Raw genomic sequence first — 56353 nt, forward strand, 5'->3', positions numbered from 1 at the left:
TCTCGGGGTCCATGGTGAGACGCCCCACCGGGCAGCCGCGCAGCACATCGCGCTCGCGCAGCAGATAGGCCGAGATCCGCTCGTACGCCGTGTGCCCGTCGGCGAAGGTGGCCTCGGCGGCGGCCCGCATCTGCTCGGTGGTGCGCCGGATCGCGGCGAGCGCCAGATCGGGCTTGCCCGTGAAGTGGTGGTACATGCTGCCCTGGCCCGCGCCGGCCTGCTGCTGGATGGCCTTGGGGCTGGTGCCCACATAGCCCCGCTCCCACAGCAGCTCGCGGGTGGCCTCGATCAGGCGCTCCGAAGTGCTCATGCCCGTACTGTACATACCAGTAGGTACAGAATCCAGAGCAGCCCCCGGGGCCCGTTCTACTTCCCCCGGGGCCCGTTCTACTTCCCCCGGGGTACGCCGGCCGCCTTCGGGCGGACGACGACGGGGACCCCCTCGCGGCGGGAGGCTCGAAGCACGCAATGAGCAACGCCACCGAGGGAGCTGAGCGACATGAACACCCTGGCCCACACAGGACCCGGACCCTGGATCTTCTTCGTCCCGCTGGTCTGGGCCGCCGTGATCCTCACCGTCGTGACCGTGCTGCGGCGCGGCGGATGGCGGGGGCGGCGAGGAGCGTGGCGGCCGCCCGTGGACGACCGTTCGCCGATGGCTGTCCTCGGCCGCCGGTTCGCCTCCGGGGAGATCGACGAGGAGGAGTACTGGCGCCGGATCTCCGTCCTGGAGGAGCACTTCGGGCGGGCGCGTCCGGCGTCCCCCGGCAAGGGAGGCGCGGCCTGACGAACGCCCGCCGCTCGTGCCCCCGTCCGGTCAGCCCGCGACGGGGGACCGGGCGGCGGTGTTCGCGCGACCGCGCACCGCGTGCTGGGGGCGGGGTTCCCGGAAGGGGGTGCGGGGCGTCGACCGGTACACGGGGTAGGGCGACAGGGCCGTCGCGGGGGAGGGTGCGGCGAGCGTGAACCACACCGTCTTGCCCGTCTCGCCCAGCGGGCGCACGCCCCAGCTCTCGCTGACCGCGGCTATCAGAGCCAGCCCGCGACCGTTGGTGGCAAGGGAGTTGGAGTCCCGCAGGGCGGGCAGGGTCGGATCGTGGTCGTGCACCGAGATGGTGAGGCGGTCGAGCAGCAGCTCGATCTCCACCGTGCACATCTTGTCCGGCTCGGCATGCCGGTGGACGTTGGTGAGCAGCTCGGTGACGCCCAGCGCCGCCTCGTCTATCAACGGATCCAGATGCCAGTAGCGCAACTGCGCCGATACGATTCTGCGGACCTGACCGATCCGCGACGGCAGGGCTTGGAGCTCCACCGTGCACTGCCTGCTTGGCTGGCTGATCACGGTTGCGACTCCCTGAATAGGTCCGGAAGTAGCTGTCTGATCCGACGGCCCTCATCAGAGCGTGACCGCCGGTGAACCCTCAGTGATGTGACACCAGCGTGGCCCACGGCCTCGCACTGCGCAACTCGCACCACTGGAGCCCGGGCGTCTCAGCTGTGCGCGCCGTGCGTCGTCTGCCCGATGGCCTGAAGGAAGCGCCGGGTCAGTTCGGAGCCGCGCGAACGGTCCGGCTCCTCGCCCATCGTCAGCCGGTAGCGGGTGCCGTTCAGCCGCGCCACCGTCCGGTCCTCCTTGGCGAGCCACGGCAGCCGGGGCCGTGTCGCGCTGACCGTGTCGACGGGCGCGCTGTCGATCTCCCGGCCGTTGCTGGTGAGCAGGGCGAGCCGGCCGTCCTTGATCAACACCTGCCCGGCTCTGGTCAGCGAACGGGTCCACCGCTCGATCCGTACACCCTTCGCGCTGAACTCGGGTTCCGCCATGACCGTCCGGCCCCCTTCACATCGCTCCTGGTGGGCAGTCTGCACAACGTCGAGCCTACGCACCAGGGCGCGGCGGGGATCGGGTCCGGGCCAGCGCCGCCCAGCGCTCACCAGGCGTCCCACAAGCCACTCCTATGGATGCCCAAAGGGAACGTTTGTGCAGGTGGGAGCGGTATTGTCGGGTGTGGGGGCGGCACGCAGAAACGACGAGGAGTGGCATGGAAACCATCGATGTGGACCGCAGTGATCCCGAGTACCGCGCCTGGCTGAAGGAGGCCGTGCGCAAGGTCCAGGCCGATGCCAACCGCTCCGCCGACACCCATCTCCTGCGCTTTCCCCTCCCCGAGGCCTGGGGCATCGATCTCTATCTCAAGGACGAGTCGACGCATCCCACCGGCAGCCTCAAGCACCGCCTGGCGCGCTCGCTCTTCCTGTACGGCCTGTGCAATGGCTGGATCCGGCCGGGCAAGCCGGTCATCGAGGCGTCCAGCGGCTCGACCGCCGTGTCCGAGGCATATTTCGCCAAACTGATCGGCGTGCCCTTCATCGCGGTGATGCCCCGCACCACCAGCGCCGAGAAGTGCCGTCTGATCGAGTTCCACGGCGGCCGGTGCCACTTCGTGGACGACTCGATGAAGATGTACGAGGAGTCCGCGGCCCTCGCCGCGAAGACCGGCGGCCACTACATGGACCAGTTCACCTACGCCGAGCGGGCCACCGACTGGCGGGGCAACAACAACATCGCCGAATCCATCTACCAGCAACTGAAGTTGGAGCGCTACCCCGAGCCCACCTGGATCGTCGCCACGGCCGGCACCGGGGGCACCTCGGCCACCATCGCGCGCTATGTGCACTACATGCAGCACGACACGATGATCTGTGTGCCCGACCCGGAGAACTCCTGCTTCTTCGACGGCTGGACCCGGGGCGACGCGCTGGCCGCCAGCGACTGCGGCTCGCGCATCGAGGGCATCGGGCGCCCGCGCATGGAGCCCAGCTTCGTGCCCGGCGCCATCGACCGCATGATGAAGGTGCCGGACGCGGCGAGCGTCGCGGCGGTACGCGCCCTGGAGAAGGCGATCGGCCGCAAGGCCGGCGGCTCCACCGGCACCGGCCTGTGGAGCGCGCTGAGGATCGTCGCCGAAATGGTCGCCGAGGGCCGTACCGGAAGCATCGTCACCCTGCTCTGCGACCCGGGCGACCGCTACCTCGACAAGTACTACTCGGACGCCTGGCTCGCCGAACAGGGCCTGGACATCGCGCCCTACAGCAGGACGCTCGACACCTTCCTGGAGAGCGGGGTCTGGCCCGCCCCGTGAACCGGCCACAGCGGGACCTTCTGCCCGTGCGGGAGCCCCCGGAGCGTGCCAGGGTGACGTCATGGACACGCGCCCGGTAGTCGTCGCCGTCGACGGATCCGAACACAGTCTGCGGGCCCTGGAGTGGGCCATTCCCACCGCCCGCAGACGCGCCGCCGACCTGGTGATCGCCCATGTCCTGCCCGACCACACCCAGCTCTGGACGGCCCGCCGCTCCGCGCTCGGCCCGGGGCCCGAGCTCAACGACCCGGTGACCGACCGTGTGCGGGCCGCGCTCTCGGGCCGCGACGGGCTGCCCTCGGTGCGGTTCGACTCCTTGGAGGGCGAGGTCGCCGACGCGCTGCACGGCCTGGGCGCCGAGGCCCGCATGCTGGTGATGGGATCGCGCGGGCGCGGCGGCTTCGCCAGCCTGCTCCTCGGCTCCAACAGCCTGGCCGTGGCCACCCGCGCGCCCTGCCCCGTCGTGGTCGTGCCGCGTCTGGCCCGTACCGGGGAGGACGAACGGGCAACGGGCCGGGTGGTGCTCGGGCTCGACCTGGGCGACACGGTCGACGACGTCATCGCGTTCGCCTTCGAGGAGGCCTCGGCGCGGGGCGTCGCACTCCAGGTGATCTCCGCCTACCCGGCCACGCCCCCGGCCGCCCTGATGGTCGCGGGCGAGTTCCCGCCCGGACGCCTCGACGTCGACCAGTACGGGCCCGGCGAGCGCGACGTACGACGCGAACAGGCCGAGCGGCTGCGCCCCTTCGAGGAGCGGTTCCCGGCCGTCGAGACGGACGCCGTGATCGCGCCCGCCGACGCGGCCGGACATCTCGTCGACGCCTCGGCCTCGGCCGCGCTGATCGTGGTCGGCCGGCACCGCAGGCGCCTGAAGCCGGGCTCCCTCCTGATGGGCTCCGTCGCCCACGCGGTGCTGCACCACGCGGAGTGCCCGGTGGCGGTGGTCCCGGTCGCCGACGACGACTGAACCGGACCCCGAGCCGCGCGGTGTGCCTCAACTTCCGCACGCGGGAGTGGTGTTGAGCCAACCTCAGCGTTGACCCGCAGTTTGCCCCCGATGGTGCCCCGGCTGTCTACGGTAGGAAAGATCCACTGAACGGCACGGGGAACCACGGGGAGCTGTCATGCCATCTGTACTGATCGTCGGCGGGGGACTGGTCGGTCTGACCGCGGCCCTGTGTCTGGAGCACCAGGGGGTCGATTACGTCCTGGTGGAACGCAACACCGAGCCGACCGTGCTGCCCCGCTCACGCGGCATGCACACGCGGGCCGTGGAGATCTTCCGGCAGCTGGGCGTCGAGGACGCCGTGCAGGCCGCGAGCGCCTCCGCCCTCAAGATGGGCCGCTTCGGCGGCGCCCGCACCGGCGCCAGCATCGCCGCGTCCGAGGCGCTCGACCTCAGCCATGTCCTGGCCACCGGCGCCATGGTCGGCGCCGATGAGAGCCCCTCCTCGTTCTGCTTCTGCCCCCAGGTGCTGCTCGAACCGGTCCTGCGCGAGATGGCCGAACAGCGCGGCGGCGACGTTCGCTTCGGCACCGAGCTGACCGGATTCACCCAGGGCGCCGACCGCGTCACCGCCACCCTCAGGGACCGCGCCACCGGCCGTACCAGCACCCTGGACGCCGACTACCTCCTGGCGGCGGACGGCGCCGGAAGCCCGGTCCGCACAGCCCTGGGCATCACCAGCACCACGCGGCCCGCCACCCACCACTACCTCAACCTCTACTTCCGCGCCGACCTCACCGAGCTCGTGCGCGACCGCACCTTCAGCCAGTGCGAGATCAGCGGGCCCGCGGTGTCCGGACTCTTCCTGGCCAAGAACAACACCGACGAATGGTCCTTCCACCTCGCCTACGACCCCGAGCGCGAGAGCCCGGCCGACTACCCCGACGAGCGCTGCCTCGCCCTGCTGCGCACCGCCATCGGCGCCGACGACCCCGGACTCCGCATCGAACTGCTCGCCCGCGCCGCCTGGGACACCGGCACCGCCGTCGCCGACACCTATCGCCGGGGCCGGGTCCTGCTCGCCGGTGACGCGGCCCACCGGCACGCCCCCTGGGGCGGCTTCGGCGCCAACACCGGCATCGCGGATGTGCACAACCTCGCCTGGAAACTCGCCGCGGTCCTGCGCGGACAGTTCCCGGACGCGCTCCTGGACACCTATGAGCCCGAACGCCGTCCCCGCGGTCTGCTCGTCGCCGAACAGGCCTGGCTGCGCACCGACTTCCTGGCCCGGTACGCCATCCGCACGCCGGGCAACGCCGACGCCCTCGACCGCCAACTGGGCACCGGCGAGATCATGACCCGCTACCGCTACGCGTCCGCCGCCGTCCACGGCTCACCTGCCGGGGACACCGTCGACCGGCTCGCGGGCCAGAGCGGCACCCGCGTCCCCCACCTGTGGCTCGACCGCGACGGCGCCCGCGTGTCCACCCTCGACCTCTGCGGCCCGGGCTTCGCCCTGCTCACCGGCGGCGACGGCGCGGCGGGAGCCGCCTGGGCGCGGGCGGCCGAGCCGCTGCCCGTGGCCGTGCACCCCATCGTCGCGGGGAAGCCCGGGTCCGAGCCCGGAGCGGGGGTGCTGTACGACACCGAGGGGGCCTGGTGCGACGTGGCCGGGCTGCCCCCGGAGGGCGCGCTCCTGGTCCGCCCGGACGGCTTCGTCGCGGCCCGCTCCGACGAGGGACTCACGCCCGACTCGCTGGCAGACATCTGGCGCTCCGTCATGGGCCTTGCGACAAAGGCCAGTTGAGGGCTGCTAAGCCGTTTCCGCTTGGGCGAGGTGGCGGTCGAGTGCGCGCATCGCGCCGCGGAAGGACTGGCCGATCCCCGGCCCGGCCGCCCGCATGGCCAGCCGGAACAGCGCGGGCCCTTCGCCCGCCATCGTCCAGCGCACCAGGGTGCCGGGGCCCGCGGGCCGAAGTCGCCAGTCCTCCAACAGGGCGCGCACACCAGGGGTGTTGGTCTCGTCGATCCGGTAGGCATAGCGCTCGCCGGGATCCGTCGCCATGATCGTCTCGCGGAAGAACACCCCGCCGCGCAGTCTGACCTCACGCCCGGCCCCGCCGTCCAGGGGCCGGGCCGCGGCCACGGAGGAGAACCAGACCGGGGTGTCGGCGACCTCCTCGGCGAGCGCCCGGTAGACGGCGCCGGGCGCGGCCGAGAGGCGGGTGGTGAAGGCCAGACGCACCGGCGCCGACTCGGCGAAGTCGAGTTCCACGGGCCTGAGTCGGCGAGCCATGACGTATACCTCCGGGCGGTCGAGGGGCGAGACCCCGCACGTGCGGGGCGGAAGGCCCGTCTCCGCGGGGACGGTGAGGCGTGCCTCCCGGGGGGCAGGAAGGGACTGCCTCGCTCCACGGAGGCGGCACACCCCGCCGCGCGGCGGGACGGCCCGCACACCATAACTGGCGACCCGTCAGATGTCTGCGGTCCCACCGCTGTCGCTGCCGTTGTCGCCCCCGTTGTCCGGGGTCTCACCCGCCACGACCAGATCGGGCAGATGCTCGGTCATCTCCTCGCGGGCGGCCTTCGACAGGCCCGCGTCCGTCACCAGCGAGTCGACCTGGTCGAGCGTGGCGAACGAACTCAGCCCCACCGTGCCCCACTTGGTGTGGTCCGCGATCACCACGACCCGCCGCGCCGAGTGCACGAACCGCCGATTGGTCTCCGCCTCGGCCAGGTTGGGCGTGGAGAGCCCGGCCTCCACCGAGATGCCGTGCACCCCGATGAACAGCACATCGAAGTGCAGGGAACGAATCGCCGCGTCGGCGACCGGCCCCACCAGGGTGTCGGACAGCGTCCGCACCCCGCCGGTGAGGACCACGGTCGCCGCCCCCGGGCGCGGCCCGGACGCGGCCGAGGAGCGCTGGGCGGCGTGGAAGACATCGGCGACCTGCACCGAGTTGGTCACCACCGTCAGCTCCGGAACGTCCACCAGCTGCTGGGCCAGCGCATACGCCGTCGTACCGCCCGCCAGCGCGATGGCGCTGCCGGGCACGGCCATCCTGGCCGCCTCCCGCGCGATGTCCTGCTTGGCGCTCAGCTCCAGCGCCGACTTCGCCTCGAAGCCGGGCTCGTGTGCCGTGGCCTCAGCGACCGGCACGGCCCCGCCGTGCACCTTCTCGATCACACCCTGGCGCGCCAGCGCGTCCAGATCCCGGCGGACCGTCATGTCCGAGACGTTGAGCTTCCGGGTGAGCTCGTTGACCCGGACCCCGCCACGCCGTCTGACCTCATCGAGGATCAGCGCGCGACGCTGCTCCGCGAGCAGATTCTGGTGGTCGTTCACTGCCGGGCCGACCCCTTCCCCATCGTCGAACACCTCGCCGGACACATCCGCGCCCCCGGCCTACGGACACCCATCCTGTCACGGGCGGATTCCGTACAAGCACTGCACCGAGGCACCCCGATCCGAGATCCTGATGTTCCGTGCCATCCCGCGCCGCCGATCCCGCCCCCACGAGAGCGAGCCGCAGAAGTGTCCCGTGCCCCAGCCGAAGCCCCAGCCGGCGCCCCCGCCGCCGACCACGGCGGCCCCGCCCTCGAACTGCTGGTCCACGGCGTCGGCGGCACCTCACCGCAGGAGATGCTCGGCGACCCCCGCACCGTGCGCGTCACCGGCGACGACACCGCGGCGATCCACCGGCGCTCGCAGGACGCCGACGCCGAAGCCCACCCCGAGCGCTACCGCGACCGCCCGGTGCCCGAGGCCTACGTCTGGTGCAATCTGACGTCCGGCAACAGCGCCCGCGCCCTGTGGCTGCTCCTGCTGCCCTTCATGGTGATCAACCTCGCCCACTGGATGCGGCCCCCCGCCGCCGAGCCGCACTGGGCGATCCGGCTGTACGGAGTGCTGGTACGGCTCATCGCGCTCAGCCTCACCGTGCTCCTGGTGGCCGCCGCCTGCGAGGTCGCGCTCGACCTCACCGCCTGGCAGTGCGCGGGCTCGGCCACCTGCTCGCGCTCGTGGTCCTGGCCGGGCTTCATCTCCGTGAACCACCACGGCTGGTGGGCCCAGCCCGGCCGCCGGCTCGCCCTCGCCGCCCTCGCGCCGACGGGCCTGACCGTGCTGCTCTGGTACCTCTCCAACCGGACCTGGAGCGCCTACGAGTCGCAGCAGCCGCTCGGCGAGGCGTCCGCCGAGGACTCCCCGCAGGCGCCGCCCCGGCCCGCCTTCAGCAGGCCCGGGTTCTGGTACGGCAGGCGCCTGGTGGCCCGGCTGCGCGCCGCCCACACGGCCGCCGGGTTCCTGACCACCGCCGCCGCCGTCACGGTCGCGGCCGCTCGCTACGACCACGACTCCACCAGCGCCGTCCGGGAGACGCTCGGCCTGCTCCTGGAGTCAACTCTGCTTCTGGCAGGGCTTGTTGTGGTGGGCGTGGTGTGCCGGCGCGGACGTACCGAATCGCGTCTCGACGAGCGGCTCGACAAGGCCCTCACCGCCTGGCTGCCTGCCACCTCGCTCTCCCTGCTGGCGCTCGCCCTGCTGTACGCGTCCTGGGGCCGCCCCGACTGGACCTCGGCCGGCACCCTGCCCGGCGACCGGGCCTTCGGGTTCCTCGCCTTCGCCCAAGGGGTGCTGGTGGTGGCCCTCGCCGCCGTGGCGAAGCATCTGCGCCACCGAGCCCCCGGCGAGCGCACCGCGTTACGCGGCCTCGGCGGTCCCGCCGTCGCCATGCTCGCCTGCGCGCTCGGCGGGGTGATGACCGGCGGTGTCGCCCAGCGGGTCGCCGACTGGCTGGACCACGGCGCCACCCCGGGCATGGACCCCTCCGCCTACCACGGGCCGCCCCCGCTGCTCACATGGCAGGCCTCGGTGATCCCCGCCCTGTTCGTGCTGCTCGTTCCCGTCCTGCTGTACTTCGGCGTCCGCACCTGGCGCACCGCCCGCGCCGACGAGCCCCGCGTCATGGCGGACTACCCCACCGAGCGGCCCGACACCGCCCGCACCCGGCGCATCGCCGCGGCCCGCGCGATGGCCGGACTCACCGACCGGGCCCCGCTCTTCCTCGGCATCGTCTCCGGCGCCTCCCTGCTGCTCGGCGCCGCGGCCCTGGTGGGTGCCTGGTGGGCGGGGGAAGTGCCGGCCAGGGCCGCCGACGGCGCCCCCGCCCCCGTCGGCTTCGCCGCCGACGCCGTGCAGTCGCTCGGCTCCTGGTGCACGGGCCTCGGCTTCCTGCTCTTCGTCACCTGGGGGCGGCGCGCCTACAAGGACGCGGCGGCCCGCCGCACCGTCGGCATCCTGTGGGACGTCGGCACCTTCTGGCCGCGCGCGGCCCACCCCTTCGCGCCCCCCTGCTACGCCGAGCGCGCCGTGCCCGACCTCGCCTGGCGGATGAACACCTGGACCGGCCGCACCGGAGGGCGCCTGGTGATCTCCGGCCATTCGCAGGGCAGCGTGCTCGCCGCGGCCGCCGTGTGGCAACTGCCGGCCGCGACCCGGCGCCGGGTCGCTCTGCTCACCTATGGCTGTCCCGTGGAGCGTCTTTACGGGCGCTGGTTCCCCACCTACTTCGGCCCGGCCCCGCTCGCGGCCCTGCACCAGGAGGTGCACTGCTGGCGGAACCTGTGGCGGGCCACCGACCCCATCGGCGGGCCGGTACGCACCGGCGGCGACGTCGACAAGGGCCCCCTGCTCGACCCCGTCGCCTACGGCCGCACCAGCACCCACCCGCTGCCCGCACCGGTCCTCGGACACTCCGACTACCAGGCCGACCCCGCGTTCGCCCGCGAACGGGCCCTGCTGCTGGCCGCGTTGGCGAGCGATGTCCCCAACCAGCGGGTGGATCAGGGGAGTTCGGGCAGGTCGTCCGGGTAGAGCAGCGTCAGGTCGTCGGTGCTGGCGTCGGCGAGCTGGGCGACCCGGCCCGCATGCCGCTCCACCATCGACTCGAAGGTCTGGCGCGCGGTACGCCCGTTGCCGAACGCGGCGCCCTTGGGCAGCACCGTGAAGTACTTCAGCAAGCACTCCGCCGTGCCCGCGCCGAGCCGGTACTCGTGCTCGTCCGCCTGCTGCTCGACGATCCGCAACAGCTCCTCGGGGGAGTAGTCCGAGAACCTGATGGTCCGTGAGAACCGGGACGCCACACCGGGGTTGACGCTCAGGAAGCGTTCCATCTCCGCCGTGTAGCCGGCGACGATGACGACCACGGCCTCACGGTGGTCCTCCATCAGCTTCACCAGGGTGTCGATGGCCTCGCGCCCGAAGTCCCGGCCCGAGTCCTCGGGGGACAGGGCGTACGCCTCGTCGATGAACAGCACCCCGCCGCGCGCCCGGTCGAACGCCTCCTGCGTACGGATCGCGGTCGACCCGATGTGCTCGCCCACCAGGTCGACGCGGGACACCTCCACCAGGTGGCCGCGCTCCAGGACGCCGAGGGAGGCCAGGATCTCCCCGTACAGGCGGGCCACCGTGGTCTTTCCGGTGCCGGGGGAGCCGGTGAAGACCAGGTGGCGGCGGACCGACGCGGCCTTGAGGCCGGCCTGCTGCCGTCTGCGCCCGACCTCGATCATGTCGGTCAGCGCCCGCACCTCGCGCTTGACGCTCTCCAGGCCCACCAGCGTGTCCAGCTCACCGAGCACCGCCCCTGAATCACGCGCGGGCTCGGCCGCCGGCTGGACCGCCCGGGGTTCGACGGCACGCTGGTCGGGCAGGGCCGAGAGCAGCCCCATCGTCTGGGTGGCGCTCTGCACGGCCGGCGGCTCGGGGGCGCCGGGGCGCGCGCCGCTCTCGTCGCTGGTGCAGTCCTCGACGACGGCGCCGTCCTCGGAGAACTCATAACCCCGGCGCGCACACCGCTCGGTGCGGCAGCGCGTCAGCGTCGTACGGCAGCCGTCGATGACATGGAAGCCGAAGCCGCCGCTGCCGGTCACCCGGCAGCCGTGGAAGGTGCCCCGGCCCTCGGCGGAGACATAGAACCCGGCCTCGGCGGGCGAGGTGACCGTGACGCGTTCGATCCTCGGATCGGCGCCCTTGGTGACGATGACACCGGTCTGGGCGCCGTCGATGGTGCAGCCGGCGAGGGTGCCCCCGCTGCCGTGGTCACGGAACCAGGCGCCCGTGGCCGCCTCCTTGATCCGGCAGTCGTCGAGCTGGGCGGTCGCGCCGTCGCTCACCGACACGGCGGTGTTGCGCACCTGGGTGAGGTCGCTGTCGACGACGTCGGCGCGCGAACCCCGGTCCAGGACGAAGATCGCGTCCGGTACGTCATGGACGCGGCAGCCCTCCAGGGTCGCGGTCGCCCCGTCGCTCACCCACACCGCCGGGTAGTCGCCCGTACTGTCGTGGATCTCGCACTGGTTGGCGTCGACCCGGGTGCCCGGGTCCCACACCGAAAGCCCGTTGCGGCCGAAGCGGCGCACCTTGGTGCGGGTCAGGGTGAGCACCGCGCGGGAGCGCAGATCGACCGCGTTCTCGGGGATGTCGTGGATGTCGCAGTCCGCGAGCGTGAGCACCGCGTCCGTGTCGAGGGTGATGCCGTCGGCCGACGTGCGGTGCACCGTGCAGTCGGTGAGGTGGGCCGCGGCGCGCGAGGCGATCTGCACGCCCGCGCCCTTGATCTCGTACACCTCGCAGCCGAGCGCCTCGAGGCCGCTGCCCTCGCCGCCGACGGTGAGCCCGGCGCCGCTGGCGTGGTGCACCCGACAGCGTTCGAGCCGGGGGTGGCCGCCGCTGTGCACCGAGACCCCGGACTGTCCGGCCGCGACGACCTCGCACTCCTCGAACAGGCCGCCCGCGCCGTCGAACACGCCGATGCCGACGCCTCCGGGGTTGTCCACGACACAGCGCCGCACCGTGGGCCGCGCTCCGCCGCGCACCTCGATGCCGACCGCGGAGCGCGTCACCACCCGCAGGTCGACGAGCTCGGGCGCGCCGTCCTCCACGAGAAGCGCGGGCGCCGCCGCGTCCTGGCCCTCCAGATACAGGTCCCGTACGGTCGCCGAGGCGCGCACGGTCAGCGCCACCCCGTCGGCGGGCGCGATCCGGACCGAGCCGACGGCGCCCTCGGGGCCGCGCAGGGTCACGGAGCGGCGCAGCACCAGGTTCTCGCGGTAGGTGCCCGGGGCGATGGTCAGGACATCGCCGTCGCCCGCGGCCTCCAGGGCCGCAGCCAGTGAGGCGTACTCACCCGTGCGGCGGCGCCACCTCGACGTGCCCGTGTGCGTCACCTGGACCGTGCCCTGAGCCATCGTGCTGCCGTGCCCCCGCCTCGTGCGTGCGTCGTCGCACCCACCTGGAACGTGACCTGGTGTCTGCGCCTGATGGTCCACCGTAGCGCGCGCGGGGCCGGTGAGTTGACCGGTCAGCCACCAGCGCCGGTACGGCCCCAGTCCGGACCGCACCGGGCCCATGCGCGGTCCAGCCGGGCATACCGCCGGCGTATCAGCCGCCATACGGTCAACCGCCGTATGCCCTCGATGAGTCCGGCGGCCGCCGCGGCCGCGCAGATCCCCGAGAACACCGCGTGCGTATCGGCCGCGGACCGGGCCATCGGCGGGGGCACCGGGCGCCCGTGGTCGTCGGTCCACAGCCGGAAAGTGGCGCCGGGCTCCGGCGCCCTGAGGGGAGAGACCAGGGTGCCGCGGCGTGAACTGCCGTCGTACGCCGTCCAGTTGGCGACCACGGTGGTGCGGGTGGCGCGGATCGTCGAGCCTTCGGGCTGGGCGGCCCCCGGGCGCTGTTCGGCCCGGCCCGCCACGACGGCCGCCGTCACATGCCGGTGCAGGCGCTGCTCGGTGACCTGTTGTCGCAGCGAGGTGTCGGTGAGCGAACCGCACAGCACCCCCACCGCGGGGGCGGCGAACACCATCAGGACCAGCGCCGCGAGCGCCACCCAGGCCTCCACCAGGTCGGTGCGCCGGCGCAGTGGGTTGTGGCGCCAGCGCCACAGCCCCGACATCGCTCGCACGGGCCACGCACCCCCTTCCGCCTCCGGGCCGCCCGGTGGGACGGCGTGCGCGGGTGGCGTGAACAGGGCCCGGACCACCCGGCTTGTCCTGTCCAACGCCTCTGCTACCCACAGGAGTTCCCGCGTGGCGCAGAGCTATGCGAGCACCTTCATCGCGTCCCCGACGTGGAGGGTGCCGGTGTTCTCCGGGATCACCAGGACGCCGAACGCGAGCGCGCTGCCGATCCGCCGGTGCCGGGCCAGCGTGCGCAGCGGTTCCTTGCCGCGCTCGGCCGTCGCCTGGTCGGTGGTGGTGATGACGCAGCGGCCGCAGGGCTTCACGACGCGGAAGGAGACCTCGCCGATCGAGACCCGCGACCAGGTGTCCTCGGCCCACGGCTCGGTCCCGTCGAGCACCACGTTGGGCCGGAACCGGTTCATCGGCAATGGGCCCTCATCGGGGCGATCGCCTTGCGCGATCAGGGCGTTGAGGGCGTCGAGCGAGGTGCGGGTGGCTATCTGGAGCGGGTAGCCGTCCGCGAAGCTGACCGTCTCTCCGTTCGGCGCGTACTTGGGGTTGATCGTCCTGCGGCGCGCCGGGTCGTCGAGGTGTATCAGCCGCACGTCGCTGCCCAGATACGCGCTGAACCAGGCATGGGCCGCGTCGTCGGCGGGCACCGCCTTGAACTTCTTGCCGAACAGTGTGACGCCCACGGCGGCCACGGACTGCGGCGGCTCCACCTCCAGGTCGGGCCGCCCGGGCGCGGAGAGGCGCACCCCTCCGCCCGGCAGTGTGGCGGCACTGCTCAGGGCGAGGTCCGGACGTTCGCGTTGTGTGACGGCCGTGCCGTCCGTGTCCACCAGCATCCAGCGGCGGTCCCCGGCGAGCCCCCATGGCTCGACCGCCGCTCGTGTCGTGTCGTATCCCCCGACCGACTTGACGGGATGGATGTGAATCCCGTGCACGACCGCATCAAGTCTGTTGTCCATAAACACATCCTGCCAGCCGCTCCGGACAGCGCCCGGGCGGCCGGGTCGTGCCCTCGGTCAGTACCCGGTGCCCTGATAGGGCCGGTTGTACGGATCCTCGTACGGCGCGGGCGCCGGACGGGGCGCGGCGGGCCGCATGGCCTCGTACCCGGTGCCCATCGGACGCTGCGGCATCGACTGCTGCGCCTGGTAGCCGCGCGGGGCGGAGTTCTGCTGCGGAATGTACGGGGCGGGCGCGTGCTGCAGCGGCACCGGCTGCTGCATCTGCTGCTGGTATCCGTACGAGGAGGCGTAGGACGGGGTCTGCTGCGAAGGCGCGGCCGGCAGGGCGGGCATGGCCGACGGCAGAGCGGGCAGGTAGTTGCTGCCGGTGTCGTAGAGGGCGGGCACTCGGATCGGGGCGATCTGAGGCGTACCCCGCTCTGCGACGAGGGAGTCGTAGATGGGGGTGTCGGGGAAGAACGGCGCGGAGTAGTAACCGCCGCCATAGGTGGAGCGGGGGGAGGTCATGGCACATAAGTTAAGCCCACGATGTGGCCGTTGGGGAGCCCCAATCCCCGGGTCATCCGTTTTGCGCGGCTTTTGCCAATCTGACCTGCCGAAACGAAGAGATGAAGCCGTTGAACGCCAGGGGTCGTTCCGGGGTCCCGACGTTCACCAATAGTGGCGGGCGGTGTACGAACGGCGACATTCGCGGGGCCGTTCTCGGCGCTTGTCCGGAAGGCCAGTTGGGCCCTCGTCACCTTTCGGCCATCCATGGGGCGGACCGCGCACTCATCCATGGGGCGGACTCCGCGACTCATCCATGGGGCGGGCGCCTCGATCAGCGTTTTTGGAGGTCTCGTCCCCGGGCGGGGACGCGCCGGTCCAGGATCTCCCCGTGGACACCGGGCCATGCGGCCGCTCGGGCATTAGGTTGACGTGCACAGAGGTCCGGACACCGCGTCGAGCGACGGGGATCGAGTGATGGGGGAGAGCATGTCCATGCTTAAGGGAGCCAATGTCCCGGTGCCGGCGCACTCGGTACGCGTCGAACTGACCTGGCGGTCCGGCCCCGGTGTCCCCGACGTCGACGCCTCGGCGCTCCTGCTGGTGGGCGGCCGGGTCCGTTCGGACGCCGACTTCGTCTTCTACAACCAGCCCTCGCACTCCTCGGGCGCCGTACGCCACGAAGGCAAGCGGTCCGGGCCCGGCGCGGTGACGGACACACTGTTCGTGGACCTCGCGCGCATGGAACCCGCCGTCGAGCGCCTGGTGCTCGCCGCCTCGGCCGACGGCGGCACCTTCGGCCGGGTCCCCGGGCTCGGCATCCGCGTCCTGGACGCGGCGGGCGGTGCGGAACTCGCCCGCTTCGACAGCCAGGACGCCACCGTGGAGACCGCCTTCATCCTCGGCGAGCTCTACCGCCGTCAGGGCGCCTGGAAGTTCCGTGCCGTCGGCCAGGGCTACGACAGCGGACTCGAAGGCCTGGCAACGGACTTCGGCATCACCGTCGACAAGCCCCAGCAGCCGCCCGCCGCGTCCCAGACTCCCTACCCGGCGCCCGCCGCCCCGTACACGCCGCCGCCCGCCGCGCCCTACACCCCGCCCGCCGCGGCCCCCTACGCATCCCCCGCCCCGCACACCCCATCGCTCCCGTACCCCGCGCCGACCGCCCAGGTTCCGGTCCCGCCCGCGGCCCCGGCGGCGCCCGTGCGGCTCTCCAAGGTGACCCTCACCAAGGAGGCGCCCCGGGTCTCGCTCGCCAAGCAGGGCGGCAGCTCGGGCGCGATGCGGATCAACCTCAACTGGCAGAGCCGCAAGCAATTCAGCGGCTGGGGCGCCAAGTTGGGGCGTGCCGCCGCCAACCACTCCGACCTCGACCTCGACCTGTGCGCCCTGTACGAGCTCACCGACGGACGCAAGGGCGTCGTCCAGGCGCTGGGCAACGCCTTCGGCGCGCTCCACCAGCCCCCGTACATCCACCTCGACGGCGACGACCGCACCGGCGCCGTCGACTCGGGCGAGAACATCACCGTCAACCTCGACCAGAAGGACAAGTTCCGCCGCCTGCTGATCTTCGTCACCATCTACGAGGGGGCCCGCAGCTTCGCCGACCTGCACGCCACGGTGACGCTCCAGCCGCAGTTCGGCGCCCCCATCGAGTTCTTCCTCGACGAGTGCACCGTCCCCTCCACGGTCTGCGCCCTCGCCCTGATCACCAACAACGGCGGCGACCTCGTCGTCCAGCGCGAGGCCCGCTATCTGGTGCCCGCGCGCGGCGTCAGCCCCCAGCGCACCGTCGACCAGACCTACGGCTGGGGCATGAACTGGACGCCCGGCCGCAAGTGACGGCCGCCCTCAGCGCTGCTCGGGAGCGGCCTCGGGGCGGGCGTAGGTGCGCCCCTTCCAGGCCGCGCCCCGGCCGCGGTAGTGCTGCACCGCGGAGTCGACCGTCATCAGCAGATACAGCAGCGCCGTGAACGGCAGCGTCGGGGCGAGCGCGAGCGGCTGGCGGTAGTAGCGGAGCATCGGCAGATACGTCACGGTCATCACCAGCCACGCGAGCCCGCCCGCCCACGCGGCCCCCGCCCCGCCGCCCGCCAGGCCGGCCAGGAACGTGACCGGGGGAGCCAGATACACGAGCGCGAGACCCGCGACCGTGCCGAGCAACACCAGGGGATTGTGGCGCAGTTGGGCGTAGGCGCTGCGCGAGACCATCCGCCACAGGTCCCCGAGCCCCGGGTAGGGACGCACGCTGTCGACCCGGTCCGCGAGGCCCAGCCAGACCCGCCCCCCGGACCGGCGCACAGCGCGCGCCACGGACACGTCGTCGATCACCGCCTGGCGCACCGCGTCCGGAATCCCGGCCCGCCTCGCCGCCTCCGTACGCAGCAGCACGCAGCCGCCGGCCGCGGCCGTGGCACGCGGCCTGCGGGCGTTGATCCAGCGGAACGGATAGAGCTGGGCGAAGAAGTACACGAACGCCGGGACGATCAATCGCTCCCAGCCGGTCGCCACCCGCAACCGGGCCATCTGCGACACCAGATCGAAGCCGCCGCCGCGCGCCGCCGCGACCAGCTCGCGCAGACTGTCCGGCCGGTGCGCGATGTCGGCGTCGGTGAGCAGCAGGTACTCCGGGTCGCCCGCCCGCGCGAGCGCCATGCCCTGACGCAGCGCCCACAACTTGCCGGTCCAGCCCGCCTCCGGCTCACCCGGCGCGACGACGGTCAGGGGCAGACCCCCGTGCTCCTCGGCGAGGCGGCGGGCGAGCTCGCCGGTGCCGTCCGAGCTCGCGTCGTCCACCAGAAAGACCTCGGCGCGGCCCGGATAGTCCTGGGCGAGCAGCGAGGGAAGGCTCAGCGGCAGCACCGCCGCCTCGTCGCGAGCCGGCACCACCACCGCGACATCAGGCCAATCCGCCAGCTCGGCACGCGGCGGCAGCCGCTGATCGGTACGCCAGAAGAAGCCCTGCCCGAGCAGCAGCCAGACCCAGACGACCAGGGACACCAAGGCGATCCACACTAGAGCGCTCACCCGCCGCAGTCTGCCCCACGACCCGGGCCGCGCACCGGACCTTCGGCCGGTCGCGCCATGGCCGTCGACTATGGTGACCGGGTGAAGATCGCGCTCATGGACTCCGGAATCGGCCTGCTCGCCGCGGCCGCCGCGGTACGCCGGCTACGCCCCGACGCCGACCTCGTGATCTCGTCCGACCCGGATGGCATGCCCTGGGGCCCGCGCACCTCCGAAGGCATCACGGAACGCGCGCTCGCGGTGGCCAAGGCGGCCGCCGCCCAGGAGCCGGACGCCCTGATCATCGCCTGCAACACCGCGTCCGTGCACGCTCTGCCCGCGATCCGGGCCGCCCTGGAACCCGCGATCCCGGTGATCGGCACCGTGCCCGCGATCAAGCCGGCCGCCGCCGCCCGGGAGCCGTTCGCCATCTGGGCGACCCCGGCCACCACCGGCAGCCCCTACCAGCGCGGACTGATCCGTGAATTCGCCGACGGCGTCCCCGTCACCGAGGTGCCCTGCCCCGGTCTCGCCGAAGCCGTCGAGCACGCCGACGACGCCGCGATCGACCGGGCCGTCGCCGTGGCCGCCGCGCTCACCCCGCCGGAGGTGAGGACCGTCGTCCTGGGCTGCACCCATTACGAGCTGGTCGCCGAACGCATCCGTACGGCCCTGCGCCCCCAGGGCGGCCCGCTCACCTTCTTCGGCAGCGCCGAACCGGTCGCCGCCCAGGCCCTGCGCCGCGCCGACATCCTGCCCGCACCGGACGCGGCCCAGGTCGGAGGCCTCACGGTGCTCCTCAGCGGCCGCGTCGGCATACTGCCCGACGTCGCCCTCGCCTACCCCGAGGGGCGGCTGCTCCAGGCCGTGAGCACCGCTCTCTGAGCGCCGAGCGGTGCCACCGGAGCGGAACCTGAGTACCCTGCTAAGCATGAGGGAACCGTCCCGGGAGTACCCCGCGTCCCCCGAGCCCCGCACCGGATCCGGCGCCACCGCGCAACCCCCCGAAGTCTGGACCGGCCGGGCGACCAACCGCGTCCAGTGGCTTCTGGCGGTCGGCGGCGCGGCCTGCATCGCGCTCGGCGTCGAACTGGCCGTCGACTCGACCTGGACGTCGGGCATCCTGCCCCTGCTGATGTCCGTCGTCGGCTGCCTGGCGGCCGGGCTCCTCGTCCTGTTCGGGACGCTGGCCTTCGTCCATGTGGCGGTCAAGGTCGACGGCGACTGCCTGGAGGTGCGCTGCGGCCACATCGGGCTCCCGCGCCGCACCATCCCTCTCGAACTCGTGGTGGGAGCCGACTTCGTGCCCAGCGTCACCCCGCGCCAGTGGGGCGGCTGGGGATATCGCTGGCGCCCCGAGATCGGCACCGCCGTCGTCGTCCGCCGGGGCGAGGGCGTGGCGCTCAAACTCGGCGACGGACGCGTCTTCACCGTCACCGTCGACGACGCGGAAGCCGCCGTACGGGTCATCCGCGACCGGCTGCGCCTGCTCGGCACGGGGAAGCCCGCCGAGGCCTGATCGTCCGCGGCTCGGGCCGTTCCCGGCCGTGCGCCCCCGAAAGCGGGACTCCCCCCTCCCCAGGGACCCGCCGTAGACTCCGCCGGGTGAGCACCACCGAAACCCCCCTCGCCGAGCCGGAGCAGCTCGGACCGCGGGCCGCCGCCCCTTCGCGGCCGCGGGCACTGCTGAACCGTCTCCTGCGGCCCGCCGTGGCCGCGCTGGGTGGGGTGCTGCTGTATCTGAGCTTCCCGCCGAGGCCCCTGTGGTGGCTCGCGCTCCTCGCGTTCGCCGTCCTCGGCTGGGTCCTGCACGGCCGGAGCTGGAAGGCGGGCCTCGGCCTCGGCTACCTCTTCGGCCTCGGTTTCCTGCTGCCCCTGCTCGTATGGACCGGAGTCGAGGTCGGCCCCGGACCGTGGCTCGGCCTGGCCGCCATCGAGGCGCTGTTCATCGGGGCGGCCGGAGCGGGCATGGCCGTGGTCTCCCGGCTTCCGCTGTGGCCCCTCTGGTCAGCCGCCCTGTGGATCGCGGCCGAGGCGGCCCGCGCCCGGGCGCCGTTCGGCGGGTTCCCCTGGGGCAAGGTCGCCTTCGGGCAGGCCGACGGGACGTTCCTGCCGCTCGCCGCCCTGGGCGGCACCCCCGTCCTCGGCTTCGCCGTGGCGCTGTGCGGTTTCGGCCTGTACGCCTGCCTCCGCGAGGCGCTGCGGGCGCGGGGCACCGGAGGGGTCCGCAGGGGTGCCGCGGCCGCCGCGCTGCTCACCGTCGTCGTGCCGGTCGGGGCCTCGTTCGGCGCCCGTGGCCTGGTCAGCGACGCCGCCGAGGACGGCACGGCGACCGTCGCGGTGATCCAGGGCAATGTGCCCCGCCTCGGCCTCGACTTCAACTCCCAGCGCCGGGCCGTGCTCGACTACCACGTACGCGAGACCCTGCGCCTCGCCGACAAGGTCAGGGCGGGCCAGGAGCCCCGGCCCGACTTCGTCCTGTGGCCGGAGAACTCCTCCGACGTCGACCCCTTCGTCGACGACGACGCCCGCGCCGTCATCGACCAGGCCGCCCGGGCCGTCGGCGCCCCCATCTCGGTTGGCGCCGTCGTCGGCGGCTACGGCACGAAGCTCTACAACGAGCAGGTCCAGTGGGACCCGAGGCTGGGCCCCGTCGCGACGTACGACAAGCGGCAGATCCAGCCGTTCGGCGAGTACATCCCGCTGCGCGGCCTCATCGGAACCTTCGCCCCCGGCTACACCTCCATGGTCCGCGAGGACTTCAACCGCGGCACGAAGCCTGGTGTGTTCACCATGGCCGGCACCAAGGTCGGCATCGCCACCTGTTACGAGGCGGCCTTCGACTGGGCGGTGCGCGACACCGTCACCGCGGGCGCCCAGCTCATCTCGGTGCCGAGCAACAACGCCACCTTCGACCGCAGCGAGATGACCTACCAGCAGCTCGCCATGTCCCGGGTGCGGGCGGTGGAGCACAGCAGGACCGTCACCGTCCCGGTCACCAGCGGCGTCAGCGCCGTGATCATGCCGGACGGCAAGGTCGTGCGGAAGACGGCCCTGTTCACGCCGGCCTCGCTCGTCGCCAAGGTGCCGCTGCGCTCGTCGCGTACGCCCGCCACCGAACTGGGCACCCTGCCCGAGTGGGCGCTCGTCGCGACCGCCGCGGCGGGCCTGGCCTGGGCGATCACCCGCACCGTGCGCGCCCGGCGGGGCACGCGGGGCTGACCGGCCGGTTCCGGGCGGCCATTAGGGTCGGGGCATGGCAACTCCTGACTTCATTCGAGACATCCGGGCCGTCGCGGGTCATCAGCTGCTCCTGCTGCCGGGTGTGAGTGCGATCGTCTTCGACGACGACGGCCGGGTCCTGCTCGGCCGCCGGGCGGACACCGGCCAGTGGTCGACGATCGGAGGCATCCCGGAGCCGGGGGAGGAGCCCGCACACACCGCGGTCCGCGAGGTGTACGAGGAGACCGGGGTACGGTGCGTCGCCGAGCGAGTGGTCCTGGTGGAGGCCGGCCACTCCACGGTGACCTATCCCAACGGGGATCAGTGCCAGTTCATGGACATCGCGTTCCGCTGCCGGGCCATAGGCGGCGAGGCACGCGTGAACGACGACGAATCGCTCGAAGTGGGCTGGTTCGCCCTGGACGCCCTGCCGCAGCTCAGTGAGTTCGCGCTGTTCCGTATCAAGCAGGCACAGTCGGAGGGCCCCACATGGTTCCAACCCAGTACCGGGCTCTGAAGTATGTGCGCTGACCACATGGGTGGCGAGGAGCGGGCTGCCTAGGGTCGGGAGCATGACCGCCCCCACCGCCCCCGCGCCCCTTCCGCCCTCCGTCGCCCTGGACCTGGGAGGCCGCACCGCGCTGGTCACCGGCGCCGCGGGCGGCATCGGCCGCGCCTGCGCGCTCCGGCTCGCCGGCGCCGGAGCCAAGGTCAGGGCGGTGGACCGGGACGCCACAGGCCTCAAGAGGCTCACCGCCCGCGCCAACGGACTGGCCGGCACGGTCGAGCCGCTCGTCCTGGACCTGACCGACCTCGACGCGGCGGAACAGGCCGCCGCCGGTACCGACATCCTGGTGAACAACGCCGGACTCCAACTGGTGCGCCCGCTCGAGACGTTCCCGCCCGAGGTCTTCCACACCGTGCTCACCGTGATGTTGGAAGCCCCGTTCCGCCTGATCAGGGGCGCCTTGCCCCACATGTACGGGCAGGGCTGGGGCCGCATCGTCAACCTGTCCTCGGTGCACGGCCTGCGGGCCTCCGCCTTCAAGTCGGCCTATGTGTCCGCCAAACATGGTCTTGAGGGCCTGTCCAAGACCGCCGCCCTCGAAGGCGCCCCGCACGGCGTCACATCGAACTGCGTCAACCCCGGATATGTGCGCACGCCCCTGGTACAACGGCAGATCGCCGACCAGGCGGCGGCGCACGGCATCCCCGAGGACCGCGTCCTGACCGAGATCCTCCTCAAGGACACGGCGCTCAAGCGGCTCGTCGAGCCGCACGAGGTCGCCGAAGCGGTCGCCTACCTCTGCACCCCTCAGGCGTCCTTCATCACCGGCACCTCGCTCGCCCTCGACGGCGGCTGGACGGCGCACTGAACCGGCCGGCCCCGAACCGGGCCGACACGGAACCCATCGGCCTGGAAGTCGTCCGCCCCTGAACCGGCCGGCCCGGCCCCCCGGGGCCGCCCCGATATTCAACTCCCCGCTTGTTCCGTACCCTTCAACAGTTGTCCACAGGCCTGGCGAGGCCGCCCGTCCGGCAGGTATCCCTGTGACCATGTCCCCCGATCACCCGCAGCTCAGTGACCACCCGGAAGCCCCCTATCTGGCGCTCCTGGCCCGAGGCGCGCCCGCCGAGGCGTACGACCGCCCGGCGCTCCTGGCCCGCGCTGACGGCGCGGGGCCCGAGGCGCTGGCCGGCCTGGACGCCGCGAAGCAACTCGCCCTGCGCGTACGGGCCGACCTCGAAGGGCGCAGACGCCGCGAGGCCGAACTGTCCGCCCTCTTCGAGACCGCCCACGACCTCGCGGGCCTGCGCGACCTGGACGCCGTACTGCGCGCCATCGTGCAGCGGGCCCGCTCGCTCCTCGGCACCGAAGTCGCCTACCTCAGCCTCAACGACCCGGCGGCGGGCGACACTTACATGCGGGTCACCGAAGGCTCGGTCGCCGCCCGCTTCCAGCAGCTGCGGCTCGGCATGGGCGAAGGGCTCGGCGGGCTCGTGGCGCAGACCGCCCGGCCGTACGTCACGGCCAGCTACTTCGACGACGAACGCTTCCAGCACACCACCGCCATCGACTCCGGGGTGCGCGAAGAGGGACTCGTCGCCATCCTCGGCGTGCCCCTGATGCTCGGCAGCACCGTGATCGGGGTGCTCTTCGCGGCAGACCGCCACCCACGCGTCTTCGCCCGTGAGGAGATCGCCCTGCTCGGCTCGTTCGCCGCGCACGCCGCCGTCGCCATCGACACCGCCAACCTGCTGGCCGAAACCCGTTCCGCGCTGGCCGAGTTGGAGAAGGCCAACGAGACGATCCGGGACCACAGCGCGGTCCTGGAGCGGGCCTCGGAGGTCCACGACCGCCTCACCGAACTGGTCCTGCGCGGCGGCGGCGTACGTGATGTGGCCGACGCGGTGTCCGAAGTGCTCGCCGGGACGGTCGAGTTCGCGGACGCGGACTCCGCGCAGGCCGCCGTGCTCCAGCTCAGCGGCAGCGACGGCCACGCGCTGCGCCACGGCGAGGACTGGCTCGCCGGAGTCTCCGCCGGTGGCGAACTCCTGGGCGCGCTGGTCCTGCGCGGCCAGCCCGGCCTCGACCCCGTGGACCGGCGCACCCTGGAGCGGGCCGCGATGGTCACGTCCCTGCTGCTGCTCGCCCGGCGTTCGGCGGGTGAGGCCGAACAGCGGGTCCGTGGCGAGCTGTTGGACGATCTTCTGGACGCGCCGGGCCGCGACCCCCGGCTGCTGCGCGAACGCGCGACCCGGCTGCGCGCCGACCTCGACGCCCCGCACGTGGTGCTCGCCGCCCGTATCGACGGCCCCCACCCCGGCGGCGCCGGACCGGGCGGCGCGGCCCGGCGCACCGCCGAGCGCCGGCGCATCGGCTCCGCCGCCGTGTATCTGGCCGCGACCCGGCACGGGCTCGCCTCGGCCCGCGACGGCGGTACGGTGCTGCTGCTACCGCTCGGCCCCGGCGACACCCCGGCCGAGATCGCCCGGCAGACGGCCAAACAGCTGAGCACCGCCCTGCACGAGCCGGTCACGGTGGGGGCCTCGGCCGTCCTCGCGGCACCGGCCGCGACACCCACCGCGGTCGCGACGGCCTATGCGGAGGCCCGCCGCTGCCTGGAGGCGCTGCGACTGCTCGGCCGCTCGGGGGAGGGCGCCGCCGCGCAGGACCTCGGCTTCCTCGGACTGCTGCTCGCGGACAGCCGGGACATTGCGGGGTTCGTCGACCGCACGATCGGCGCGGTCGTGGCGTACGACCGCAAACGCGGGACCGATCTGGTCCGCACCCTCGACGCGTACTTCGCCAACGGCATGAGCCCGGCCCGCACCAAGGAGCATCTGCACGTCCATGTGAACACGGTGGCCCAGCGCGTCGAGCGGATCGGCCGCCTCCTCGGCCCCGACTGGCAGTGCCCGGCGCGCGCCCTGGAGATTCAGCTGGCTCTCCGCCTTCATGTGGCGGCCCCAGCCATGACGCCCTGAGGAGTGGGGCGTCACCACACGGCCGCCCCACCCAACTCCCGTCTGCGATCAGGTGGTTCGGGCGTCCGGCACCTCGGCGTCGGCGCCGCGCGCGCCGGCCTCGGCCCAGGTCGGCGTCACCGGACTGCTTGGGGCGCGGCCCGTGATCCGCTCCAGGTCCCGCTCCCGGGTCTCCTTGGCACATCCGAGGGCGACGACGGTGAGCAGTACGGCCGCGATGACGTAGAGGGTGATGGGCGTCGACGTGCCGTAGTCGGAGAGCAGCGCCGTCGCGATGAGCGGCGCGGGCGCACCCGCCGCCACGGAGGAGAACTGCGCCCCGATCGAGGCCCCCGAATACCGCATCCGGGTCGCGAACATCTCCGAGAAGAACGCGGCCTGCGGCGCGTACATCGCCCCGTGGAAGATCAGGCCGACGGTGACGGCGAGGACCAGATTGCCGAAGCTGCCGGTGTCGATGAGCGCGAAGAACGGGTACATCCACGCGCCGACGCCGAGTGCGCCGATCAGATACACGGGCCGGCGTCCGATCCGGTCCGAAAGCGCGCCCCACGCCGGGATCACCACGAAGTGCACGGCGGAGGCGATGAGTACGGAGTTGAGCGCGGTCTGCTTCGCCATACCGGCGGAAGTCGTCGCGTACACCAGGATGAAGGCGGTGATCACGTAGTAGCTGATGTTCTCCGCCATCCGGGCGCCCATGGCGATCAGCACATCGCGCCAGTGGTCCCTCAACACCGCGACCAGCGGCGGCCGTTCGGCTCCGGAGTCCGCCTCGCGGGCCTCTGCCCGCGCCAACGCGGCCTTGAACACCGGGGATTCGTCCACCGAGAGCCTGACCCAGAGCCCGACGAGTACGAGCACACCCGACAGCAGGAACGGTATGCGCCAGCCCCATGCGGTGAACGCGTCGTCGCTCAGCAGCGCGGTCAGTGCGGAGAGCACCCCGGCGGCGAGCAACTGCCCGGCCGGTGCGCCGGTCTGCGGCCAGGACGACCAGAACCCGCGCCGCCGGGCGTCCCCGTGCTCGGACACGAGCAGCACGGCCCCGCCCCACTCACCGCCGAGCGCGAAGCCCTGCACAAGGCGCAACGCGGTGAGCAGCACGGGAGCCGCAGCGCCCACGGTGGCGTGCGTGGGCAGCAGCCCGATGCCGAAGGTGGCCCCGCCCATCATGAGCAGGCTCACCACCAGCAGCTTCTTACGCCCGAGCCGATCCCCGAAGTGCCCGAACACCAGCGCCCCGAGCGGCCGCGCCGCGAAACCGACGGCGTAGGTGAGAAAGGAGAGCAGGGTGCCGACGAGCGGGGCGGACTCGGGGAAGAACAGCTTGTTGAAGACGAGCGCGGCGGCCGAGCCGTAGAGGAAGAAGTCGTACCACTCGATGGTGGTGCCGATGAGGCTGGCGGCGACGATGCGCCTGAGGCTGGTGGGTGGGGGAGCGGTCGCGGGGGAGGACATCGGCACCACTTCCTGGCATTCGACGGGGACGATCGGGTGTCGCCACACCGTAGGAATGTGCAGGTCAGAGGCGTATATGGTGGGACACCATAGTTCCGGCCGCGAGCATGGGCCCACCCACTGCCTCAGCGGCGGTGGACGCGCAGGGCCGACACCTCGAAGGACAGCTCCGTCACGTCCGGCGGTGGCTGCGGGTGGAAGCGGCCCGCGCAGACGGACAGGTTCACGATGAGGTACGCCTGCCAGTCCCGGCCCACGCCCGCGTGGTCGCGGAAGGCGCGTACTCCGTTGACCCACCAGGTCACCGAGCGGGCACCGAACCGGACCCGCAGGTCGAGCCATGCGCCGGGAGCGATGCGAGGGTCGCGGAAATAGGTCTGGCCGCCGTTGACGTGGTTGGTCAGTTCCAGGAGGTCGGGGTTGTCGGGGTGGTACTCGAAGACGTCGACTTCCTGGCCGCCGTCCCGCCAGGTCCAGATCGCGGGCCACGCCCCCACTTGGGCGGGCAGCCGCACGCGCGCCTCCATTACGTCCCCGGTGCGGACCATGAACGCCTCGGCGCTGCCCTCCGTGGTCAGCAGGCCGGCGTTCCAGGTGCCCGCGCCGTCCGGGTTCCGGGTCGCCCGGAACACTCCGTTACGGCTGTACGACGGATCCTCGACGAGATAATCCAGCTTGTTGTCACCGGGGTTGACCGGCCCGCCGTCCGGATACGCGGACGAGCGGCCCGCGACCCATTGCGCGAGGGACGCGAAATCCGCGGTGAACACGACCGGGCCGTCGTCCGCCGGGGAGGCGGCAGCGGAGCGCGGTCGAGGCAGGTGGGCGCGGCACCACGTGAAGACGTTGGAGAGCACGAGCCCACACTGCCCATCTACGTGCCCATACATCCCTCGGCGCGCCATTTGGTACAGAGTGGCGCGCCCCGGCCCAGCGCCGACCGGGCGCGGCGCCGGGGAAGGCGGGCTACGCCTTGGTCTCCTGCTGGATGCGGATCAGGTTGCCGGACGGGTCGCGGAAGGCGCAGTCGCGCGGGCCCCACGCCTGGTCGATGGGCTCCTGCAACACCTCCGCGCCCGACGCCCGGACCTTCTCGAAGGTCGCGTCCACGTCGTCGGTCCGGAAGACGAACATCGGCAGGACGCCCTTGGTGAGCAGCTCCTGCATCGCGTCGCCGTCGGCCTGGGAACGGCCCGCGTGCGGCTCCGACAGCACGACCTCCAGGCCCGGCTGGGTCGGGCTGCCGAGGGTCACCCAGCGGTGACCGCCCGACGCGACGTCGTTGCGCACTTCGAGACCGAGCGCGTCGCGGTAGAAGGCGAGCGACTCGTCGGGGTCGTTGACGGTGATGTGGCAGTACTGCAGTGCGATCGTCATGCGGTCCACGTTAGGCCGCCTCGTCGCCACCTGCTTCTCGGATCCTGCTCGGGGCGCTCGGAGCGCTCGGGGCGCCAGGGACCCGCGGAACGCCCGGGGCGCTCGGCGGGTTCCGTGTCGGACGGGTGTGGACCTTGGCGACGCACGCGGGCATCGCCGCCACCGCTTCGTGAGCCCGGCCCCGGTACGCGCTCGGCGTCTCGCCGACGATCTCCGTGAAGCGGGAGCTGAACGATCCCAGCGACGTACAGCCCACCGCCATGCAGGTGTCGGTCACGCTCATGCCGCCGCGCAGCAGCGCCATCGCCCGCTCGATCCGGCGGGTCATGAGGTAGCTGTACGGGGTCTCGCCGTAGGTCGCCCGGAACTGCCGCGAGAAGTGCGCGGGGGACATGAGGGCGTGGCGCGCCATCGTCGGGACGTCCAGGGGCTTGGCGTACTCCCGGTCGATCAGGTCGCGCGCCCGGCGCAGGTGCACGAGGTTGGCCAGCTCTTCCGGCGTCATGAAACGACGCTACCACCGCCCGCTGACAGCGCTCCTGACCTGCATAAACGCCCGTCTCAGAGCCGTTTGTCCGACAGGCCGGGCAGGGGCGAGGGCGGCGCCTCGCGCTGGTACGGGACCGCGGCCCCAGGCGTGGCCGGCGGCATGGGCGCGGTCGGGGACAGGGGCGGCTCGGCCGGGTCCCGCTGAAGGGACACGGTCCGGGCCGGGGCGGGGATCGAGATGCCCTCCTCCCGGTACCGCCGGTGCAGCCGCTTGATGAACTCGTGCTTGATCCGGTACTGGTCGCTGAACTCGCCCACCCCCAGAATCACCGTGAAGTTGATCCGGGAGTCCCCGAACGTGTGGAAGCGGATCGCGGCCTCGTGCCCGGGCACCGCGCCCGTGACCTCCGCCATCACGCCGTCGATGACCTCCAGGGTGACCCGCTCGACGTGCTCCAGGTCGCTGTCGTAGCCGACGCCCACCTGTACCAGGACCGTCAACTCGGCTTCCGGGCGAGCGTAGTTGGTCATGTTGGTGCGGGCGAGGCGGCCGTTGGGGATGATCACCAGGTTGTTGGAGAGGTTGCGCACCACCGTGTTGCGCCAGTTGATGTCGACGACGTACCCCTCCTCACCCGTGCTGAGCCGGATGCAGTCGCCGGGCTGCACGGTCTTCGAAGCGAGGATGTGGACACCCGCGAAGAGGTTGGCGAGAGTGTCCTGAAGGGCCAGGGCGACCGCGAGGCCGCCCACTCCCAGGGCGGTGAGCAGCGGGGCGATCGAGATGCCCACGGTTTCCAGGGCCACCAGGACGCCCATCGCGACCACCACGACGCGGGTGATGTTCACGAAGATGGTGGCGGAGCCGGCCACCCCGGTCCGCGACTGGGCCAGGGTCTGCACGAGCCCGGCCACCACCCGGGCCGCGGTGAACGTGACGATGAGGACGAAGAGCGCGGTCAGGGTGTGGTTGACGATGCCCGCGACCCGGGCTGTGAGCGGCAGCGCGGAGGCCGCCACCGCCGTACCCGACAGGACGGCCGCCCAGGGAGCGATGGTGCGCAGGGCGTCGACGATGATGTCGTCCCCGCTCCACCGTGTCCTGCGGGCGTGCTTGCCCAGCCAGATCAGTACCAGGCGCAGGAGCAGCCCGGCCGCGATGCCGACGATCATGGCCATGGAGGCCACCACCCAGTCGTGCAGGACGAGACCCCGGTTCAACGGACGTCCTCCCGGCGGCGCGGAACCAAGGGGCGGGCGACGGGTGCCGCTGACCGCCGTATGTGATGTGTCGTCACGTTCTCACCTGTCAGATCGTCTTGCGTGGAGCCTCGTTCGGGCGGCCGGGCATCGGCCCGCGCGCGCAACGGGCTGCCATCCTGCCCCATGGGCGCAGCACCCATACAGGTGGGCCGGGTGGTGTGGGGGCAGTGGAGGCAGGGGGGCGCACGGCCCCGACACCCTGGGGGCGGCCGCACGCTCACGCCCCCGCCCGGGCCCCGCCCGGAGCGTCCCGGCCCCGGTGCCCGGGAGGTATCAAAAGCCGGGGGCGGCGGTATATCCACCGGTAAGGAACCTGTCCGGTCCAGAGGGCGTCCGGCCGTCGCCGGGGCCCGACGGTTCCCCCCCGGCGGGACGGCGGGGCCCCGTGGGCAGGCCTGTCCCGGCGCGGGATGCCGCGTTCCGTTCCATCCTGGTAATGCACCCGGATTTTTTACGCGAACCCAGCCGGTTCCCGCTCTCCCGGGTCCGGCGCGGGCCGTGGGAGCGATCACCGAGGAGTGAGGCCATGAACGAGAGGTGCGAGGGGATCGTCCAGTACTTCGACCGTGAGAAGGGCTACGGATTCGTCGTGCCGATAGGCCAGCACGACGGCATCTACGTGCGCCGGGAGGACATCGAGGGGGAGACGCGGACGCTCTCCGAGGGGCAGCGGGTCTCGTTCGTCATCGAGCTGGCCCGGGGCCGCTTCGAGGCGCGCGCCGTACGCCCCTGAGCCAAAGACCCCGGCACCTCGCGCCGGGCCGTGCCCGCCGGGGTCGCGGCCGGGGCCCCGTCGTGACCCGGGGCGATCACGAGATATCTTGATGTCGAGCAATGTTGCAGACGTGGAGCGGAGCACCCGGTGACTGACTCGACCATCATCTACACCCACACTGACGAGGCGCCGGCCCTGGCGACGCATTCGTTCCTGCCCGTGATCCAGGCGTACGCCTCGACCGCCGGTGTCACTGTGGAGACCCGTGACATCTCGCTCGCGGGGCGCATCATCGCGAGCTTCCCCGAGTTCCTCGAGGAGAGCCAGCGGATCGACGACGCGCTCGCCGAGCTGGGCGAGCTGGCCAAGACGCCCGGGGCCAACATCATCAAGCTGCCGAACGTGTCGGCGTCCATCCCGCAGCTCAAGGCGGCCGTCGCCGAGCTCCAGGGCCAGGGCTACGCGCTGCCGGACTACCCGGACGACCCGAAGAGCGACCAGGACAAGGACGTCCGCGCGCGCTACGACAAGATCAAGGGCAGCGCCGTCAACCCGGTCCTGCGCGAGGGCAACAGCGACCGCCGCGCCCCCGCCTCGGTCAAGAACTACGCCAAGACCCACCCCCACCGCATGGGCAAGTGGACCTCCGACTCGAAGACCAACGTCGCCACCATGGGCGAGAACGACTTCCGGTCCACCGAGAAGTCCGTGGTCGTCGCCGAGGACGGTGCGCTGCGCATCGAGCTCGTCGCCGCCGACGGCACCACCACGGTGCTGCGCGAGTCCGTACCGGTCCTCGCGGGCGAGGTCGTCGACGCCTCGGTGATGCGCGTGGCCGAGCTGCGCCGGTTCCTCACCGCGCAGATCGCCCGCGCCAAGGCCGAGGGCGTGCTGTTCTCGGTGCACCTCAAGGCCACCATGATGAAGGTCTCCGACCCCATCGTCTTCGGCCACGTGGTGCGCGCCTTCTTCCCGAAGACGTTCGACAAGTACGGTGACGTGCTGGCCGCCGCCGGTCTGTCCCCCAACGACGGCCTCGGCGGGATCCTCAAGGGCCTCGACAACGTGCCGCACGTCGGCGCCGAGATCAAGGCGGCCTTCGAGGCCGAGCTCACCGAGGGCCCGGCCCTCGCGATGGTCGACTCCGACCGCGGCATCACCAACCTGCACGTGCCGTCCGACGTCATCGTCGACGCCTCCATGCCGGCCATGATCCGCACCTCCGGTCACATGTGGGGCCCCGACGGCCAGGAGGCCGACACCCTCGCGGTCCTGCCGGACAGCAGCTACTCCGGCGTGTACCAGGCCGTCATCGACGACTGCCGCGCCAACGGCGCCTTCGACCCGGCCACCATGGGCTCGGTGCCCAACGTCGGCCTCATGGCGCAGAAGGCCGAGGAGTACGGCAGCCACGACAAGACCTTCGAGGTCCCGGCCGCGGGCACCGTCCGTCTCGTCGACACCGAGGGCAACGTCCTCCTGGAGCAGGAGGTCGCCGAGGGCGACATCTTCCGCGCCTGCCAGACCAAGGACCTGCCCATCCAGGACTGGGTCAAGCTCGCCGTCACCCGCGCCCGCGCCACCGGCGACCCGGCCGTGTTCTGGCTCGACGAGGGCCGCGCCCACGACGCCGTCCTCATCGAGAAGGTCCGCACCTACCTCGCCGACCACGACACCGAGGGCCTCCGGATCGAGATCATGTCGCCGGTCGAGGCGACCGCGTTCTCCCTGGAGCGCATCCGCCGCGGCGAGGACACCATCTCGGTCACCGGCAACGTGCTGCGCGACTACCTGACCGACCTGTTCCCGATCCTGGAGCTGGGCACCAGCGCCAAGATGCTCTCGGTGGTCCCGCTGATGAACGGCGGCGGCCTCTTCGAGACGGGCGCCGGCGGCTCCGCCCCCAAGCACGTCCAGCAGCTCGTCAAGGAGAACTACCTGCGCTGGGACAGCCTGGGCGAGTTCCTGGCGCTGGCGGTCAGCTTCGAGCACCTCGCGACGACCACGGGCAACGCGCGCGCCCAGATCCTCGCCGACACGCTCGACCGCGCCACCGGCACCTTCCTCAACGAGGACAAGTCGCCGAGCCGCAAGCTCGGCGGCATCGACAACCGCGGCAGCCACTTCTACCTGGCCCTGTACTGGGCGCAGGAGCTGGCCCGGCAGACCGAGGACGCGCAGCTCGCCGCCGCGTTCGCGGCGCTGGCCCAGACGCTGTCCGAGCAGGAGTCGACCATCGTCGACGAGCTCATCGCGGTGCAGGGCTCGCCGGTCGACATCGGCGGCTACTACCAGCCCGACCCGGCCAAGGCCTCCGCGGTCATGCGTCCCTCGAAGACGCTGAACCAGGCCCTCGCCACCCTGGCCTGACCAGCAACTCCCTTGCAGGGGAGTGCAGTTGAGCTCGCAGCCGCCCCGGCCGGACCTGTTCCGGCCGGGGCGGCCGTCTTGCGCCGTCAGACGTGCCGGGGCGGCCGGACCGTCAGCGCGGACAGCCGGGTGGTCCGGACGGAGTTCTCGTTGCCGTCGCCGACCAGGAGCGGGCGCAGCCGGCCATCGCCAGCCGCAGCCGGCCGTCGCCGGTCGCGGTGATCGCATGGTGCCTGCCGGGCCGGATGCGATGGCACCACGCCGTAGATCACCCTGCCGGACACGGGAGTTGCGTTCCCTCGTCGTGCGCGCGAACGCCGGACCGCCGGTCCCTCGCGGGCCCCCGCCCGGCCCCGGACCATCGAGGAGCGGGTGCGGATGAGGCCGTCGCGGCCGCGAAGCACATGTGAGCTGGGTCCCTCGCGGATCGGGAGGAGCCGTGGGCCACTTATCCTGAGCCACTCAGTCCATACCCGGCGTCCTGGCCGCACAACTTGTCCTTGGAGTCCGCCTTGAGGGTAAATCTCCGTTCCCGAGTCACCATGTGGCTCGGGCGCACCTACCTTGCCAGGATCCAGAAACGCGGTATCGGCCCCGGCACGATGGCCCTGCTCCCGGACGCGCTGCTCATGCCGCTGCGCCGGGACGGACTCGACCCCGTGGCCGAGCTGACCGCTCGGCAGGGCGAGGAGCCCGTCAGCAAGGTCCCGCTGCCGTTCGGCATGGACGCGTGGGTGGTCACCGGACACGAGGCCGTGAAGGCCGTGCTCGGCTCGGCCGACGGGTTCAGCAACGACTTCACCCATCTCGCGGGCAACGCGGGCGTCGTGGAGGAACAGCATCCCGGCGGGCTCGGGTTCAGCGATCCGCCGGTCCACACCCGGCTGCGCCGCATTCTGACGCCCGAGTTCACCATGCGCCGACTGCGCCGCCTCACCCCGCGCATCGACGCCCTGATCGAGGAGCGGCTCGACGCGATGGAGGCGGCTGACGGCACCGTCGACCTGGTCGAGGCCTTCGCCCTGCCCATCCCCTCGCTCACCATCTGCGAACTGCTCGGCGTGCCCTACGAGGACCGTCACGACTTCCAGCAGCTCGCCATGGAGCGCTTCGACCTGTTCGCCGGGGCCACCGCTCCGCTCGGCGCGATGTCCGCCTCGCTGTCCTACTTCCGGGACGTGGTCAAGAAGCAGCGCGAGAACCCGGGCGACGGCCTCCTCGGCATGATCGTCAAGGAGCACGGCGACCGGGTCGGCGACGACGAGCTGGCCGGGCTCGCCGACGGCGTGCTCACCGGCGGGTTCGAGACCACCGCCAGCATGCTGGCGCTCGGCTCCCTCGTTCTGCTCCAGGATCCGGCCGCCGCCGAGCGAATAGCCCACGACGAGCAGGCGGCCGCGACCTTCGTGGAGGAGGCGCTGCGCTACCTGACCGTCGTCCAGCTGGCCTTTCCCCGCTTCGCCCGCGAGGACGTCGAGGTCGCCGGGGTGCTCATACCCAAGGGCGACATGGTGCTGTGCTCGCTCAGCGGCGCCAACCGCGACGCCGCCTTCACCCCGGACAGCGCCGGTTTCGACGCGCAGCGCAAGGCGGGCGGCCATCTCGCCTTCGGCTACGGCATCCACCGCTGCATCGGCGCCGAACTCGCCCGCATGGAACTGCGCGCCGCCTTTCCCGCCCTCGTCCGCCGCTTCCCGCAGATGCGCCTCGCCGTACCGGCGGACGAACTCGCCTTCCGCAAGCTGTCGATCGTGTACGGGGTGGAGTCGCTGCCGGTACGGCTGCGCGGCTGAGACACCCGCCCGGGCCGGAGCCCGGGCGAGGCGCCCCGTCAGCCCACCGTGAGCGCGGTGTCGTCGATGACGAACGACGTCTGGAGCTTGGACCCCTCGGTGGCGGTGAACCGGAGGGTCACCGTCTGCCCCGCGTAGCCGCTCAGGTCGACCGTGCGTTGCGCATAGCCGCTCGCCGCGTTCAGGTTGGAGTACGTGGTCGGCGTGGCCAGGACCGCGCCGCCGGCGTCGACCACCTGGACCTTGAGGGTGTCGTACGCCGTGCTCGACGTCTCGGCCGTGTCGATGTGGAGCTGGAAGACGAGCGAGGCCGTACAGCCCGCCGGGATCGTCACCGTCTGGGCCAGGGTGTCGGTGTGCGCGGTGCCCTTGCCGCCGAGCCACGCCTTGTACGCGCCGGTGCGGGCGGGCTCGCCGGCACTGGTGTTGATGATGCCGCTGGTGGCCGTCCAGCCCGAACTCCCGGATTCGAAGCCGGGGTTGGCGAGCAGCTGGGCGCTGGTGCAGCCGGTGGGGTCGCCGCCGGTGCCGCCGGGCGCGCCCGACAGCCACTCGGTGGCGTTGAGGGCGAGCGCGGCGTCGGTGCCGGCCGGGTCGTTCCAGCCGTCGTAGAGGGTGTTGCCCGACTGGCCGGTGCCGTCGTCGATGGGCGAGCTGTCGCCCCAGAACGCGACGCGGCCGCTGCCGAAGGTGCTGGTGGCGAAGAAGGCGCCGGTGGTGCCGGACGAACCGGTGCGGTAGACCAGGCCCTTGGCGGCCGGGTTGTCGGCGGGCTTGAGCGTCACGGTGGTGCCGTTGCGGATGATGCTGCCGGTCACCTTCCCGAACGAGCCGTTCAGGACGGGGTCGGCCGCATCGCCGATGGCCCGCGGATCGTCGGTGCCTATGTTGAGCGCGTCCACCGAGAAGCCGAACGGATCGGTGCTGTCCACTCCGTTGTTGGACATCAGGTCGTTGATGACCTTCACCGCGTCCGCGCCGTCGTTGTTGCGGTCGGATCCGGTGTGGTCGGAGATGAGGAACAGGCCACCGCCGTTCTTCACGAACTGCATCACGGCGGTCTTCTCGGCCGCGCTGAGCAGCACGTTCGGCTCGGGCAGCACGAACGTGTCGAAGTTCTTCAGATCCGTCGCCGAGGAGGTGCCATACGTGATCGAACTGCCCGAAGGCAGCGTCTTCAGGGCGTAGTTGCCGGTCTTCTGGAGCGCCACGCCCCACGAGGAGAGGGCGCCGGTCCAGTCCTTCTCGGTCGCGGGGGAGGGGTTCTGGCCGAGCGGGTCCGGCTGGCTGGTGCCGATGATCCAGTCGGCGTTGCCCGCGGTCTCCGCCTTGGAGTTGTCGAACAGCACCCGGTGCGGGCCGGTGGTGGCGGCCGCGGCGATGGGCGGGGTCGCGGCCTGGGCGGCGGCGCCACCGGCGGCGACCAGCGTGCACAGCGCGGTCAGCACACCGGCGGTCCGGCGGCGCGAGGGAGCGGAACTTCTGGCTCCGAGCATCCTGCGTACCTCCATGAGGGGTGGGGGCAAGGTGGTGGGGACACCAAGTCTGCGCGCGTAGAACACCGTTGTACGGACGCCCGTGCGGCGCGCGGTTGAACCGTACATGGCAGAAAGGGGGTGGCGGCAGGGCTTGGGGGTCGCGAACCGCGGGGGCGCGGGACGCTCGGCACCGCCGTGACCGGCCGGCCGTGCGTCCCGCGCGCCTCAGGGGCCCTCACTTCTTCAGGACGGCCGCCATCACGGACTTGGCGATCGGCGCGCCGAGCTTGCCGCCGGCGATGTCGGCACGCTCGATGTCCATGTCCGAGGGGTCGACGAACACGGCCACCGCCACCGGCGAGGAGCCGTCGCTCTGCTTGGCGTACGACACGAACCAGGCGTACGGGCGCTGTTCGCGGACGTCGGCGCCGTGCTGGGCGGTACCGGTCTTGCCGCCGACGGTGACGCCCTCCATCCGCACCTTCTTCGCGGTGCCCTCGCTCGCCGTGTACTCCATCATCTCCTGCACCTTCTTCGCGGTGCTCTCGGAGACGGCCTGGTGGAGCACCTCGGGCCGGGCCTTCTCCAGGGAGGTGAGGTCGGGGCCGCGCAACTCGTCCACCATGTACGGCTTCATGACCTTGCCGTCGTTGGCGATGCCCGCGGTCACCATGGCCATCTGGAGGGGGGTGCTGGTGAGGCTGCCCTGGCCCATGCCGGTCAGCGCCGTCTGCGGCTTGTCCAGCTTGTCGGGGTAGCCGCTCCTGGCCGTGCGGACCGGAGTGAACTGCTCCTGGTTGAAGCCGAACTTCTCCGCCGTCTCGCGCATCCTGTCGTTGCCGGTCTTCAGCGCGGTGTCGAGGAACACGTTGTTGCAGGACCACTGCATGCCGGTCTTCAACGAGACCTTGTCGCACAGCGCGTTGTCGACGTCGTTGCCGACCTTGGTGGTGCTGAGCGGCAAGGTGTAGGGGGCGGGAGCGGACGGCATCGGGGCGTTGATGTCCGTGACCACACCGTGGTCGAGGGCCGCCGCCGCGGTGAGGATCTTGAAGGTCGATCCCGGCGGGTACGCCTCGCGGATCGCCCGGTTGGCGAGCGGCTTGTCGGGATCGGAGTCGAGTTTGTGGAACTCCGCGCCCTCCTTCTTCGAGATCCCGGAGAAGACGGAGGGATCGTAGGAGGGCGTGCTCGCCATGGCGAGGATCCTGCCCGAACGCGGGTCGAGGGCGACCACGGCGCCCTTGGCCCCGAGATCCGTCAGGCCCTTGTACGCGGCCTTCTGTGCGGCCGGGTCGATGGTGGTGATCACATCGCCACCTCGTGAACTCTCCCCGGTGAGAAGGGACTTGGCGCGGTCGAGGAACAGCCGGTCGTCCTTGCCGTTCATCACCTTCGCGTGCACGCCCTCCAGGAAGGTCGCGCCCTGTGCCTGGGAGAGATAACCGGTGACCGGCGCGTACATGGGGCCGTCCCGATAGGTCCGCTTGTACCTGAAGTCCGAGCCGGGCGTCGCCACCGAACCCGTGATCGGCTCTCCGCCGACCACGATGTCCCCACGCGGCTTCGAGAAAGCCTCGATCGTCACCCGGCGGTTGTGCTTGTCGTTGGCCAGACTGTCGCCCTTCACGAACTGCACCCAGGTCGCCCGCACCAGCAGGGCGAGCACCATCACTCCGCAGAAGGCGGCTATGTGCCGCAGCGGCTTGTTCATCACGCTCCCAGAGACCGACCGAATGGGGTTGAACCGGACAGATGGTGATCAGCAGAACAGGTCCGGCCCCTCGGTGTCCAAGTGCGTTCGGGACCTCGGCCCCATAGCGAACCGGCTATCGGTGCAGGTCACGGGCGCCGAGTCGGGTCGTCGTGGGCGAGCGGGCTGTTACGGAAGGGTCATAAACCGGGCATCGCGCGCACTCGCCCTCTAAGCTGGGCAGCCATGTTCGCACCCCAGGGCCCCACCTTCCGTGAACTCGCCGTCCAGGCGCTGTCGTCCGTCGAGCACGGATACGACCTCCTGGCCCCGAAGTTCGACCACACCCCGTTCCGCACGCCCGAGAGGGTGCTGGCGTCCGTGGCGGGCGTACTCGACGGCCTCGGCCCGTTCGGCCGGGGCCTCGACCTGTGCTGCGGCACCGGAGCGGGCATCGATGTCCTCGACGCGGTGTGCCGGGAGCCGGTCACCGGCGTCGACATCAGCGCGGGAATGCTGGCGGTCGCCGCCCGCGCCCATCCGCGGGCCCGGCTGGTACGGGCCGACGCGCGGGCGCTGCCGCTGCGTGCCGCCTTCGACCTCGCCGTCAGCTTCGGGGCGTTCGGCCACTTCCTGCCCAAGGAGCGGCCCGACCTCTTCGCCCAGGTCTACGGAGCCCTGCGTCCGGGCGGCCGGTTCGCGTTCCCCGTGGGGGCGCCGGCCCGGCCCGGCAGCCGCGGCCACCTCGCCCTGCTGGGGTTCGACACCGCGATGCGGGTCCGCAACGCGGTGTGGCGGCCCCCGTTCGTCATGTACTACCGCGGCTTCGGCCTCGCGGACGTACGCCGGGAGCTCGCCGAGGCGGGCTTCTCCGTCGAGCTGTACGCCCTGGAGGAGTTCGGCCGGCGCCCGGACGGCAGTCCGCGCGCCCGTCTCGTCGTGGGCACGAAGGGGAAGTAGGGAGAGCGCGGCAAGGGGTCCCGCCCGGTGCGGACGGGACCCGTGGTCGTGCACTCGCGGAGCCGGGGGGAGGGACCAGGCCCTCGCAGGCTCAGCCGCGCTCGGCCTCAACTACCGTCAGGTGCAGGTGAGTTGTGGAGCCGCCCAGTCGGCGTGGTCGTAGTCGACGCCGTCGCCGAAATCGGTCACGACCAGCTTCAGCTCACTTGCGCCGCTCACGTCGGCATTCACCGCCTTGGCCGCGTCGGCGCCGGTGACCTTGCCGCTGTCGGCGGCGAGTGCCCCGTCCCGGTACACCTGGAAGACGACGGAGCCCTTGGCGCCCACTTCGTCGTCCACGCCCACGTTCGCCTTGAACGCGGTGCAGGAGCCGCCCAGGTAGTACGTCACCACGGACGCCGCGTGGGTGCCGAGGCCCTTGGTGTAGGCGGTGCCGTTCAGGGTGAGGGGTGAGCCGTCGCCGGCGGCCTGCTCACCGTTGGCGCGGTCGCGCTCGACGGGGCCCCAGCCGTTGGCGGCCGAGGTCCACGCCAGATCGCTGAGCGCGTGGGTGCCCGCCGACGGGCCGCGCCCGCAGGCCAGTTGGGGGTTGGCCCAGTCGGCGTGGTCGTAGGTGATACCGTCCCCGCCGTCGCTCACCACCAGGCGCAGCTTGCCACCGCCGCGCAGGTCCGCCGACAGACGGCGGGGCGGGTCGCTCGCGGTGCGCAGCCCGCTGTCGGCGACGAGCGTGTCGTCCCGGTAGATCCTGAACACCACCGAGCCGCCCGCCGTCGACTCGTCGTCCACCCCCACGTCGACGGTGAGCGACTGGCATCCGCCGCCCAGGTAGTACGTGATGTCCGAGGCGGCGTGGGTGCCGAGGCCCTTGGTGTAGGTGGTGCCGTTGAGGGTCAGGGTACGACCGTCGCCCGCGGCTTGTTCGCCGTTGCTGCGGTCGCGCTCGACCGGGCCCCAGCCGTTCACGGCCGACGTCCACGGCAGGTCGCTGAGCTGGTCGAGCCCGGTCGGCGGCGGCACCGGGGTGCCCGGCGTCACCCGGTACATCACCGTTCCGTGGGCCGGGACCGAGGCGCTGATGGCGCCCGTGGTGCTGCTCGTCGCCCGGGACCAGAGGTCCTTGAGCGCGTACGAGGAGGCGCCGCCGATGCCGAGCGCGTCGACGGTCGTGGCGATGGTCCGGGTGGAGGTGGTCTCGTTGGTGAGGGTCACCGAACGGCCGCCGTCCGCAAGGGGTTTGGACATCACGACCAGACCGCCCGAGGAGGAGACCACCGTGCCCTGCCTGCCCAGCGGATCCTGGTCGACGGCGATGACGTCGGTGTTCTTCAGGATCGCGAGGGTGGCCGCGCTCGGGGCCCGCAGATCGCTCCCGATGAGCAGCGGGGCCGCCATCTGCGACCACAGGCTGAAGTGGGTGCGGTACTCGGTGTCCGTCATGCCGCCGTTGCCGACCTCCAGCATGTCCGGGTCGTTCCAGCCGCCGGGGCCCGCGTAGGGAGCGAGCGGCTGGTTCTGGTGCGCGATGTTGATCATGCTGGACCAGGAGTCGCCGATGTCACCCGTGGTGCGCCAGGAGTTGCCGGTGCCGGACGCCCAGGTCCAGGGCTGGTTGGAGCCCCACTCGCAGATGCTGTAGAGGATGGGCCGGCCGGTCGCCTTGAGCGCGTCGCCCATCGCCCGATAACGCTGCTTGGCGTCGACACCGTTGTTGTTGCAGTTGTCGTACTTGAGGTAGTCGACGCCCCAGGACGCCCACAGGTTGGCGTCCTGCTGCTCGTGGCCGAGGCCGCCGGGGAAGCCCTGGGTGTCGCAGGTCTTGGTTCCGGCGCTGGAGTAGAGCCCGAATTTGAGGCCCTTGGCGTGCACATAGTCCGCGACAGCCTTGATGCCGTGCGGGAAGCGCACCGGGTCGGGGACGAGGTTGCCCGAGGCGTCGCGGTTCGGCAGCGCCCAGCAGTCGTCGATGTTGACGTAGGTGTAACCGACGTCCTTGAGGCCCCGGCTGATGAACGCGTCCGCGATGCCCTCGACCATGGCCTCGTTGAATTCGGCCCGGCAGTGCGTGGAGTTCCAGTTGTTGAACCCCATCTGCGGGGTGCGCGCCAGACCGTTGTCCACGGCCGCGGCCACGGGCGCCGACGCGACCTCCACGGCGACCGTCACCCCGCCCGCGAGGAGAGCGAGCGTGGTCAGGGTTGCGGTCAGATGCTGTCTGAAGTTGTGCGGTTCGGCGATCAAGTGCGGCTCCAGTGGGGGTCATTGGCGCACAAGTGAACGGTGTCGAACGAAAGCAACCACATCTCAGCGGTCGAGCCAGGGCATGTCAAGAGAACGGGAGGGCGGGCCGGGAAAGCGGGCCGGTTCGCGGGGCCCGGATCAGCGTGCCGCCCGCTCCTCCACCGCGGAGCGCCAGCCGGCCCGCTCCGCGGGCGTCTTTGACGCGGCGGCCGGTGCGCGATGGCCGCCCAGGGCGAAGAAGTCGGCCAGCGGGAGGGTCGCCGCGCCCACGGTGACCGCGTCCGGGCCGAGCCGGCCGAGCTCGATGGTGACGCGCTCGGCCGGATGGCGCAGGGCGTAGGCAGTGGCGTGCCCGCGCACCGACTCCAGGATGTACGGGCCGAGTTGGAGCCCCGCCCAGCCACCGATGAGGATGCGCTCGGGGTTGTACAGGTTGATCAGGTCGGAGAGGCCCGCGCCCAGGTACTCGGCGGTCTCCTCCAGGACCGCGAGCGCCACCGGGCTCGCTGCCGCGCCCTTCTTCGCGGGGTGGGCGGCCGCGAGCAGCGCCGTCACGGCCGTCTCCTCGCTCGCCCCTGACGGGAGTTGGGCGCCCGCCTCGCGCCAGCGCTCGATCAGCGCCTCGGCGCCCGCGTACGCCTCCAGGCAGCCGAGCGCGCCGCACCGGCAGCGCCGGCCGCGTACGTGCACGGTGGTGTGGCCCCACTCGGCGGCGCTGCTGTGGGCGCCCCCGTAGATCGCCCCGCCGGAGACGATGCAGGCGCCGACGCCCGAGCCGAACAGGACGATCACCGCGTCGGAGGCCCCCCGGCCCCCGCCGAACCACATCTCGGCCTGGCCGAGCGTCTTGGCGCCGTTCTCGATGAAATACCGCGTGCCGGACGGCAGTTGGAGGCTCTCGCGCAGCAGCGACTCCAGGGGTACCGCGTCCCAGCCGATGGTCTGGCCGTGCACCACGGCCCCGTCGGGGGAGCTGCGGTCGACGATGCCGGGCACACCCACCCCCACGCCGAGCAGCCGCGCCGGATCGAGGCCGCTCTCGTGCAGGACGGCGGTGACGCCCGCGCGGATGTGGCCCACGATGTGATCGACGTCGTAGCCGCCCGCGTCCAACGACAGCTCCACACGGGCGAGTTCACGCAGGACGAGGTCGAACAGCTCGACCCTGACGCGGGTCTCGCCGACGTCCACGCCGATGAGATGGCCGCTGTCGGGGGCCACCCTGAGCAGGGTGCGCGGCCTGCCGCCGTCGGAGTCCACCAGCCCGGCGTCCTCCAGGAGGCCGTCGGCGGCGAGCTCGGCGACGACGTTGCTGATGGATCCCGAGCTCAGCCCGGTCGCGGGGCCGAGCGCCTGACGGCTCATGGGGCCGTCGAAGTACAACCGCCGCAGCACCACGCTGCGGTTGTCCCGGCGCAGATCGCGGACGGTCCTTCTGTTCGGTGTGGCCATGTGGCTCCCTCCCTGCGTGCAACATACCGGTGCGAGAGCCTGTGCCGCGCCCTCGTGGCGCGCTTAACTCATGCCCTAAATTAAGCCATGAGATCGATCGGAGGGGTATCCGGCCGCGGAAAGGCCGGGGGCCTCAAGGGCACGCCGAGCGGCTAGGCCAGGTACGCGACGAGCCGTTCGAGGAAGGCCTGCTGCCCCTCGACGAGCAGGGGAGCGGCCGCCTGGGGAGTCAGCCAGGCGAAGCGGTCCATCTCCGGGAACTCGCGCATCGTGCCCGACCCGCGAGGCCACTCCATGGTGAACGTGCCCGGCACCGCCCCGGCCGGATCGAGGTCCGCCTCGATCGCCCACACCGTCACGGTCTTGCCGCCGCGCTGCACGATCTCGCCCAGCGGCACCAGCGCGCCCTCCGGCGCCGGCAGGCCCGACTCCTCCTCGAACTCCCGCCGGGCGGCCGCCTCGGCCCGCTCCTCGGGGCCGTACTCGCCCTTGGGAACCGACCAGGCGCCGGCCTCGCGCCGGGCGAAGAACGGCCCGCCCATGTGGCCCACCAACACCTCGATGCCGTCGCCCGCCCTGCGGTACAGCAGGAGCCCCGCGCTGCGCTTTCCCGTCATGCCGCCAGTCTGAGGGTCCGGCGGGCGCGGCGCCATGAGGCGGCGGTACTGCTGGGGTTTCAGTTGATATGTATGGGTACCGGATGCCGAGGAGGTGGTGCGCATGACGGATTCAGGACGCGACGAGACGGTCGAGGAACGCGCCGACCGCAAATGGAACGACCTGCTCCAGGAACTGAGAGTGGCTCAGACCGGTGTGCAGATCCTGTTCGGGTTTCTGCTCGCGGTCGTCTTCCAGCAGCGGTTCACCAGCCTGGGCGACACCGACCGGACCATCTATGTGGTGACGGTGGTGCTCGGCGCCGCGACCACCGGGGCGCTGATCGGACCCGTCTCCTTCCACCGGATGCTGGCCGGGCAGCGGCTGAAGCCGCAGACCGTCGCCTGGGCCTCGCGGCTCACCGTCGTCGGCCTGGTGCTGCTGCTGTGTACGGTGGCGAGCTCGCTGATGCTCATCCTGCGCGTCGCGCTGCACAGCGCGCTCGCGCCGTGGCTGGTGGCCGGCGTGGTCACGTGGTTCGTCGGCTGCTGGTTCGTGCTGCCGCTCGTCGCCCGCCGACTGCACCGCGACGACCGGTCGGCCTGAGAGCTCCGCTAGCTGTCTGACTGCTCGGAGCGCTTGGCCCACACGGCGAGCGTGAAGGAGTGGCCGGCCGGGTCGGCGTAGACGCGTTCGTCGCGGGGGCCGTTGTTGTTCTTGGTGTCCACGGGCATCGCCCCCAGGGTGATGGCCTCCCGCTCGGCGGCGTCCATGTCGCCGTAGGCCACGACGATCCTGAGGTGCGCCTGCTGGGAGTCGTCGGGACGCGGCCAGCTCGGCGGCGCGTATCCGTGGTCGCGGCGGATCGCCATGTGGACACCGTCCGTGCCGACGATCTCGACGAAGTCGGGGTCACCGGCGGTGCGGATCTCGCCACCGAGCAACTTGGCGTAGAACTCGGCGAGTTCGATGGGTTCGGCACAGTCCAGAACGAGGATGCTGGTCTTGGATACGCTCATACGGACCGAGTGCCCGCAGGCGCGTGCGCCTAACGCGTGTCCCTACACACCGTGTCCGGGCGAGCGCGGATCGCTGCCACGGCCGGGGGCTCACGCCGGTACGCGGGCGCCGCGCACGACGGAGGCGCCGGTCGCGTAGTGGACGTACTCGCGCACCAGCCGGAACCCGGCCGTCCAGGCGAGCAGCCGGCTCGCCCGGTCGTGGCGCGAGCAGGTCCAGCAGGCGGTGCGGCCGCGCGCGGCGACATCCCGCCCCAGAGCCAGTACGCAGTTCACGGCGAGGCGCTGGTGGCTTCGGCCCGGGGCGGCGACCACCGCGATCTCCTCATGTGCGCCACCCCGGAAGTAGGTGCAGGCAATGGCCAGAAGACGCCCCTGCCGGAAGGCCCCCCAGGCGTGACCGGACCGGCACAGGCCCGACGGGCCGCCCCAACTCGCATGGATCCAGGCCGAGTCGGCCGGGAGCCCGACCAGTGAGGGCGCGTCGGACGAGGTGAGCGGACGGATCGTCACACCCCGTGGCGGACCCGGCGCCGCGGCGGGCTGCTGCTGTAGGTACACCATGCTTTCCGTCGGCACGACCTGGTCGAAGGAGACGTCGAGGACCGCCAGGAAGGAGGCGGGCGCCTCGACGCGCCGGTGCGCGAACGGGGCGAGGTCCGCGGGGCCGAGCACATCCGGGTCGCCGCGCAACAGGACATGGCGGGCGCAGTCCAGGGCCAGCGTGCGCGGGTGCGCGGCGCGGTCGGCCAGGGCGCGGCCGTTTCCGGTGGACAGCACGTGTTCGGCCAGGGTCGCGGGGCCCGGCTCGCAATCGCCCAACAGGTGCGGGTGCGCGGCTAGTTGCTGCGGGGAGAGTTCGATCACGTCGGGCTCCGTTCCGGCGGCGGGCTGTCGGACCTCTCCCCCGGGAGGGAGCGGGGCGGCACTCTTCGAGGCGCTGCGCAGTGCGGTGAACAGTGCGTACCCCGTGCGCCGCCGGGTAAGGGTGCGACGGTACGGATTCGGCCTGTGGCCGGAGTCGTGAGCCGTGCCTACTGGGGCCGCTGGGACACCCGTGACGAAGGGCGGCGGCCGAGGAGTTCGGCGAGGCCGCGCCGGGTCGCGGCGAGCACCACCCGGTCCTCGGGCCGCAGAACGTACCCGGGCGGCACCTGCCACACTAGATCGCCCGGGGTGCCGGAGCGGTCGCGGCGGGTGGCGCCCAGATCGGGCACTCGGTCGGCCGGCGAGGACGTGTCGAGCGCCAGGACCCGCCAGGCGCCCTCCCGGAACGCCTCCTCGACGGTGCGGCCCTCCAGCTGCGGATGGCCGCCCACATCGACCGCAGCGAAGAGCAGCACCTTGCGCTCCACCGGTATGGCGCCCAGGATCTGACGACCCATCATGGCGCTGGCGAAGGCGGGCGCAGCCAAGTGCGAGACGCTGCGGCTGCGGGTCAGGGCCTGGGGGTGGGCGGCGCGCAGGGTGCGGTGGACGGCGGTCGCGAAGTCGTCGTCGTACAGGCGCATCACCACCCGCAGGTCCGGCTTGACCGAGCGGGCGTACAGGGCCGCTTCGAGGTTGGTGGTGTCCGAACTGGTCAGCGCGAGCAGGGCGTGCGCCCGGTGGATGCGGGCCGATTCGAGGAGGCCCTCCTGGGTGACGTCGCCGATGACCGTGGGCACCCTCAGGCGCCGCGCGAGCGCTATGCCCCGGGCCTCCGGGTCGGCCTCCACGCACACCACGGGGATGTCGAGTTCGCGCAGCCGCACCAGGACGCGGGCGCCGATCTTGCCCATGCCGAGCAGCACCACGTGCCCGGAGAGCCCGCGCGGGGGCCGGGGCAGCGCGGAGGCGTTGCGGAAGGTCCCGAGCCCCTCCAGGACGGCTGCGATGAGGACCGGGAGCAGCAGCAACCCGGTGAGCCCGGACAGGAGTTGAAGGATCTGCCGTTCCACGGGCTGGCCGATGGCGGGATCGTCGATGGCGAAGATGTCGAGCAGGGTCAGATACGCGGCGTGCAGCGGGTCGTCGCCGGTGGTGAGCCAGGTCGCGACGGCGAGCGCGAACACCGAGGCGACGATCCCCGCGAGCGACCAGCGAAGGCGCCGCGAGAAGAGCCGGCCGAGGGGCGCGCCCAGGTCGGCGAGGCGGCCGGGGGCCTGGGCCGGACCGGTGTAGGTGACGGTCTCCAGGACGACCCGGCCGCGATGGCCGCCCTCGTCCATCGAGCGCTCGTCGGGCAGCAGCCGGGGGCCTTCCGAGCCACTGCGGTCCGAACCCTCGGAGCCCGCCGGGTCGTTGGTGGTCGACGAGAGCAGGGCGAGGGTGCACAGCCCCGGGTCGGTGACCTCGCCGGGGCGCGGTGGCGGACGCTGCCCGGCCCGCAGCAGCACCCCGTCGGCGTGGACCACCTTGCTGGTGCCCGCGAGCGCCGTGGCGGCGAGGGCGGGGGCCGCGGTGTCGGCGTCGGACAGAACGGTGGTGGAGGTCTCGGACGCCGTGGGGCCCGGCCCGTCCGGGGCGGCGAGGGCCGCGGCCTGATCGAGCAACTCCTGGAGGTACTGGCCGAGTTTGCGGTTGTAGAGGCGGATCACGAGCCGGACGCGCGGGTTGAGGCGCCGGGCGATGAGGGCGGCCCGGATGTTGGTCTCGTCGTCGCGGTGGACCAGCGCGAGGGCCGCGGCCCGCTCGATGCCGGCCTGCGTCAGCGCCTCGTCGCTGGGCTCCACCGCCTCGATGAGCCCGCCCGTGCCGACGCCCTCGGGGCCGGGGGCGGGGGAGCGGAGCATCACGGAGGACATGCGGTCGAAGAGCGCCGAGGCCCTGGTGCGGCCGCTCGCCGGCAGGCGGGCCGACCGCGCTCCGCTGTCCGGCGGCACGACGAGGACGACGTGTTCGCCGTACACCTCGCGCAGTTCGCCCGCGAGCCGGTGGGCCAGCGCGCCGTCGCCGCTGACGATCATGTGTCCGACGGGCGGGCCCGGCCATGGCTGGGACGGGAGCGGCTGGTGAGGAAGTGAAGGCACACCCCAGACCTTGCCTCATCGCAGGGCGCCGCGTCGACGGAGGACGTCAGGGGCGGGCCTCCAGCCAGGGCAGTTCCCCGGCCGGGTAGCGGTGCGCGCGGAACACCGCGTTCGGCTCGGCCGGGAAGAGCTCGCGCACCTCGGACTCCTCGTAGCCGCCGAACTGCGGCACCACGAACTCCCAGCACAGATAGCCCTGTTGGGTCACCTCGAAGAGGCGGCCCGCCGGGGAGTCGGTGATCAGCGTGTTGCCGTTGGGCAGCCGCTGCGCCGAACCCATGAACGGGGCGAAGAACGACTCCCGGGCCGGATCGTGGTACTCCCACACCACCGTGCCGCCGGCGCGCTCGATCTCGACGACGCGCGAGTACGGGACGTCGTGGCCCGGCCGGAAGACGCCGTTGTCGAAGACGAGGAGGTTGCCGTTGGCCAGCTCGGTGGGGTGGTGCTGCTGGGAGACCGTGCCGGGGCGGGTGCGCCACAGGATCTCGCCGGTGTCCCGGCTGATGACGACCACCGCGGACACACTGCGCAGACTGACCAGCACGTTGCCGTCGGCGAGCGGCGTCACGCTGTTGATGAGCGGCCAGTGCTCGCGTGCGTAGTCGGGATGGAGCGCGTACTCGGCGCGGTCGAGGTGGTCGGCGGCGCGCCAGGACCACAGCTCGGTGCCGTCGGGCGCCACCTCCTTGATGGTGTCGGCCCACACCGTCCCTCCGGCCGCCTCCGAACCGGCGACCCCGCCGAGTACCCCGGCGGCCTCGGCGCCGCGCAGCGGTTCGAGTCCGGTGTAGAGGACGCGGCCGTCGTCGAGGTGGTGGGCGTCGTGGTGCTGGAGCGGATCGAGGTGCTCCCGCACCACCGTGCCGTCCGGCGCGGCCTCCAGCATCACGCCGCCCCGGTACTTGTGCCACATCGGGAACAGCGCCTCCTGGCCGGGCAGTACGCCGTTGTAGGCGAGGTTCCCGTTGCCGAGGATCCGGGCGTGCCGCCCGGGCCGGTAGGGGAGGTGCCAGGTGTGGACCGTCTCGCCCCGCAGGTCCACGAGATACACCTCGCCGCCGCCGGTCAGCGGGGCGTAGAGGGTGAATCCCGGGCAGGCCGCTTCCGGGTCGAGCGCGATGAGGCCGGTGCCGCGCCGGCGGCGCTGGTTCTGGTCGACGACGGTCGGACGAACGGTCACGACGACACTCCTTCAAAGTTTCTTTGATGTGCTCAAACAGCTTCGAAGGTAGAGGGGTTGTATGTCGGCCGTATGACGGGAGTGCGAAACCGTTCCGTGCGGTGCGTAAGGTGATCCTCAGGGAGGGCGGTGCGGATGAACGACACAGGTGGGACGGGTGCGGGACCGGCGCTGGGCGGCGCGGTCCGCCGTCGGCGCCGGGCGCTCGACCTCACGCTCGCGACGGTCGCCGAACGCAGCGGCCTGTCCGTGCCGTTCCTCAGCCAGATCGAGAACGACCGGGCCCGCCCCAGCATGCGCTCCCTCCAGCGCATCGCGGACGCACTCGGCACGACGGCCGTCGAACTGCTCGCGGCCGCCGACGCGCGGGACCGCGCGGTCGATGTCGTACGCGCCGACGACGACGCGGGCCTTGCACCCGACGCGGGGGTGCGCCCACTCGTGCGGGGCCGCCATCAGATGCACGCCCTGGAGTTCACGGGTGAGCGGGCGGCGGACCGCGAATTCCTGCACCACAACGACGAGTTGATGTACGTCGCGGACGGTGCGGCCGAGGTCGAGGCGGAAGGCCGGGGCTACGCCCTGTCCCGGGGCGACACCCTCTACCTCACCGGCGGGGTGCGCCACCGCTGGCGCGCGACGCTGCCCGGCACCCGGGTCCTCGTCGTCGCCGTCTCCGACCACATCGAGGGAATCTGAGGCCCGGCCTCCCTCAACTACCGTTCTCCGCCAGGCTGTTGTAACGCAGCAGATACTCCGCGAACCGGTCCAGATCCTCCGGCGCCCAGTCGGCGAGCCGTTCGTGGAAGGCCTGGCGGCGCAGTTCGGCGGCCTCCGCGAGCTTCGCGGTGCCGGCCGGGGTCAGCCGGAGCACCTGGATGCGGTGGTCGTCCGGGTCACTGATCCGCTCGACGAAGCCGAGCTTCTCCAGGCCCGCGATCTGACGGCTGATGGTCGACTTGTCGAGCATGTAGTAGGCGGCCAGATCGGTCGCCCGGCAGCCCTGCTGGTCCTCCAGGTGGGAGAGCAGAGTGAACGAGACGAGCGAGAGCTCCGGGTGCATCCGGGCGGCGGCGGCCCGGGCGCGCCGGGCGAAGGCGGTCAGCTCACGCTGAATGGTGACGACCGACCGGTCTCGGCTGAGCACGACTGATCCCCTTTCGTCTCGCGATGGATCAGTTGTAGAATACAACGTTGTGTCGGGTGCCGAAGGCACCACGCCGTGCGCTCGGCCGGGGGCTCGGCGTGGGGCTCGGCGTGGGGCTCGGTTCACTCTTCGGCCGGCTCCTCGCCCAGGGCGTCGAGGGCCTCGGTCAGCCAGCCGATCCAGAACGACTCCAGCTCGATTCCGCCGCGCAGCACGAGATGCCGCAGCCGGTCCTGCTCGCCGTCCCGGCCCGGCGGGAAGTCCTTCGACTCGATCCCGCTGTACGTCGCCAACTGGGCGCGGTGCAGGGCGAGATGACGCTCCAGCTCGGCCCGCAGGCCCCCCGTGCCGATCACCGCCGCCGCCCGCATCCGCACCAGCAGGGGATCCCGCATCGGCTTGGGGTCCTGCCCGGCCGCCGCCCACTGGGCGAGCTCCGCACGGCCCGCGGGCAGGACCTCGTACTGCTTCTTCTGCCCGCGGGCCGGGGCGGCGCCCGGCAGCGCGCGAATGAACCCCTGCTGCTCCAGCTTTCCCAGCTCGCGATAGATCTGCTGGTGCGTGGCCGACCAGAAGTAGCCGATCGACCTGTCGAAGCGGCGGGTCAGCTCAAGCCCCGAGGAGGGCTTTTCCAGCAGGGCGGTCAGGATCGCGTGCGGCAGGGACATGACCGCATCCTAGGTTCGGACCGGCTCAGAGTGCCGCGGCGAGGCGAGTGCCCTGGTCGATGGCGCGCTTGGCGTCCAGTTCGGCGGCCACGTCGGCGCCGCCGATCAGGTGCACCGTCGCACCGGCCGCGCTCAGCTCCTCGTACAGACCGCGCCGCGACTCCTGGCCCGCGCACAGCACGACCGTGTCGACGGGCAGCACGGAGGAGACGCCGTCCACGGTGATGTGCAGGCCCTCGTCGTCGATCCGGTCGTAGCGCACGCCCGGGACCATGGTGACGCCGCGGTGCTTGAGCTCGGTGCGGTGGATCCAGCCCGTGGTCTTGCCGAGGCCCGCGCCGACCTTCGTCGTCTTGCGCTGGAGCAGGTGCACCTGGCGCGGCGGCTTGGGCCGCTCGGCCTCGCGCAGACCGCCGCGCTCGCCGTAGGTGGTGTCCACGCCCCACTGCCGGAAGTACGTCTCGGGATCCAGGCTCGCCGCGTCGCCCCCGTCGGTGAGGAACTCGGCGACGTCGAAGCCGATACCACCGGCGCCGACCACCGCGACCCGCTCGCCGACCGGCGCACCGTCGCGCAGCACATCGAGGTAGCTGACCACGCTCGGGTGGTCCGAGCCGGGGATCTCGGGGGTGCGCGGGGTGACGCCGGTCGCGATCACGATCTCGTCGTACCCGCCGTCAGTCAGACCGGCGGCCGTCACCTCGGTGTTCAACCGGACGTCCACACCCAGGAGTTCGAGCTGGGTGCGGTAGTAGCGCAGCGTCTCGTCGAACTCCTCCTTGCCCGGCACCCGCTTGGCGATGTTGAGCTGGCCGCCGATGCGGTCGGCCGCGTCGAACAGGGTGACGGCGTGGCCGCGCCCGGCCGCCGACACGGCGAAGGCGAGCCCGGCCGGGCCCGCGCCGACCACGGCGAGGCGCTTGCGCAGCTGGGTGGGGGACAGGACCAGCTCGGTCTCGTGACAGGCGCGCGGGTTCACCAGGCAGGACGTGATCCTGCCGCTGAACGTGTGGTCCAGACAGGCCTGGTTGCAGCCGATGCAGGTGTTGATGGTCTCGGCGCGGCCCGCGCGCGCCTTCGCGACGAACTCCGGGTCGGCGAGGAAGGGCCGCGCCATCGACACCATGTCCGCCCGGCCCTCGGCGAGCAACCGCTCCGCCACTTCCGGGGTGTTGATGCGGTTGCTGGTGATCAGCGGGATCGACACCGACCCCATCAGCTTCTGGGTCACCCAGGTGTAGGCGCCCCGGGGCACCGAGGTCGCGATCGTGGGGATGCGGGCCTCGTGCCAGCCGATGCCGGTGTTGATGATCGTCGCCCCGGCCGCCTCGATTGCCCGCGCCAGGGTGATGACCTCCTCCAGGGTCGAGCCGCCGGGCACGAGGTCGAGCATCGAGAGCCGGTAGATGATGATGAAGTCCGGGCCCAGGCGCTCCCGCGTGCGGCGCACGATCTCCACCGGGAAGCGCATCCGGTTCTCGTACGAGCCGCCCCAGCGGTCGGTGCGCCGGTTGGTGGCGCCCGCGATGAACTCGTTGATCAGATAGCCCTCGGAGCCCATGATCTCGACACCGTCGTAGCCGGCCTCCCGGGCCAGTCCGGCCGCCCGCACGAAGTCCTCGACGGTCGCCTCGACCTCGTCGTCACCGAGGGCGTTCGGGACGAAGGGGCTGATGGGGGCCTGGAGGGCGCTGGGCGCCACCAGGTCCTCGTGGTAGGCGTACCGGCCGAAGTGCAGGATCTGCATCGCGATCCGGCCGCCCTCGCGGTGCACCGCCTCGGTGACGACGCGGTGCTGCGCGGCCTCCGCCTCGGTGGTCAGGCGGGCGCCGCCCGGGTAGGGGCGGCCCGCGTCGTTGGGGGCGATGCCGCCGGTGACGATGAGGCCGACCCCGCCGCGGGCCCGCTCGGCGTAGAACGCGGCCATCCGCTCGAAGCCGTTCTCGGCCTCTTCGAGGCCGACGTGCATCGAGCCCATCAGCACCCGGTTGGGCAGCGTGGTGAACCCGAGGTCCAGGGGGCTCAGCAGATGGGGGTACGCGGTCATGGGGGCGCCTCCGGGTGCGATGTCGTCGCCACCCGTTGTAGACCAGCGCACCCCGGTTATGCAACAAGTTGCATAATACTGAGGCGGCGCTCACACCCGCTCACACCCAGGGCGGCGGCCCCTCGGGGGCGAGCTGGTGCACGTCGAAAAGGACGGCGGCCTCCACGCCCAGAGCCGGCCCCGAGGAGCGCGCGACCCAGGTCAGGAAGGGGCGCGGATCGAAGTTGCCGGCCTCGGCGCCCAGCCCCTTGGTGTACTCGGCGTGCGCCGCGAGCGAGGCGATGCCGCGCTCCAGGGGCTCCCCGGTCACGTCCACGCCGTGGGTGGGCCGCTCCGGGCCGGCGTAGGCGACGAAGCGCACGCCCGACCACGGTTCGAGTCCCTCGTCGGCGAGCTCGGGGAAGATCCAGCGGTTACCGGCATCGCGGGCCGCGTCCAGCGCCGCGAGCCCGACGGCCCGGTGGTCGGCCTGGTTGACGAGCCCCCCGATCATCCTGATCGTGTGCGCGCCCGAGACCATCACCTCGGGCCGGAAGCGGCGGATGGCGCGGACGATGTCGCGGCGCAGTCCGATCCCGTACTCGACGACACCGTCCCGGTGGCCGAGGAACTCCACGTCGCTCACGCCGACCTCGCGCGCCCCGGCCCGCTCCTCCGCCTCGCGCAGCGGCGCGGCGCGGTCGGGGTGCAGGCCGTCGATGCCGGCCTCGCCGCGGGTGGCCAGGAGGTAGCCGACCTGTTTGCCCTGCGCGGTCCAGCGGGCCACGGCCGAGGCGGTGCCGTACTCGATGTCGTCGGGGTGGGCCACGACCGCCAGGCAGCGGGTCCAGTCCTCGGGGAGCGGTTGGACGCGGGGCGGGTCGGTGCCGCCGATGTCGTTGAAGGCGCTCATGCCTTCATGATGGCGCGGGGGGTGTCGGGGCGACACCGGGGCGCTTTCCCACCCACCCGTGCGGCGGCTTGGTGGGTTCCGGCCCCCCTGGGGCTGCGCCCCAGACCCCGATCGCGCCTTAAGGGCGCTCGTCCTCAATCGCCGGACGGGCTGAAGGTGCCCCAGCACCGGGCAGTTAGGGGCGCGGGGAACTGCGCGAGAAGCGACCACGGCCCGCAGGCGTCCCGGGGCTCCGCCCCGGACCCCGTTCGCGCCTGAACGGCGCTCGTCCTCAATCGCCGGACAGGCTGAAGGTGCCCCAGCACCGAGTAGTTAAGGGGCGCGGGGAACTGCGCGAGAAGCGACCGCGGCCCGCAGGTTCAAGGGGGTTTAGGGGCGCGGGGAACTGCGCGAGAAGCGAGCACGGTCCGCAGCTTCAAGGGGGTTCAGGGGCGCGAGGAACTGCGCGAGAAGCGAGCACGGTCCGCACCTGAAAGCGGGTCAGGGGCGCGGGGAACTGCGCGAGAGGCGGGTTGGGGGCGGCCGGGGGTGCCGGGTGGCGGCGCCCCCGGGTGGGAAGCCGTCACGCCTTGCGGTACGCGTTCGCCTCCTCCGCCGCCGCGACCACCGCCTCAAGCCCCGCCCCCGCCGACGCGCTCACCACCGCCGCCACCGCCCCCTCCACGAACGGCGCGTCCAACAGCCTTGTTCCGGGCGGGAGTTCGTCGCCCTCGGCCAGCAGGGCCTTGACCGTGAGGACCGCGCTGCCCAGGTCCACCAGGACGGCCACACCGGCGCCCCGGTCCACGGCCCGGGCCGCCCCCACGATGCGCTCCTCGCTGGTGCCGAGGCTCCCGTCGGGCAGGCCGCCCGCGGGGGCGACGGGCGCGGTCACGCCGCCGCCCGCGAGCCCCCGGGCGAGCTCGGCCACGGACTCCGCCACCGCCGCGCTGTGCGACACGAGGACCACCCCCACCAGGGGCTCCGCCCCGCTCACGCGGCGGCCTCCGCGAGGGCGCCGATCAGCAGGGCCGCCGAGGTCGCCCCCGGATCCTGATGGCCCACCGACCGTTCCCCGAGATAGCTGGCCCGCCCCTTGCGGGCCCGCAGCGGTACGGTCGCGAGCGCGCCGGCGTCGGCCGCCTCGGCCGCCGCCGTGAAGGACACGCCGAGCGCCTCGACCGCCGGCAGCAGCGCGTCCAGCATCGTCTTGTCCCCGGCTGCCGCCCCGCCCAACTGCGCGACGGCGGCGACCCCGGCCCCGAGTGCCTCGGCCAGCCCCTCCCTGTCGACCTCGGGCGCGTCGCCGAGCGACTTGCCCGTGCGCCGCAGCAGCGTCCCGTACAGCGGGCCCGAGGCGCCGCCGACCGTGGAGATCAACTGCCGTCCGGCTAGGGCGAGTACGGCCCCGGGAGTGTCCGGCGCCTCCTTGGCGAGCACTTCGGTCACGGCGGTGAAGCCGCGCCGCAGATTGGCTCCGTGGTCGGCGTCGCCGATCGCCGAGTCGAGGTCGGTCAGCCGGGCCGCCTCCCGGTCCACCGCGGCGGCGGTGACGGACATCCAGCGGCACATGAACGCGGCGTCGAGCACAGGCCCTCCCTCAGGCATCGGTTCAGCGACCCCAGCGCAGCGCGGGCGTGTCGACCGGGGCGTCCCACAGTCGCAGCAGCTCCTCGTCGACCTGACAGAGCGTCACCGAGCAGCCCGCCATGTCCAGCGAGGTCACATAGTTCCCGACGAGCGTACGGGCCACCGGCACGCCCCGCTCGGCCAGCACCCGGTGGACCTCGGCGTTGAATCCGTACAACTCCAGCAGGGGAGTGGCCCCCATCCCGTTCACCAGGAGCAGTACGGGGCTGGTGGGGCGCAGTTCCTCCAGGACGACCTGCACGGCGTAGTCGGCGATCTCCCGTGAGGTCATCATCGCCCGCCGCTCGCGCCCCGGCTCGCCATGGATGCCCACCCCCAACTCCAGCTCTCCGGGCGGGAGTTCGAAGGTGGGGCTGCCCTTGGCCGGGGTGGTGCACGCGGTCAGCGCGACCCCGAAGCTGCGTGCGCTCGCGTTCACCCGCCGGGCGATCGCCTCGACCCGCTCCAGGGGTGCGCCCTCGGCGGCCGCCGCTCCGGCGATCTTCTCCACGAACAGGGTCGCCCCGGTGCCGCGCCGCCCCGCCGTGTACAGGCTGTCGTTCACCGCGACGTCGTCGTCGACGACGACCTTGGCGATGACGATGCCCTCGTCCTCGGCCAGTTCGGCCGCCATGTCGAAGTTGAGGACGTCGCCGGTGTAGTTCTTGACGACGAACAAGACTCCGGCGCCGCCGTCCACGGCCGCCGCGGCCCGCACCATCTGGTCCGGCACCGGCGAGGTGAACACTTCGCCGGGGCAGGCGGCGGACAGCATCCCCGGCCCCACGAACCCGGCGTGCAGGGGCTCGTGCCCCGAGCCGCCGCCCGAGACGAGGCCGACCTTCCCGGCCACCGGCGCGTCCCGCCGTATCACCACCCGGTTCTCGACATCCACCGTGAGCGAGGGATGCGCGGCGGCGATCCCGCGCAGCGCGTCGGCCACCACGGTCTCGGGCACGTTGATGAGCATGTTCACCATGACCTCCAGGGCGAGGCGTGCGAAGTGCGACGGCCTCAGTATCACGCGAGGTTCACGATCATGTCCGGTGGTGCGGGATCCTCCGGTGGCGCGGGATCAGCGGGATCGGACAGCCCCGGGCAGGCTCCGCCGGGTCGCCTTCGCGATGACGTCCGGGCGGTTGGTGATGAGGCCGTCCACGCCGAGCCCTACGAGACGGGTGGCGTCCGGCGCGCTGTCGACGGTCCAGGCGTTCACGCGCATCGGGAGCCGGTGCGGCCCGAGGGTGGTGTGCACGGCCTTGACGTACGGGGACGTCACCGCGCGCTGCTCGGGGTTGATCTGGTCGGCGAACGCGGCGTACCGCTTGAGCTCGGAGACGGGCGGGTTGCCGAGGAATCCGGTGCGTACCGCGGGACGCAGCCGGTGGGTGGTGCGCAGCGCGGGGGCGCTGAAGCTCTGCACGACCAGGCGCCGGGCGAGGTGCGGCCCGTCGAGCCAGCCGGCCCGGGCCAGGGCGCGCAGGGTCTGGTCCTCGATGCCCGGGTACAGCTCGGGCCGCTTGAGTTCCAGGAGCAGACCCTGGCCGGTGCGGTCGAGCCGGCCCAGATACTCGGCCAGGGTGGGGACGCGCTCACCGTGGAAGCGGGGCGCGAACCAGCCGCCCGCGTCCAGGGTCTTGATCTCGGCCAGGGTGAACGAGCCGACCGACCAGGGCGACCGGCCGGGGTAGCGCCGCTTGGCGTCGGTGGTGCGGGCCAGGGTCGTGTCGTGGATGACGACGAGCGCGCCGTCGCGGGTGCGCTGGACGTCGTTCTCGACCCAGCGGGTGCCGAGGTCGGCGGCCCGCTGGACGGAACTGAGGGTGTTCTCCGGGGCGTAGGCCGCGGCCCCGCGATGCCCGTAGACGGTGATGGTCCGGGCCGCACGGGCCTGCGCCGTGTGCGTGGGCAGGGTGAGGGCGAGCGCCGCGCACAGGGTGGCGGCGACGGTGGACAGGGCGGTGCGGTGGCGCATGCGCGTTTCCTCACGACGGCTCGGATCGACGTCCGCCAAGGTGCCAGGCCGCCCCCGCCGCAGGGTCGCCCGCCAGGCGCGCCCGCCGAGATGGCCGGCGCGTTCCCCGGTGCGGGTGGAATCCGTTCGTCCAGGAGGTCCAGGGGCGAGCGTGTGAGCGGCCCTGTCGGCGTTGCGCGGCTGCCGAGGACGCCTGTCGGCTTTCCGCGGCCGCCCGAGACAGGCGTCGGCCTTCCGTGGCTGCCCGAGGACGCCCACATCGGCCTTCCGTGGCTGCCCGAGGACAGGCGTCGGCCTTGCGTGGCCGCTCGAGGACGCCTGTCGGCTTTGTGCGGCTGCCCGAGGACGCCCACATCGGCCTTCCGCGGCTGCCCGAGGACACCCATCGGCGTTCCGCGGCTGCCGAGGACACGCGTCGGCCTTCCGCGGCCACCCCAGGACACGCGTCGGCCATCCGCGGCCGCCATGGGCCCGGGGGGCGGGACCGCCGGGGTCCGCGCCGAGTCGCGAGCCGCGGACCCCGAGGCGGCGAGGTGTTAGCCCCGGGGGTGCCGAACCTCAGATGCCCGCCGTCAACTGCGCTTCGTCCTCCCGGAGTTGGGCGCTGCGGGCCGACACGAGTGCGCCGACGCGCCGCAGGAGGTCGCAGGCGGGCAGCGCCGCCGGGCGGCGGCCGTCGCGCGGCCG

At 72.3% G+C, this 56353-nt stretch carries 50 protein-coding genes and 1 pseudogene (2 of these 51 running past the window's edge); 18 read left to right on the forward strand and 33 right to left on the reverse strand.

Annotated features, from left to right (window positions below; genetic code table 11):
- Positions 1-325: the 5' portion of a TetR/AcrR family transcriptional regulator gene (locus N4G70_RS07100; RefSeq protein ID WP_261711604.1), read on the reverse strand. The gene continues 260 nt to the left of window position 1, outside the view; only the first 325 of its 585 coding nucleotides appear in the window; it begins with the start codon at positions 323-325; its stop codon lies beyond the left edge, outside the window.
- Between the two features lie 174 nt (positions 326-499).
- On the opposite strand from N4G70_RS07100, the gene N4G70_RS07105 reads away from it, so the two are divergent.
- Complete coding sequence (locus tag N4G70_RS07105; protein WP_261711605.1) at positions 500-787, forward strand: SHOCT domain-containing protein; 288 nt, start codon at positions 500-502, stop codon at positions 785-787.
- A 30-nt stretch (positions 788-817) separates the two neighbouring features.
- Here N4G70_RS07105 and N4G70_RS07110 read toward each other — a convergent pair whose 3' ends face one another.
- Positions 818-1342, reverse strand: coding sequence for an ATP-binding protein (locus tag N4G70_RS07110; RefSeq protein WP_261711606.1), 525 nt, complete (start codon positions 1340-1342; stop codon positions 818-820).
- A gap of 149 nt (positions 1343-1491) precedes the next feature.
- Positions 1492-1821, reverse strand: a complete 330-nt coding sequence (locus N4G70_RS07115) for a hypothetical protein (RefSeq protein WP_120725750.1) — start codon at positions 1819-1821, stop codon at positions 1492-1494.
- Positions 1822-2039: 218 nt separating this feature from the next.
- Between N4G70_RS07115 and N4G70_RS07120 the strand changes: the two genes are divergently transcribed.
- From N4G70_RS07120 to N4G70_RS07130, 3 genes are all read left to right on the forward strand, one after another.
- Entirely contained in the window at positions 2040-3140 is a 1101-nt protein-coding gene (locus tag N4G70_RS07120; RefSeq protein WP_261711607.1) for a PLP-dependent cysteine synthase family protein, read from the forward strand.
- 61 nt (positions 3141-3201) lie between these two features.
- Entirely contained in the window at positions 3202-4107 is a 906-nt protein-coding gene (locus tag N4G70_RS07125) for a universal stress protein (protein WP_261711608.1), read from the forward strand.
- Between the two features lie 157 nt (positions 4108-4264).
- Positions 4265-5893, forward strand: a complete 1629-nt coding sequence (locus N4G70_RS07130; RefSeq protein ID WP_261711610.1) for an FAD-dependent monooxygenase — start codon at positions 4265-4267, stop codon at positions 5891-5893.
- 6 nt (positions 5894-5899) lie between these two features.
- On the opposite strand, the gene N4G70_RS07135 is transcribed toward N4G70_RS07130, so the two are convergent.
- Entirely contained in the window at positions 5900-6382 is a 483-nt protein-coding gene (locus tag N4G70_RS07135; protein ID WP_261711611.1) for an SRPBCC family protein, read from the reverse strand.
- Between the two features lie 177 nt (positions 6383-6559).
- The gene (locus N4G70_RS07140) at positions 6560-7432 is read right to left on the reverse strand and encodes a DeoR/GlpR family DNA-binding transcription regulator (RefSeq protein WP_261711612.1); all 873 of its coding nucleotides are present in this window, start codon (positions 7430-7432) and stop codon (positions 6560-6562) included.
- A gap of 189 nt (positions 7433-7621) precedes the next feature.
- On the opposite strand from N4G70_RS07140, the gene N4G70_RS07145 reads away from it, so the two are divergent.
- Positions 7622-9961 carry a hypothetical protein gene (locus N4G70_RS07145; protein ID WP_261711613.1) on the forward strand — a complete coding sequence of 780 codons (2340 nt, stop codon included), beginning with the start codon at positions 7622-7624 and terminating at the stop codon, positions 9959-9961.
- Here the strand turns inward: N4G70_RS07145 and N4G70_RS07150 are convergent.
- The 4 genes from N4G70_RS07150 to N4G70_RS07165 form a co-directional block, all read right to left on the reverse strand.
- On the reverse strand, positions 9931-12333 hold the full coding sequence (locus N4G70_RS07150; protein ID WP_261711614.1) for a right-handed parallel beta-helix repeat-containing protein: 2403 nt from the start codon (positions 12331-12333) through the stop codon (positions 9931-9933). The two genes, N4G70_RS07145 and N4G70_RS07150, sit on opposite strands and share 31 nt — an antisense overlap.
- 113 nt (positions 12334-12446) lie before the next feature.
- The gene (locus N4G70_RS07155; RefSeq protein WP_315904238.1) at positions 12447-13043 is read right to left on the reverse strand and encodes a hypothetical protein; all 597 of its coding nucleotides are present in this window, start codon (positions 13041-13043) and stop codon (positions 12447-12449) included.
- Positions 13044-13187: 144 nt separating this feature from the next.
- Complete coding sequence (locus tag N4G70_RS07160; protein WP_261711616.1) at positions 13188-14021, reverse strand: MOSC domain-containing protein; 834 nt, start codon at positions 14019-14021, stop codon at positions 13188-13190.
- 57 nt (positions 14022-14078) lie between these two features.
- Positions 14079-14531, reverse strand: coding sequence for a DUF6643 family protein (locus N4G70_RS07165; protein ID WP_261711617.1), 453 nt, complete (start codon positions 14529-14531; stop codon positions 14079-14081).
- A gap of 474 nt (positions 14532-15005) precedes the next feature.
- Between N4G70_RS07165 and N4G70_RS07170 the strand changes: the two genes are divergently transcribed.
- Entirely contained in the window at positions 15006-16352 is a 1347-nt protein-coding gene (locus tag N4G70_RS07170; protein ID WP_261712060.1) for a TerD domain-containing protein, read from the forward strand.
- Positions 16353-16361: 9 nt separating this feature from the next.
- Here the strand turns inward: N4G70_RS07170 and N4G70_RS07175 are convergent, their stop codons facing one another.
- Positions 16362-17537 (reverse strand): glycosyltransferase, encoded by a 1176-nt coding sequence (locus N4G70_RS07175; RefSeq protein ID WP_261711618.1) that lies wholly within the window; start codon positions 17535-17537, stop codon positions 16362-16364.
- A 57-nt stretch (positions 17538-17594) separates the two neighbouring features.
- Between N4G70_RS07175 and N4G70_RS07180 the strand changes: the two genes are divergently transcribed.
- From N4G70_RS07180 to N4G70_RS07205, 6 genes are all read left to right on the forward strand, one after another.
- Positions 17595-18401: a glutamate racemase gene (locus N4G70_RS07180; protein ID WP_261711619.1), complete on the forward strand. Its 807-nt coding sequence runs from the start codon at positions 17595-17597 to the stop codon at positions 18399-18401.
- Positions 18402-18447: 46 nt separating this feature from the next.
- Positions 18448-19035, forward strand: a complete 588-nt coding sequence (locus tag N4G70_RS07185) for a hypothetical protein (protein ID WP_261711620.1) — start codon at positions 18448-18450, stop codon at positions 19033-19035.
- 86 nt (positions 19036-19121) lie between these two features.
- Positions 19122-20738, forward strand: coding sequence for an apolipoprotein N-acyltransferase (gene lnt, locus N4G70_RS07190; protein ID WP_261711621.1), 1617 nt, complete (start codon positions 19122-19124; stop codon positions 20736-20738).
- 34 nt (positions 20739-20772) lie between these two features.
- A complete protein-coding gene (locus tag N4G70_RS07195) occupies positions 20773-21255 on the forward strand; it encodes an NUDIX domain-containing protein (RefSeq protein ID WP_261711623.1) in 483 nt (160 codons plus the stop codon).
- 55 nt (positions 21256-21310) lie between these two features.
- Positions 21311-22114: a 3-hydroxybutyrate dehydrogenase gene (locus N4G70_RS07200; protein ID WP_261711624.1), complete on the forward strand. Its 804-nt coding sequence runs from the start codon at positions 21311-21313 to the stop codon at positions 22112-22114.
- 181 nt (positions 22115-22295) lie between these two features.
- Entirely contained in the window at positions 22296-24227 is a 1932-nt protein-coding gene (locus tag N4G70_RS07205) for a GAF domain-containing protein (protein ID WP_261711625.1), read from the forward strand.
- A 48-nt stretch (positions 24228-24275) separates the two neighbouring features.
- Here N4G70_RS07205 and N4G70_RS07210 read toward each other — a convergent pair whose 3' ends face one another.
- From N4G70_RS07210 to N4G70_RS07230, 5 genes are all read right to left on the reverse strand, one after another.
- On the reverse strand, positions 24276-25688 hold the full coding sequence (locus tag N4G70_RS07210) for an MFS transporter (RefSeq protein ID WP_261711626.1): 1413 nt from the start codon (positions 25686-25688) through the stop codon (positions 24276-24278).
- A gap of 125 nt (positions 25689-25813) precedes the next feature.
- Positions 25814-26509, reverse strand: coding sequence for a family 16 glycosylhydrolase (locus N4G70_RS07215; RefSeq protein ID WP_261712061.1), 696 nt, complete (start codon positions 26507-26509; stop codon positions 25814-25816).
- 145 nt (positions 26510-26654) lie between these two features.
- Positions 26655-27065, reverse strand: a complete 411-nt coding sequence (locus N4G70_RS07220) for a VOC family protein (protein WP_261711627.1) — start codon at positions 27063-27065, stop codon at positions 26655-26657.
- 10 nt (positions 27066-27075) lie between these two features.
- Positions 27076-27570 carry a helix-turn-helix transcriptional regulator gene (locus N4G70_RS07225; RefSeq protein ID WP_261711628.1) on the reverse strand — a complete coding sequence of 165 codons (495 nt, stop codon included), beginning with the start codon at positions 27568-27570 and terminating at the stop codon, positions 27076-27078.
- A 56-nt stretch (positions 27571-27626) separates the two neighbouring features.
- On the reverse strand, positions 27627-28775 hold the full coding sequence (locus N4G70_RS07230) for a mechanosensitive ion channel family protein (RefSeq protein ID WP_261711629.1): 1149 nt from the start codon (positions 28773-28775) through the stop codon (positions 27627-27629).
- Positions 28776-29343: 568 nt separating this feature from the next.
- Here N4G70_RS07230 and N4G70_RS07235 point away from each other — a divergent pair.
- The 3 genes from N4G70_RS07235 (at position 29344) to N4G70_RS07245 (ending at position 33695) form a co-directional block, all read left to right on the forward strand.
- A complete protein-coding gene (locus tag N4G70_RS07235) occupies positions 29344-29550 on the forward strand; it encodes a cold shock domain-containing protein (RefSeq protein WP_261711630.1) in 207 nt (68 codons plus the stop codon).
- A 129-nt stretch (positions 29551-29679) separates the two neighbouring features.
- A complete protein-coding gene (locus tag N4G70_RS07240) occupies positions 29680-31902 on the forward strand; it encodes an NADP-dependent isocitrate dehydrogenase (RefSeq protein ID WP_261711631.1) in 2223 nt (740 codons plus the stop codon).
- Positions 31903-32444: 542 nt separating this feature from the next.
- Positions 32445-33695 (forward strand): cytochrome P450, encoded by a 1251-nt coding sequence (locus N4G70_RS07245; RefSeq protein WP_261712062.1) that lies wholly within the window; start codon positions 32445-32447, stop codon positions 33693-33695.
- Between the two features lie 38 nt (positions 33696-33733).
- Here the strand turns inward: N4G70_RS07245 and N4G70_RS07250 are convergent, their stop codons facing one another.
- Positions 33734-35191, reverse strand: a complete 1458-nt coding sequence (locus N4G70_RS07250) for an immune inhibitor A (RefSeq protein ID WP_261711632.1) — start codon at positions 35189-35191, stop codon at positions 33734-33736.
- Positions 35192-35408: 217 nt separating this feature from the next.
- A complete protein-coding gene (locus N4G70_RS07255; protein ID WP_261711633.1) occupies positions 35409-36887 on the reverse strand; it encodes a penicillin-binding protein 2 in 1479 nt (492 codons plus the stop codon).
- A gap of 225 nt (positions 36888-37112) precedes the next feature.
- On the opposite strand from N4G70_RS07255, the gene N4G70_RS07260 reads away from it, so the two are divergent.
- Positions 37113-37826: a class I SAM-dependent methyltransferase gene (locus tag N4G70_RS07260; protein ID WP_261711634.1), complete on the forward strand. Its 714-nt coding sequence runs from the start codon at positions 37113-37115 to the stop codon at positions 37824-37826.
- 117 nt (positions 37827-37943) lie between these two features.
- Here the strand turns inward: N4G70_RS07260 and N4G70_RS07270 are convergent, their stop codons facing one another.
- The 3 genes from N4G70_RS07270 to N4G70_RS07280 all read right to left on the reverse strand — a co-directional run bounded on the left by N4G70_RS07270 (position 37944) and on the right by N4G70_RS07280 (position 42136).
- A complete protein-coding gene (locus tag N4G70_RS07270; protein WP_399034481.1) occupies positions 37944-40067 on the reverse strand; it encodes an NPCBM/NEW2 domain-containing protein in 2124 nt (707 codons plus the stop codon).
- A 138-nt stretch (positions 40068-40205) separates the two neighbouring features.
- Positions 40206-41519, reverse strand: coding sequence for an ROK family transcriptional regulator (locus N4G70_RS07275; protein WP_261711635.1), 1314 nt, complete (start codon positions 41517-41519; stop codon positions 40206-40208).
- A 152-nt stretch (positions 41520-41671) separates the two neighbouring features.
- Positions 41672-42136, reverse strand: a complete 465-nt coding sequence (locus N4G70_RS07280; protein ID WP_261711636.1) for an NUDIX domain-containing protein — start codon at positions 42134-42136, stop codon at positions 41672-41674.
- 103 nt (positions 42137-42239) lie between these two features.
- On the opposite strand from N4G70_RS07280, the gene N4G70_RS07285 reads away from it, so the two are divergent.
- A complete protein-coding gene (locus N4G70_RS07285) occupies positions 42240-42722 on the forward strand; it encodes a DUF6328 family protein (RefSeq protein ID WP_261711637.1) in 483 nt (160 codons plus the stop codon).
- 8 nt (positions 42723-42730) lie between these two features.
- Here N4G70_RS07285 and N4G70_RS07290 read toward each other — a convergent pair whose 3' ends face one another.
- From N4G70_RS07290 to N4G70_RS07305, 4 genes are all read right to left on the reverse strand, one after another.
- Positions 42731-43135, reverse strand: a complete 405-nt coding sequence (locus tag N4G70_RS07290) for a VOC family protein (RefSeq protein WP_261711638.1) — start codon at positions 43133-43135, stop codon at positions 42731-42733.
- 90 nt (positions 43136-43225) lie between these two features.
- Positions 43226-44002: a GNAT family N-acetyltransferase gene (locus N4G70_RS07295; protein ID WP_261711639.1), complete on the reverse strand. Its 777-nt coding sequence runs from the start codon at positions 44000-44002 to the stop codon at positions 43226-43228.
- Between the two features lie 167 nt (positions 44003-44169).
- Complete coding sequence (locus tag N4G70_RS07300) at positions 44170-46083, reverse strand: TrkA family potassium uptake protein (RefSeq protein ID WP_261712064.1); 1914 nt, start codon at positions 46081-46083, stop codon at positions 44170-44172.
- 109 nt (positions 46084-46192) lie between these two features.
- Complete coding sequence (locus N4G70_RS07305) at positions 46193-47329, reverse strand: aryl-sulfate sulfotransferase (RefSeq protein WP_261711640.1); 1137 nt, start codon at positions 47327-47329, stop codon at positions 46193-46195.
- 135 nt (positions 47330-47464) lie between these two features.
- Between N4G70_RS07305 and N4G70_RS07310 the strand changes: the two genes are divergently transcribed.
- Positions 47465-48028 carry a helix-turn-helix domain-containing protein gene (locus N4G70_RS07310; protein WP_261711641.1) on the forward strand — a complete coding sequence of 188 codons (564 nt, stop codon included), beginning with the start codon at positions 47465-47467 and terminating at the stop codon, positions 48026-48028.
- 13 nt (positions 48029-48041) lie between these two features.
- On the opposite strand, the gene N4G70_RS07315 is transcribed toward N4G70_RS07310, so the two are convergent.
- From N4G70_RS07315 to N4G70_RS07355, 9 genes and pseudogenes are all read right to left on the reverse strand, one after another.
- Entirely contained in the window at positions 48042-48476 is a 435-nt protein-coding gene (locus N4G70_RS07315) for a MarR family winged helix-turn-helix transcriptional regulator (protein WP_261711642.1), read from the reverse strand.
- Positions 48477-48598: 122 nt separating this feature from the next.
- On the reverse strand, positions 48599-49144 hold the full coding sequence (locus tag N4G70_RS07320; RefSeq protein ID WP_261711643.1) for a PadR family transcriptional regulator: 546 nt from the start codon (positions 49142-49144) through the stop codon (positions 48599-48601).
- 25 nt (positions 49145-49169) lie between these two features.
- Positions 49170-51191 carry an NADPH-dependent 2,4-dienoyl-CoA reductase gene (locus tag N4G70_RS07325; protein WP_261711644.1) on the reverse strand — a complete coding sequence of 674 codons (2022 nt, stop codon included), beginning with the start codon at positions 51189-51191 and terminating at the stop codon, positions 49170-49172.
- 100 nt (positions 51192-51291) lie between these two features.
- Positions 51292-52083 (reverse strand): PIG-L deacetylase family protein, encoded by a 792-nt coding sequence (locus N4G70_RS07330; protein WP_261711645.1) that lies wholly within the window; start codon positions 52081-52083, stop codon positions 51292-51294.
- A gap of 562 nt (positions 52084-52645) precedes the next feature.
- Positions 52646-53059, reverse strand: a complete 414-nt coding sequence (locus tag N4G70_RS07335; RefSeq protein ID WP_261711646.1) for a PTS-dependent dihydroxyacetone kinase phosphotransferase subunit DhaM — start codon at positions 53057-53059, stop codon at positions 52646-52648.
- The gene (dhaL, locus tag N4G70_RS07340; protein WP_261711648.1) at positions 53056-53652 is read right to left on the reverse strand and encodes a dihydroxyacetone kinase subunit DhaL; all 597 of its coding nucleotides are present in this window, start codon (positions 53650-53652) and stop codon (positions 53056-53058) included. Before dhaL ends, N4G70_RS07335 begins: the two co-directional genes overlap by 4 nt.
- Before the next feature lie 22 nt (positions 53653-53674).
- The gene (gene dhaK, locus N4G70_RS07345; RefSeq protein WP_261712065.1) at positions 53675-54661 is read right to left on the reverse strand and encodes a dihydroxyacetone kinase subunit DhaK; all 987 of its coding nucleotides are present in this window, start codon (positions 54659-54661) and stop codon (positions 53675-53677) included.
- A 105-nt stretch (positions 54662-54766) separates the two neighbouring features.
- Positions 54767-55666 (reverse strand): glycerophosphodiester phosphodiesterase family protein, encoded by a 900-nt coding sequence (locus N4G70_RS07350; RefSeq protein ID WP_261711649.1) that lies wholly within the window; start codon positions 55664-55666, stop codon positions 54767-54769.
- 558 nt (positions 55667-56224) lie between these two features.
- A pseudogene (locus tag N4G70_RS07355) lies at positions 56225-56353 on the reverse strand (His/Gly/Thr/Pro-type tRNA ligase C-terminal domain-containing protein); its annotated part runs 314 nt beyond the window's last position; the annotation flags it as partial.

The organism is Streptomyces sp. ASQP_92 (assembly GCF_025399895.1).
In the GTDB taxonomy this organism is placed as follows: domain Bacteria; phylum Actinomycetota; class Actinomycetes; order Streptomycetales; family Streptomycetaceae; genus Streptomyces.

What these genes read in the sequence shown, in the direction of transcription:
- N4G70_RS07105 (WP_261711605.1), top strand. Translation starts at nt 500, where the DNA reads ATGAACACCCTGGCCCACACAGGACCCGGACCCTGGATCTTCTTCGTC.
- N4G70_RS07115 (WP_120725750.1), bottom strand. Translation starts at nt 1,821, where the DNA reads ATGGCGGAACCCGAGTTCAGCGCGAAGGGTGTACGGATCGAGCGGTGG.
- N4G70_RS07120 (WP_261711607.1), top strand. Translation starts at nt 2,040, where the DNA reads ATGGAAACCATCGATGTGGACCGCAGTGATCCCGAGTACCGCGCCTGG.
- N4G70_RS07125 (WP_261711608.1), top strand. Translation starts at nt 3,202, where the DNA reads ATGGACACGCGCCCGGTAGTCGTCGCCGTCGACGGATCCGAACACAGT.
- N4G70_RS07130 (WP_261711610.1), top strand. Translation starts at nt 4,265, where the DNA reads ATGCCATCTGTACTGATCGTCGGCGGGGGACTGGTCGGTCTGACCGCG.
- N4G70_RS07135 (WP_261711611.1), bottom strand. Translation starts at nt 6,382, where the DNA reads ATGGCTCGCCGACTCAGGCCCGTGGAACTCGACTTCGCCGAGTCGGCG.
- N4G70_RS07150 (WP_261711614.1), bottom strand. Translation starts at nt 12,333, where the DNA reads ATGGCTCAGGGCACGGTCCAGGTGACGCACACGGGCACGTCGAGGTGG.
- N4G70_RS07155 (WP_315904238.1), bottom strand. Translation starts at nt 13,043, where the DNA reads ATGTCGGGGCTGTGGCGCTGGCGCCACAACCCACTGCGCCGGCGCACC.
- N4G70_RS07160 (WP_261711616.1), bottom strand. Translation starts at nt 14,021, where the DNA reads ATGGACAACAGACTTGATGCGGTCGTGCACGGGATTCACATCCATCCC.
- N4G70_RS07165 (WP_261711617.1), bottom strand. Translation starts at nt 14,531, where the DNA reads ATGACCTCCCCCCGCTCCACCTATGGCGGCGGTTACTACTCCGCGCCG.
- N4G70_RS07170 (WP_261712060.1), top strand. Translation starts at nt 15,006, where the DNA reads ATGCTTAAGGGAGCCAATGTCCCGGTGCCGGCGCACTCGGTACGCGTC.
- N4G70_RS07180 (WP_261711619.1), top strand. Translation starts at nt 17,595, where the DNA reads ATGGCCGTCGACTATGGTGACCGGGTGAAGATCGCGCTCATGGACTCC.
- N4G70_RS07185 (WP_261711620.1), top strand. Translation starts at nt 18,448, where the DNA reads ATGAGGGAACCGTCCCGGGAGTACCCCGCGTCCCCCGAGCCCCGCACC.
- N4G70_RS07195 (WP_261711623.1), top strand. Translation starts at nt 20,773, where the DNA reads ATGGCAACTCCTGACTTCATTCGAGACATCCGGGCCGTCGCGGGTCAT.
- N4G70_RS07200 (WP_261711624.1), top strand. Translation starts at nt 21,311, where the DNA reads ATGACCGCCCCCACCGCCCCCGCGCCCCTTCCGCCCTCCGTCGCCCTG.
- N4G70_RS07205 (WP_261711625.1), top strand. Translation starts at nt 22,296, where the DNA reads ATGTCCCCCGATCACCCGCAGCTCAGTGACCACCCGGAAGCCCCCTAT.
- N4G70_RS07210 (WP_261711626.1), bottom strand. Translation starts at nt 25,688, where the DNA reads ATGTCCTCCCCCGCGACCGCTCCCCCACCCACCAGCCTCAGGCGCATC.
- N4G70_RS07220 (WP_261711627.1), bottom strand. Translation starts at nt 27,065, where the DNA reads ATGACGATCGCACTGCAGTACTGCCACATCACCGTCAACGACCCCGAC.
- N4G70_RS07225 (WP_261711628.1), bottom strand. Translation starts at nt 27,570, where the DNA reads ATGACGCCGGAAGAGCTGGCCAACCTCGTGCACCTGCGCCGGGCGCGC.
- N4G70_RS07235 (WP_261711630.1), top strand. Translation starts at nt 29,344, where the DNA reads ATGAACGAGAGGTGCGAGGGGATCGTCCAGTACTTCGACCGTGAGAAG.
- N4G70_RS07245 (WP_261712062.1), top strand. Translation starts at nt 32,445, where the DNA reads ATGTGGCTCGGGCGCACCTACCTTGCCAGGATCCAGAAACGCGGTATC.
- N4G70_RS07250 (WP_261711632.1), bottom strand. Translation starts at nt 35,191, where the DNA reads ATGCTCGGAGCCAGAAGTTCCGCTCCCTCGCGCCGCCGGACCGCCGGT.
- N4G70_RS07255 (WP_261711633.1), bottom strand. Translation starts at nt 36,887, where the DNA reads ATGAACAAGCCGCTGCGGCACATAGCCGCCTTCTGCGGAGTGATGGTG.
- N4G70_RS07260 (WP_261711634.1), top strand. Translation starts at nt 37,113, where the DNA reads ATGTTCGCACCCCAGGGCCCCACCTTCCGTGAACTCGCCGTCCAGGCG.
- N4G70_RS07275 (WP_261711635.1), bottom strand. Translation starts at nt 41,519, where the DNA reads ATGGCCACACCGAACAGAAGGACCGTCCGCGATCTGCGCCGGGACAAC.
- N4G70_RS07280 (WP_261711636.1), bottom strand. Translation starts at nt 42,136, where the DNA reads ATGACGGGAAAGCGCAGCGCGGGGCTCCTGCTGTACCGCAGGGCGGGC.
- N4G70_RS07285 (WP_261711637.1), top strand. Translation starts at nt 42,240, where the DNA reads ATGACGGATTCAGGACGCGACGAGACGGTCGAGGAACGCGCCGACCGC.
- N4G70_RS07290 (WP_261711638.1), bottom strand. Translation starts at nt 43,135, where the DNA reads ATGAGCGTATCCAAGACCAGCATCCTCGTTCTGGACTGTGCCGAACCC.
- N4G70_RS07300 (WP_261712064.1), bottom strand. Translation starts at nt 46,083, where the DNA reads ATGATCGTCAGCGGCGACGGCGCGCTGGCCCACCGGCTCGCGGGCGAA.
- N4G70_RS07310 (WP_261711641.1), top strand. Translation starts at nt 47,465, where the DNA reads ATGAACGACACAGGTGGGACGGGTGCGGGACCGGCGCTGGGCGGCGCG.
- N4G70_RS07320 (WP_261711643.1), bottom strand. Translation starts at nt 49,144, where the DNA reads ATGTCCCTGCCGCACGCGATCCTGACCGCCCTGCTGGAAAAGCCCTCC.
- N4G70_RS07325 (WP_261711644.1), bottom strand. Translation starts at nt 51,191, where the DNA reads ATGACCGCGTACCCCCATCTGCTGAGCCCCCTGGACCTCGGGTTCACC.
- N4G70_RS07330 (WP_261711645.1), bottom strand. Translation starts at nt 52,083, where the DNA reads ATGAGCGCCTTCAACGACATCGGCGGCACCGACCCGCCCCGCGTCCAA.
- dhaK (WP_261712065.1), bottom strand. Translation starts at nt 54,661, where the DNA reads ATGCTCATCAACGTGCCCGAGACCGTGGTGGCCGACGCGCTGCGCGGG.
- N4G70_RS07350 (WP_261711649.1), bottom strand. Translation starts at nt 55,666, where the DNA reads ATGCGCCACCGCACCGCCCTGTCCACCGTCGCCGCCACCCTGTGCGCG.